Here is a 57,671-nt window from a genome sequence, read left to right as displayed (position 1 = left end):
ATATTGTCTTGAGAATAGAAAAAGAGGGATATCAAGGTAGAGAATATTTCAATTTTTATTTGGAAGAATGGAGAGAGGCTGAAAAGAAAGAGAAAGAAGAAAAGAGAGAAAAGATAAGGGCAATTTTGTATTTTCTTGAGAATGATACAGAGAAGACTTTTCTTATAGAGGAAATAAAAAAGAGAGGTAGAGAATATGCTATTATTTCCCCTTACTGGAATAAAGTTTATTGGAATGAAGAGATTGTGTCTCCATGGGATTTCTCTATAGATCTTTCAAAAGACAAAGTTATCATCTGGGATGATGCAGAATGGTTTTTAAATGAGGAATTTTATGAGAGGTTTTTGGTAAAGATAAGAAATATAAATAATCCTATCATTTTCCTTTCTAATCTTAAGAAGGAAGAAAAAAGATTAAATTTGTCCGATATACTTGGTATTAAGAATTTGCGAATACCAAAAAAGTCTTTTAATCCTGCTTTTATTGATGTTAGATTTTCGAAAAATAAGGAAAAGGATTTACAGTTTTTTGAGGGAAAAGACGTGTACTTCTATCCTAATAAAGTACCTATAAGGATGTATAGATATTTGATTTTTCTCAAGCCTCCGTTGACAGAAGTAGAATTTGTAAGATGGTCAAAATTTGGCCAGAATATAGTTCTTCTATTTGGAAAGGAAGATTTTATATACAGCTATAAGAAGGTGCAAGAAGTTTCTATGGGACTATTGAAAGAAGAGAGAGAATTTTTTGTTACTCAATCTCATAATTTTCTCCTCTTTCTTCAGAAGGCACGACCATCGGAGATATATTCTCTTCTTGTGTAACTATTCTTCTTGCCACTGTTAGAAAAGCTGTATGGGCTACCATCCTATGAAAAGGTCTTACGGATAAACCTTCAATTTGCCAAGGTCTTAGTAAGGTTTCAATGGTTTCTATCAAGGTAAAAGATTTTGTACCTTTCAGAGCCTCAACAGTTTTTTGAGCTTGAATTATAGTAGGAGTATAGGCTAAAAAAATTCCTCCAGGCCTTAAAGCTTTCAAAATATTATCTATAGCTCTCCATGGTTCTGGCAGATCTAATATAATTCTATCTATGTTTTCATCTATTATTTCTTCGTAGATGTCTTTTAATCTCAATATATGATTGTCTTTTTTTCCTAAGAAATTTTCTATATTTGATAAAGCTCTTTTTGCAAAGTCTTCTCTTATTTCATAGGATATTACCGTTCCTGTTTCACCTACTGCTTGAAGAAGGGCAATGGTTAATGCTCCAGAGCCTATTCCTGCTTCAAGTACCCTTGCTCCAGGATAAATATCTGCCCAAACTAATATGGTAGCTATGTCTTTGGGATAGATTATTTGGGCTCCACGAGGCATTTCGAGAATAAAATCTGAATAAGTAGGTCTTAGAACAAGAAGGTTTGCTCCCTGAGAGGATCTTATTATACTTCCTTCTTCCATTCCTATAATATCATTATGCCTAATATATCCTTTATGAAAGTGAAAGATCTTTTCTCTTTCAACCTGTATTAGATACCTTCTTTTGCTATCAAAGAGAACAACCCATTCTCCCTCTGAGATTTTTCCCTTTCTTCTTATCTTCATTTTTGGTTTCTGTATCTTTTTAGTTTAAGTTTTGCCTCTTCCCAAGGATAAGTATTTATAATATCCTCTTTTTGAAGCCAAGCTCTCCTTGCTACTGCTATTCCATATCTTATTAAAGAATAGCTTCTAATATCATGACTATCAGTGCCAATAGAGAGATATATTCCATATTTTTCTCGGGCTATTCTGGCGTCTATATCACAAAGGTCAAGTCTATCAGGTTGAGCGTTTATTTCCAGGACTGTTCCTGTTTCTTTTGCCCAATAAAGAATAGTGGGCAGATCCACCTCATAAGCAGGTCTTTTGTTTATTAATCTTCCTGTAGGATGACTTATTATGTCAACCCATGGATTTTTAATGGCTGATACAAGCCTTTCTGTAATTTTTTCCTTAGGTTGTTTAAAGCCAGAGTGAAGTCCTGCAATAACAAGATCAAAATTTTTAAGCACCTCTTCAGGTAGATCAATGCTTCCATCACTTAAGATATTTGCTTCAATACTGTGAAGAATCTTGAAATCTCTGTATTTTCTGTTCAACTCTTGTATTTTTAATCTTTGTTTTTCAATTTGTTCCGGAGTTAATCCTCCCGCAACTCCTAAGGCTTGACTATGATCTGAAATTACTACATATTTATATCCAAGTTTATAGGCTACCTCTACCATCTCTTCAAGAGTATTAGCACCGTCGCTCCAGTCAGTATGAACATGCATATCTCCAAGGATATCTCTTTCTTCTACAAGATTAGGTAGTTTTCCTTCCATTGCGCTCTCAATTTCGCCTTGGTCTTCTCTTAACTCTGGTGGTATATATTGAAGCCCAAGAATTTCGTATATATCTTCTTCTTTTTCTCCCCCTATCTTCTTGTTGTCACTTATTCTAAAAACACCATATTCATTTATCTTTAAACCTTTCTTAATAGCTAATTCTCTTAGTTTTATATTATGCTGTTTTGATCCTGTAAAATATTGTAATGCAGCCCCAAAAGAGCTCTTTTCCACCACTCTGAAATCAACTTGAATTCCTGGTTCAACGATTATGCTGGTTTTTGTAGGTCCTGCTGCAAGGATATTCTTTAAAATTGGAAGATTTTTTAGAACCTGGTTTACCCTGTCCATATCCGAAGTAGTGATTAATATATCTATATCTCCTATAGTTTCTTTTCTTCTGCGCAAACTTCCTGCAGGTACAATATTTTCTATAAAGGGGTATTGAGATAGGTAATTTACAATTTCTTCGGTAAGAGGGAGGGCCACACCTAAGGGTATTCTCTCTGGGACAGTCTGTTTTTCTCTATATTCCTTTATAGCCTCAAGAATATTTTGTTCTACTTTTGGGCCTAATCTTGGAAGTACTCTTATTTTCCCTTCTTTTGCTGCTTTTTCTAATGAATCTATATCTTTTATCCCAAGTTCAGCATAGAGTCGGTAAGCAAGTTTTGGGCCAATACCTGGTATTTTCAGAAGCTCAAGGATCTCTGGAGGAATCTCTTTTCTTAATTCCTCCAAGTAGGAGACTTTTCCTGTAGTAAGATATTCTTTAATTTTTTGTCCAATACTTTCACCGATACCTTTGATTTGGTACAATTTACCCTGTTTGAATAATCTCTCTATATCTTCAGGAAGATTTTCTATTCTTCTTGCAGCTTCTTGATAGGCTGCAATTTTATATTTATTCTCTCCTTTTATTTCAAGGAGAGCTGCTATTTCATCTAAGATTTGAGCAACTTCCTTGTTTTTCATAGTTTTATTATATCATACAAGAAATTATTTATAATTTAGAATCCATATCTCTGTATTTTTTGGTAGATCTTTTGGAGTCAAAGTTATTCTATTTGAGTTTATTGTTATAATTTTGAATTCTTTTTCTGCCCTTTTTAGAAATTCAGAAATGGGTAAAATAGGCCAGTCCTTGGTATATTCTGTTTTATAGTGTATGGGTATCACAATCTTAGGTTTTATTTCTCTTATGGTGGTTATCACATCTTTCACATCCAATGTGAAAAATCCTCCCACAGGAATAAATAAAATGTCTACATTCTTAAGTTTGACTAATTCCTTCTCTGATAAGAGATGTCCTATATCACCCATATGGACTATTTTAAAACCATCTCCCTCTATAACGACGATACTATTTTTTCCTCTCTGAGAGCCTTTTGAATTATCATGGTATACAGGTATACTCCATATTTTTATATTTTTAACCTCTTTATTTATTGGGTTCCAATCTTTTCCGTCATTTTTTGTTCCTACAAGTATTTCAACCTTTTTATGTAGAAAATTTGGATTAAAATGATCTTCATGTTCATGGGTACTTATGATTAGATCTGCATTGGTTTGGGGTATGGGATAGTCTGAAGAAAAGGGATCTATTATTATGGAATAGTTATTTTCAAAAGATACTTTGACGCATGCGTGTCCATAATAGGTAATTTCTAAAGCTAAAGCAACACTTACTAAGAGGGTTAAAGCTGAGAGAATTAAAACTATCTTTTTCATAATCCCCTCCCAATAACTTTAATTTTTAAAATTATTATACATCAGCATACTTGTATTCGTTTTCAAAGTGTTATAAAATAATTCAAAAATTGATGGGTTGAGGGGAGGATACTTCTATGAAGACTCTTAAATTCAAGTCTGAGTCCATCATTTTAAATGCTGAGGAGTTAGTGTTAACTTTTAGTTCTCCTTACATGGATGTGGAACATTTACTTCTTAGCATAATTAATGATAAAAATAATAAAGCTTGTAAGATCTTACAGAAAATTGGAGTTGATCTTAGAAAGATAAAGACTGAATTAGAAAAAGAATTGAGGAATCGAAAAACTGACCAATATGAGATATCTCCTGTAAATCAAAAGATCTTTGAAATCTTTAATTATGCTCAAGATTTTGCAGAAAAATTAGGAAGAGAAATTGTAGACGCAGAACATCTTCTTTTGGGAATACTTAAGGAGAGCAGTTCTTTTGCATCTAAATTGTTATTTGATAGCGGTGTAAGTGTTGAGAGGGTATTGAGTGAAATTAAAAGTTGATATTGCTTATAAATAATTTCCTTGGTATAATTTTCTTTGCTTGGAGAGGTGGCCGAGTAGGTTTAAGGCAGCCGCCTGCTAAGCGGTTGTACGGGCTAAAACCCGTACCGTGGGTTCGAATCCCACCCTCTCCGCCATCTTCACAGGTAAGAAAATAACTCGTGGGGGTACAGATAATTTAATCTTAGAAGTATAAACTTATCATCCTTTATTTTAAAGTGAGTTATAGAGCATGAACTTATAGTAATCTTCCCAAAACCTATATGATAAAGATCTAAAAATACATAGAGAGCTGCTCTTATTATTGCTCCATGGGTAAAGATTACTATTTTGTGGTTTTTATGATTCTCAAGAATATATTCTTTTTCAATAGATAGTCTTTTGTAGGCATCTTCAAAGCTTTCTCCTTTGGGAATTTTTCCTTTTTCAGTGTGGTAAAGCCACAACTCTCTTTCTATAGGATACTTTTCATGTACTTCTCTTACTGTTAATCCTTCCCATTCCCCAAAATCAAATTCTATCCAGTTTTCTCTAATTAATATCTCTTTGTTGAGTTTCTTAGAAAGAGGAATTGCCGTTTCGATAGCTCTCTTTAAGGGGCTTGAGTAGATATAATCGAATTTCTCTTTGGCAAGATAATCGGATAACAATTCTGCTTGAGATTTACCTTTAGAGTTTAGGGGGATATCAGTCCTGCCCTGAAATTTTGCCTCTCTATTCCAGTCTGTTTCTCCATGTCTTATTAGATATATTTCACCCATAGTCTATTTAATTTTAGCAAAATAATGTTAAATTTTTGTTATAATCATCTAAAGAGGTGTGCTTAAAATTTTTGTTATTTTAGGTGAAGGTTTTTATGAGGATAAGGAAGAAAGAGTTGATAGAATCGGATGTTTCCCATGGAACCCCAGATTTTCCTCTGTTTGTTCATGAGGATATTTTTGTATATAGAAATGGAATCGTGAATCCTCATTGGCATAACGAATTTGAAATTTTATATATGGAGAGAGGCATAGGTATGTTTTATGTTGATGGTTATGAATATAAATTAGGAGAGGGGGAATATCTCTTTGTAAATTCTGGTTCTATACATTCGGGTATGGAACTGGTAAGAAAGAGTGTAGGGTATGCTATTGTATTTGATTTAAGATTACTCTATTCTGAGGAGCCTGATTATTGTAAACACGAGTATTTTTTACCGCTTATAAATAAAAGATATTATATACCTACAAATATTAATGATGAAAACATAAGAGAGATATTTTAAAAATAATAGAAGCTTTTAGGGAGAAAGATTATGGCTATGAGCTCTATATAAAGAGCCTTTTATTTGACACATTCTGGAGAGTATTTAAATATTATGCTAAAAAGCAAAACCAAGATGGTAGACTCGGATATAAAATCGATAGGATCAAAGATTTGCTCAGTTACATAAATCAGAATTACAATAAGAATTTGTCTCTTGATGAGCTTAGCAAGCAAGTTGATATGAGTAAATTTTATCTTTGTAGGTTGTTTAAAGAATCTTTGAAAATGAGCCCTGTAGAATATATAAACAAAGTAAGAATTGATAAAGCTATGGAGCTTCTTATAAATACTGATATGAGCATTTCTGAAATAGCCTTTGAGTGTGGTTTCAATAATATAAGTTATTTTATCAAAGTTTTTAGGAAGTATATGCATACGACCCCCTTGAAGTTTAGAAAGCAAAATCTATAAAAGCCCCTAAATGAGCAAAATATTTTTATTTTTTATCAAAATAATAGTATATTTTAAAATTTTATTAAAGCTACAATATAACTAAAATTCAGGTGTTTTTAAATAAAAAAGGAAGGGGGCAAATAAATGAAAAAATTTTGTTATCCATAATTTTAATCTCGCTTTTTATTCTAACTTCTGTAATTCCATCTTTTGCTCAAAAGGTATACACTTTCAAAGTGGGGAAATATACTTTTAATATTGATACCCAAAAGTATAGAGGGAAAACTATTTATGTATGGCAATTTTGGCCCGAAGATGATACCGCTCTCCCTGGAACAAGATCACCTAAACAGGTAAGAGAAGAGTTTGAGAAGATTACAGGAGCAAAAGTAAAGATAGTTTATACCACTTGGGAGAATTATAGGCCAAAATTAAGTGCTGCTATCCTTTCTGGCTCTGGAGCTGATGTAGTGTATATAGGAGCAGGAGAAAAACCCACTTGGATGATGAAGAAAATGCTCCTTCCCCTTGATAGGTATATTGATTTTAAAGATAAGAATCTTTGGGAGGCCGTTGGTTTTAGACAAAGCACATTAGAATTTCTTTAAGTGGAGAGGTCAGATTTATGCGGTAACTAATATCTACAACGATAATGTATTCCCATACATACTTTACTATAATAAAGAGAAATTTGAAATGGCAGGACTACCCGATCCTCTTGAGCTTTATAAACAAGGCAAATGGACCTGGGAAACTTTTTTCAATTTAGGTAAACAGCTTACTCAAGACATAAATGGAGACGGGAAAATTGATCAATATGCTTACGCTACTTGGGCAGTGGTACAGCCTTTCTTATATACCAATGATGTGCAGGTAGTTAAGTATGTGGGGGGGAGACCTATATTTGCTATGGATGATCCTAAGGCTTATAGAGCATTCCAAGCCATTTATGAAATGGATGCAAAATACAAGATGAGACCTGCGGATTGGTGGAATGATCCTCAGGGGAGGTTCCAAAAAGGTATTACTTGTATGGATTATTGGGGTCCATGGGAGCTTTCAGGTATGAGAAATGCTCTTGGTAAAAAATTAGGAATAGTTCCTTTTCCTAAGGGTCCAGATAGTAAGAAGAAGAGCGCAGATATGGCTGATGATGGTGCTTGGGCAATAGCTTCTTCTTCCAGTGATCCAGAGCTTTCTGCTTTATATCTTTTGTGGATGCTAACTCCTACTGATAAGGAAAAAGAGATAATTGTTAAATCTCAAATAGAGAGGGTTGGTGGAAAAGAAATTTATGATCTTTTGTTAGACGCTGCTACTCGAGCTCAGATAGATCCTATTTCTGGAATTCCTGGTTTCTGGGACTTAATTAATCAGATTGATGTAGCAAATCCTGCAAAGTCTATAAAAGCGTTGAAACCTAAGTTCCAGGCTGCTATTGAGGCGATCTTAGAGGGTTTAAAGTAGGGTTTAAAAATGGGGGAAAGGGAGTTGTCTTTCCCCCATTTTTGTTTTAAAATTGCTTTAAAAAATGGAGGTTGTTTTAGTGTTGAGGTTTAAAGAAGCTATGAAACCGTTTTTAAGATTTGTGCTTATATTGCTCTTTTTATTGGGATTAATTACAAAAATAATTTTTGCTCAAGGCTCCTCAGCTAAAAATCTAAATGTTATCTTTGAACTTATAAGTAAAGAAAGTTCGTATGAAACTTATTTATCAAAATTTTCTAATAAAAATAGACCTGAAGTAGTCTTGGTCATACCTGCAGTAAATTATTCTGCTTACTCTAAAGATATGGAGTTAAAGAAGCTCACAAATTTAACCCAAGATAAACATCCTGTTCTTTATATGGGTGAGAATGGTTTTGTAGAGTGGACTTTTAATATTGAGGAAGAGGGTTTGTATAACATTGCTGTGAAATATTATCCTGTACCTGGAAAAAATTCTGCTATAGAGAGAGAAATACTAATTGATGGTAAGAGACCCTTTAACGAAGCAAGAATTGTTAGATTTGAAAGGATATGGAAAGATGCTGGAGATCCCTTGAGAGATAATAGGGGTAATGAATTGCGGCCATTGCAAGTGGAGTTTCCTATGTGGGTGGAGAAGGTTATTGATGATTCTGATGGTTTATATTCTGAGCCATTTCTTTTCTATTTTTCAAAGGGAAGACATACTCTGAGATTTGTTTCAGTAAAAGAACCTGTAGCAATAGATTATATCAAAATTTTTAATCTTAAAGATATTCCCTATTATAGAGAGGTAATGAAAGAAGAGCATATCTCTAAAAGCAACTTTAAGAATATTATTGTAAAAATTCAAGGAGAAAAAGCTCACTTAAAATCAGAGCCAACTCTTTATCCTGTGTACGATATGAGCAATCCTCTTAATGAGCCTTATAGTTCTAAAAACAAACTCTTAAATATAATAGGAGGGTATAACTGGAGATCTGCCGGACAATGGATTGAGTGGAAGTTTACAGTACCAGAGAGTGGCTTTTATAAGATTGGGTTTAAATTTAGACAAAATGCAAATCCCGGTATACCATCAGAGAGAACTCTTTATATAGATGGGGTTGTTCCTTTTAGAGAGGTAAGAAATATAAAATTCAAATATGATACTAAATGGCAATTCAAGTATTTGGGAGATGGAAAAGAAGATTATCTTTTTTATTTAAAAAAGGGAGAACACACCCTTAGGCTAAAAGTGAGTTATGAAAGTATAGCAGAAATTATGAGAAATGTATTACAATGCTCCATAGATTTATCTCAACTTTATACCAAAATTGTAATGATTACCTCTCCAAATCCTGACCCATACAGAGATTATCTCTTAGAACAGAGTATTCCAGACCTTATTCCTACTTTGGAAAGGAATGCAAAGATATTAAAAGAAAATGCTGAAAAATTAAAAATTCTTGGAGGGGAAAAAGTTAGTGAAGCAGCAACCCTTGAAAGAGTGGCTATTCAGCTTGAAGGAATGGCTAAGGAACCGGAGACTATTGCTCAAAGATTACAAAGATATAGAGATAATCTATCGGCACTTTCTGCGTGGGTACTTGCTATTAGAGAGCAACCTTTAGATATTGATTACATAATTATTGCTTCTCCAGATATGAAATCTCCAAGAGTAAATCCAAACATCCTTGAGGCATTTTTAGATGGAATAAAGAAGTTTTTCTATTCCTTTTTGGAAGATTATAACATGATTGGAACTGTGTATGACAAAGAAAAAGCAATAAATGTATGGGTTCAAATGGGAAGAGATCAAGCAGAGACCCTAAAAATGCTTATAGATACAGATTTTACTCCTAAGACAGGAATAGGAGTTAACCTAAACATTATAACCACAGAAGCAGCTTTACTTTTCTCGGTTGCTTCTAAGGAGAATCCTCCTGATGTGGCTTTAAATGTCCCAAGAGGGCTTGCTGTAGATTATGGGATAAGAGGAGCTCTTGTGGACATTTCAAAATTATCTGGTTTTGAGGAGGTAAAGAAGCAGTTTGCTCCTTACGCTCTTGTTCCTTATAGCTTTGGTGGAAAAGTTTACGGACTTCCTATGACTCAAGATTTTCCCATAATGTTTTATAGAGCTGATATATTGGGACGTTTAAATATTGAAATTCCCAATACTTGGGAAGAACTTTATGAAACCATTGCTAAACTGCAGAGTTATAACTTACAGTTTGCAGCGGGAACAGGTGGTACAAGTTTTGATATTTTTAACATGCTTCTTCTTCAGAGAGGTGGAAGATATTACACTGAAGATGGCAAAAGATGTGTTCTTAATAATGAAGAGGGTGTGACAGCATTTAAAGAATGGACCAATTTGTATGTACTTTATGGTATTCCTCTTTATTATGATTTCTTCAACCGTTTTAGAACAGGAGAAATGCCATTGGGAATTGGTCCATATACTATGTATAACCAATTTAAAGTTGCTGCTCCTGAAATAAGTGGTCTTTGGGGAATTGCTCCTGTTCCCGGAAGAAGAAAAAATGATGGTTCAATTGACAGAAGTGTAGCTGGAGGTGGAAATGCCATATTGATTTTTGCTCAGACTAAGAAGCTTAAAGAGGCATGGGAATTTGTTAAGTGGTGGGTCTCTACTGATGTTCAGGCAAGATTTGGTAGAGAACTTGAAGCAGTTCTTGGAGCGGGAGCCAGGTACAATACTGCCAATATAGAGGCCATGAGTTATTTGCCATGGCCTTCTTCAGATTACAAAATCCTCTCTACTCAATGGAAATATTTAAAAGAAATTCCTAATGTTCCTGGAAGTTATTATGTTTCAAGACATTTAGACAATGCCTTTAGAGAGGTGGTTATGCTTGGTGAAATTCCAAGAGAGGCAATAGAAAAATACACAAGAGAGATTAACAAAGAGATTGATAGGAAGAGAGAAGAATTTGGTTTAGAGCTTGCAAAAGATTGATTTGGGGGATAAAAAATGAGGGAAAAATTTAGGGATTTATGGAAAGAAGTGAAGAAAAATAAAGAATCCTACTTTTTGCTTTTGCCATATTTTACTCTGTTTTTTACTTTTGTGGTTATTCCTGTAATAGTGGGGGCTGTGTTGAGTTTTACTAATTATAACATAATTCAAGTGCCTAAGTTTATTGGTTGGAACAATTATAAACGTCTATTTTTAGAGGACGATGTATTTCTTATTGCTCTTCAAAACACTTTTAAATTCGCTCTTATAACAGGTCCTTTAAGTTATTTTGCTTGTCTTTTCTTTGCATGGTTGATAAATGAGCTCCCACCAAGGATTAGAGCTGTTTTAACTCTTTTGTATTATGCTCCTGCCTTATCCTCAGCAATATTTTTTATCTGGACTTACATTTTTTCTGGGGATGTGTATGGTCTTTTAAATGGGTTTTTAATGAATCTTGGAATAATAAAAGAGCCTATCTATTGGCTTCAGGATTCTAGAATTAATTTATATGTTTTGATGGTTATACAACTATGGATGAGTCTTGGTACCAGTTTTCTTGCCTTTATAGCTGGATTTCAAACTATTGACAAGTCTTTGTATGAGGCTGCTGCTGTGGATGGTATAAGGAATAGATGGCAAGAACTTTGGTATATAACTCTTCCTTCTATGAAGCCTCAACTTATTTTTGGAGCCATAATGCAAGTTACTTCTTCTTTTGCAGTCGCGGATATCTCAGCCCAACTTATAGGTTTTCCAAGTCCTCTCTATTCTGCTCATACTATTGTACTTCACATGTGGGATTATGGGAGCATAAGATATGAGATGGGGTATGCTTCTGCTATTGCTGTAATTTTATTCTTAATTACTGTTGCTATTAACCAGGGTGTTAGAAAGATAATAAGGCCTGATTAATGTGGTAAGGAGGTTTTGGGTTTAAAATGAATAGGAGGATAAATAGATCCCTTTGGGGAAATATGATTGTAATAATTGTACTCACGGTGGTAGCAATATTTATGGCTTTACCATTAGTTTATTCAATAATGAATGCTTTTAAGCCTCTTGATGAACTTTTTTTATTTCCCCCAAGACTCTTTGTGAGAAGGCCCACTCTGAAAAATTTCTCTGATCTATTTTATTTGATGAGTAATTCTTTTGTTCCTTTCTCAAGATATCTTTTTAATAGCGTATTTATCAGTTTTCTTAGTACTTTAGGACATGTAATAATAGCATCTATGGCAGCCTATCCTCTGGCAAAGCACAGATTTCCTGGAAGTAAATTTTTGTTTAATTTAGTTATCTTTTCCTTAATGTTTTCAGGATATGTGACTAATATACCGAGATTCATAATTATGGCAAAATTAGGACTTTTAGATACTTATTTCGCCTTAATTCTTCCATATATAGGTGCCACTTTAGGGCTATTTTTAATGAAACAGTTCATGGAACAAATACCCGACTCTTATATAGAATCTGCAAGAATAGACGGAGCTAATGAATTCAGAATATGGTGGCATGTGGTTATGCCAAATGTAAAACCTGCTTGGCTCACTCTAATATTATTTACCTTTAGGGACACTTGGAATGATACTTATACTCCTGCCTTATATCTACACAATGAGGCTATGAAGCCTTTTTCTTTGGCATTGACTTACATACAACAAGGAGGATTTGTTAGAGCTGGGGCTGCTGCAGCTGCCGCAGTTCTTATGATGCTTCCTTCATTGATAATCTTCATATTAACCCAGAGTAATGTGGTGGAGACTATGAAGTCTGCTGGAATTAAGGAGTAATGTGTATGAGAAGAAGAATTATAAAATTATTTTTGCTACTATTCTTAATGAATATTGCTTTTGCAGGAATCCCTTACTATACATATATATACAATGAGAGACGAAGACCTGTACCTTCTCTTCCTGGATTTGAACCTGAAAGAATAATCTCAGGAGAAAGTGTAAAGCCGGATCTTTCTTTTTCAGCTCCAGAAGACCTTTTTATAGATAAAACTAATGGGGACATTTATATAGCAGATACAGGAAATAATAGAATAGTTGTAATAGATAAGAACTATAGGTTAAAAGAGATTATAAAAGATTTTGTAAACAATGGTAAAAAGGACTTTTTCAAAGCTCCAACGGGGCTTTTTATTACCCGTGATGGAAAACTCTATATTGCTGACTCTCAAAATTCCCGAATTGTGATTCTAAATAGAGATAGAAATCTTTATATGGTTATAGGAAAGCCTGTGGGAGAAGTGATAAAAAGGGATTTTGTGTATATCCCCAAAAAGGTAGCGGTGGATAATTTGGGAAGAGTATATGTGGTGGCCGAAAATGTAGTAGAGGGTTTGATTCAATTTAGTCCAAAAGGAAATTTTGAGAGATTCTTTGGAAGTAATAGAGTTGAAGTAAATCCTGTAGAACTTTTTTGGCGAAGAGTTCTTACAAGGAGACAGAGAGCACAGCTAATGCTTTTTATACCTATCGAATATAGAAATGTAACTGCTGATAAAGATGGGTTTATTTATGGTTGCGTTAGAGCCTGGTATGATCAAATAAAAAGATTAAATGCTCTTGGAGATAACATAATAAAGCATGAAGGTCGTACTGGTAATATGTATGGAGATCTCTATTTTGGTTTCACAGTAAGAGGAGAAATTGCAGATATTGCTGTAGATGATTCAGGAAACATTTATGTTCTTGATGGTAGAGTAGGAAGATTTTTTGTGTATAACAATCTTGGAGATTTTCTTTTTGTTTCAGGGGATATAGGAAATCAAATGGGAACTTTTCAATTTCCAACAGCTATAGACCTTTATGGTGGGAAGGTATTTATTCTAGATGAGAATAAAGGAACTATAACAGTATTTAGACCTACCTTATTTGGAAGCCTTGTTTTGAAAGCAAATTCTTTCTATGTAGACGGTTATTATGGAAAGGCAGCTGAGGTATGGAGTGAAGTTGTAAAAATGGATGCAAATTATGATCTTGCGTACATTGGTATTGGAAAAAATTTCTTGCATGAAGAAAAATATAGGGAAGCCATGATAAACTTTAGGCTCGGTTTTTATCCTGAGGGTTATTCTAAGGCTCTTAGAGGTTTTAGAGTAGAATATATGAGAAGAAACTTCTCAAAGATAATGAACTCTTTCTTACTTTTTATACTTGCTCTTTATTTGATAATAAGGTTTTTAGGAAGAAAAATAGCTGATTATTATAGAAATTATGCTAAAAAACATCCATTATTTGATGCTGTAATGTTTGCTTTTTATGTGATTTTTCATCCCTTTGAGGGATTTTATGAATTAAAAAGGAGAAGAGAATCTTTTAATGCTTCAGTGATACTTCTTATTTTTGTTATTATTGCATTTATTGTTAAAAGACTTATGACTGCTTTTCATTTTAACCCTTATAGACCAGAAGAATTGAACATATTTCTTGAAGTAGGAAGGGTCTTGATTCCTATTCTTGCGTGGGTAATTATAAATTGGGCAGTTACTACTATTATGGATGGTAAGGCAAAAATAAGAGAGATTTTTATAATGACGGTTTATAGTTTATTTCCGTTAGCTTTAATTTATTTACCTCAGACCTTGCTAAGCCATGTATTTACATTGGAAGAGTCTGCTTTTTATTACCTCTTTGATACTATTGGAAGTCTTTGGACTTTGTGGGTAATTTTTGCGGGTATGATGGAGCTTCAGGAATACTCTTTAAGTAAGGCTTTAGGAACTTCTCTTATTACTCTTGTAGGTATAGTCTTTGCCATGTTTATAGGTATGGTATTTTTTGCAACCTTTCAGCAGTTTATAAGATTTATTTACATAGTTTATCTAGAAATTAAGTACATGGTTGGTTGAGAGGTGGAAAGATGCGAGTAAAGTTATTGATTTTATTGTCTATCATACTTCTAATTATTCCTCTTTATGGGCAAAATGGCGAATATAAAACTGTTTCTGAGAATAGTAGATACATTATGTTGTTTAATGAAAAAACTGCTGAAGTAGCCATAAAGGATAAGGTGACGGGAAAGATCTTTAACCAGTTTCCTAAGGATTGGGAAGGAGATTTTTCTATGGGGGTAACTAAATTCAGTATTCCCTCTCATTTGGTTCTTGAGATGGCAGACGAGGAGGCAAAAATTTCTATTTATAACACTTATGCCCTTGGAGTTATGAGAGGAAATTTTAAATATAAGAATATTAAGGATGGTATAAGGATAGATTATGAATTTTCTACTCAAGGAGTCACTATTGCTATTGAGTTTATTTTAACTGAGGCAGGTTTTAAAGTAAGAATCCCTATAGATTCAATAAAAGAGGAAGGAGATCTTAAAATAAATAGAATATGGGTTCTCCCATATTTTACTTATGGGAGTAAAAAGGATAATGGATATTTAATTGTTCCTGACGGATCTGGTGCTCTTGTTAGGTTTGACCATAAAGTTGGAAATGAGAGAGGTTTTGAACTTCCCGTGTATGGTTACGATTTTGGCTTACCTCTTTATGATATGCCTCCAAAGACCGAAGGAATTAGACTCCCTATATTTGGAGCTAAAAGGAATGATCTTGGAATCTTAGGGGTAATAGAATCTGGTGATTTTGATTCAAATATAGCTTGTTATATGGCTGGTAATGCTACCTCCTATTTTAGAGTTTTTCCAATCTTTGACTATAGAAGGATTCATAAATTCTTGCTTTATGAGAGAGAAGCGTCTACTGGACAGGCTGGAGAGGTTGTAGATGTTCTTGTTAATAAGTTTTCTCCCTACACTATTAAGAAAGATATAGTAGTGAACTATTTCTTGTTTACTGGTAAAGATATTGACTATTCTTTTATGATTAGGACCTACAGAAATTATCTTCTTAAAAATGGATATCTCAACAAAAGGATAAATAATGTCTCGGAGGTTCCTTTTAATCTTGTAATTATTAACAGTATCAACATAAAAACAACGAAAGCAGGAGTTCCTGTGATAGATTTGTTTCCTCTTACTACCTTTGATGAAACTATTAAGATTCTTGAAGAATTCAGAAATAGAGGAATAAAAAATATAAATCTTGTTCTCAAAGGTTATCAATCTGGCGGATATATGAACAAAATAACAAATGGGATAAGGTTAGAATCAAAGCTTGGAGGGAATAATGGGTTTAAAAAGTTAATAGTATACTGTAAAAATAACAATATTTCTTTAATTCTGACTGCTGAAGTTATAGAAGTACATAGTCCAGGAAATGGCTTTTCTCCATCCCGTGATGCTAACAGATATTTGAATAATGGACTTGCTTTTATGTATAAGTGGGATCCTGTGGTTAAGAAGAAAAATAGAGACTATGATCCTTGGTTTACTGTATTGCCTGAGAGGGTTCCTATATACCTTAACAATTTTTTGAAAGATTTGGAAAAATATAATCTCAGTAATGTCTTAGTGGAAAAAATGGGAGATTATATATCTTCTCAGAATAAAAGACCTAAATTTCTTTCAAGGGAAGAGGTTGCATCTTTGTGGAAGGAAAATCTAAGTACCTATATGAATAAGTTTAACTTTGTTTTTACATCTGGTAATTTTTATGTCCTGCCTTACGGCTCTTTGATTCTTGATATTCCTCTTGATTCCAGTAATTTTGCTATCGAGTCTGAAAGTGTGCCTCTTTTACAACTTCTCATACACGGATATGTTCCTTATAGTGGAAAGCCAGGTAATTTAAGAGAGAGCCAGAAAAAAGAATTTCTTAGAATGATAGAGTACGGAGCTTTACCTTATTATGCATTAATCTTTAAAGATTCTTCTTATTTCAAAAAGAGTATTTTTAATGAGATGGTTAGCTCCAACTATAAAGATTGGATTGACCAAGCAGTAAAAGAATATAACTCTCTTAAAGATTTATATAGGAATATATATGACGTGCCTATGAGAAATCATGAAAAGTTATATGAAGGAGTATACAGGGTCGAATACGAAAATGGAACAGAAGTGATTGTTAATTATACCAATAAGCCATTCAGTTATAAAGGAAAGATAGTGAGAGGGGAAGATTTTGTTTTCTTTTTAGGAAAGAATTAGGGAGGAATTAAAAGTTATGAAGAAGGAAAAAAAGTTAAGGACCTTATCTCAAAGACAGGCGAGGATTGGGAGGCTCTTTGTATATCCTTGGCTTTTGGGTTTTTTAATATTTTTTGCTTGGCCCTTTATTCAATCCATTATTTTTGCTTTTAGTCAGTTAGATGTTTCTCCTGAAGGGTATAATTTAATCTTTGTAGGTTTTAGAAATTTTATAAAAGCTCTTAGAGAAGATCCAAACTTTGTTAGGTATTTAACTAACGAAATAGGGAATATGCTTGTTAATATTCCTTTGATAATAATGTTTTCTCTCTTCATAGCAATTCTTTTGAACCAAAAATTCAGGGGAAGAACTTTTGTAAGAGCTATTTTCTTTTTACCTGTAGTAGTAATGTCAGGAGCTTTACTTTATGTACTTGAAAGCAATTCCATGGAACAATTTACTATGGGGGCTCAGGCTGGAATGGCTCTATCTAATTCTCCGTTTTTGAGAGGTATAGACTTTAGACTTTTCTTAATAAGAATAACTGGTAATATACCTTTCTTAATGCCTGTGATTAATGCCATTGACCGAATATATGAGATTATATGGAAATCAGGGGTTCAAATACTAATATTTCTTGCCGGTTTACAGTCTATACCTACATCCCTTTACGAAGTTGCTCATGTAGAAGGAGCAACCGCTTGGGAGACTTTCTGGAAGGTTACTTTACCTATGATATCTCCAATTATTTTGGTAAATGTAATTTATACTGTGATTGATTCTTTCACAGATTATAGTAACGATGTTTTAAGATATATCCTTGAAGTCGCCTTCAGACAATTGAATCATGGTTATAGTGCAGCGATAGCTTGGCTTTATTTTGTCATCATTGGTATAGTTCTCTTAATTATTATGTGGGCACTCTCAAAGAGAGTGTTTTATATGAACGAGTAAAGGGAGGCATATAAATTCATGAGTATATACAGAAAATATGGAAAAGAAGAACTTATATTGATATTTAAAAATAAAGTATATAAGTGGTTTATAACTCTTCTTAAAATTATGCTTTTTATTGGACTTTCTTACGTATTGCTACGCCCTGTGCTGTTTATGTTGAGTACTGCTCTTAAAAGTAGGGAAGACTTAATTGATCCCACAGTAGTATGGATACCTAAGCATCCAACTCTTGAAAATTTCAAGAAAGCTTTTGAGTCTCTTAATTATTTAAATGCTTTTAAGAATAGCTTAATAATTTCTATTCTACCTGCAATCTTTAATGTTATTTCTTGTTCTATGATTGGTTATGGCCTTGCAAGATTCAAGTTTAAGGAAAGGGAATTGATTTTTGCATTAATTCTATTCACTTTAGTGGTTCCTCCTCAAGTATTGCTAATTCCTCTTTATGTCTTTTATCAAAGATTTGATATCCTTGGGTTAATCAAGTTAATTAAAGGTGAAACCTTAAATCTCTTAAATACTTATTATCCAATAGTTCTTCCTACCATATTAGGAGGTGGTTTAAGAAGCGGACTTTTTATTTATATTTTTAGACAGTTCTTTAGGGGTATGTCAAAGGAATTGGAAGAGGCTGCGTATGTGGATGGAGCTTCTCCATTTCAAACTTATCTAAGAATTTTTGTACCCAACTCTATTCCTGCTATTGTGACAGTTTTTTTGTTCTCTTTGGTTTGGCATTGGAATGATGTTTTTGAACCCTCAGTATTTATTGGAGATTTTGATAAATATACTCTATCTCTTAATTTAGCCAATATTAGAGCAATAATTACTGGAGGAACACAGATTTTTGATCCCTTATTAATACTTCCTCCTCAGTATGCTGGAGCTATTTTGGTTATTTTGCCCATGTTGATCTTTTATATATTTACCCAGAGATTCTTTGTGGAAAGTGTGGAGAGAACAGGGATTGTTGGATAAAAAAATTTTTTGGGAGGTGTTTCCATGAAGAAGGTAGTTTTAATAAGCTTAATCTCTTTACTTCTCTTAACGGTATCTTTCTCTCAGTCGGTGAAGGAGATTGTAATTTATGATGGAGAAACTGAAAATACTAATCTATCAGCTTTGGGATATTGGATTGCACCAGAAGGTTGCAAGGTAGAGGAAATGGAAGGTATAGCATATTCTGGTAAGAAATGTTTAAAAATAGATTTTGTATGGAATAGTTGGTGGGCTGGAATGGGGATTAACTTTGCTAAGTGGAATTTTGAGGATAAGGATAAGATTTTAGATCTTTCCAATTACAAAGCTCTTGAGTTTTATATAAGGGCTGAAAAATTGGACAACTATAATCTTTTGGTGACCATTGTGGAAGCTCCTGCACAAAAAGATGGAAAGGAATTTTATTCTGAGAAGTATACCGTAATGGGAGGGGTTCCAACTCAATGGACAAAAGTTTCTATTCCTTTAAAGTCCTTTGTAACAGTAGATAAGAAAAGAATTTGGGGAATGAGCATTGAAGTAACAGGCATTCCTGAAGGGAAAGCGGTGCTCTATGTAGATAATATTAAATTTGTCAAAGACTGAGGTGAATTAAATGAAGGAAGTATTAATTATAGTTTTGTTAATTCTTATCTGTCTTGGGTCAGGCAAACTGTATGCTATCACCTATAAGGGTAGTTTCCATTATATAGATCCCCATAAGGCAATTGAAGAAATGGATCCTGGTTGGAATCTGGGTAATGCTTTAGATGCCATACCTGATGAAACTTCATGGGGAAATCCCAGGACTGAGGAATATGTTTTTGAGGATATAAAGAAAACTGGTTTCAAAAGTGTGAGAATTCCTGTTACATGGATTGATCATATGGGACCTGCTCCAAATTATAGGGTTGATGAAGATTGGATGAATAGAGTAGAGGAAGTAGTAAATATGGCTCTAAGGAAGGATCTATACGTAATAATTAATGTACATCATGACTCTTGGCGGTGGCTGAGTAAGGAGATGAAATCGGACAAAGAAGCCACGATTGATAAACTTGAGAAATTGTGGCTTCAAATAGCAGACAGATTTAAGGATTATTCAGAAAAGCTAATTTTTGAGATTATTAATGAACCAACGTATGAAGGATTTTCTGAGGAAGAGGCAGGTGCTCTGCAAAATGAAGTAAATGAAAGGATTTTAAAGGTGATAAGAAATTCTGGAGGATATAATGATAAAAGACTGGTAGTAGTCCCTCCATTGTGGACTGACACATATAAAGCAGAAAAATATTTTGTGCCTCCAAAGGATCCTAATATTATAATAGGTATACATTATTACTCTCCCTGGGATTTTACCGCTAACTGGTGGGGAAGAAAAAGCTGGGGCACAGAGAGAGATAAGGAACAGATGGATAAAGATATAAGAATTGTAAAGGAAAAGTTTCCTACTTACGCTTTTATCATTGGGGAATATGGGCTTTTTAATGGTAATAAACCTGCTGAATGGTACTATTTTGATAATCTTATTAGAGTTGCTAAGAAGTACAAGATGGCAACTTTTTACTGGGATAATGGGGAGAATTATGATCGTAGGAATAGGATTTGGAGAGATGAACAAGCAATAAAAGTTATTATAAATGCTTCTTATGGCAAAAGAAATGCTTTTTTAAATCCAGGGGTCTTATATGTTAGAGAAAATAAAATAAAGGACGAGAATATAGAAATAGAACTAAATGGAAATTCTTTGATTGGAATATATTTAAATGGAAAAACTTTACAGCAAGGTAAAGATTATATTCAAGAGTCTCCAGACAAGGTAATTCTTAAAAGGGAATTTTTAGAAAATATTGTTAAACCACAAAATTATGGTATATTGGCTACCCTTAACTTTAGGTTTACGGAAAGTGCAGACTATCCTTTAAGTATAATACAGTATAAAGATCCCATGCTTCTTGACAAACCTTTTAATATTATAAGGGGGGTTCCTATAGATTTAAGATTTATTATAGCTTTTAATGGTACAAAGCTTTGTGCTATAAAAATTTTTGATGCAGAAACAGGAAGACCCATAAGAGATTCATGGACACCGTATTTAAGAGGATGGGATGATTTTTCTGTGGTTGATTCTCAGGTGGTTGTAAAGAAGCACGTTTTTGAGAACCTATCAAAGTATCAGAATATAAAGAATATTAAAATAATTTTTGAATTTTTCCCAGGAATTTCTCTTGAAACAGTTGTTAAGGTAATTTAAGACAATATAATGCTATTTTGTAGCAATATTGTGTTAGAGAATACATATAAAAAATTATAAAATTTAGTATAATCAAATGAAAATATTTACAATAAAGGGGGGATTGATAGAGTTAAATTTAGTCTTGAAAAATTTAATCTCTCTTAAATTAACCTTGAGGGAGGAGGTTTTAAAATGGCTAAAAGTAAAATTTTTGTAATTTTTTTCTTGGTGTTTTTTGCTTTTTTAACTTTTGTTCCAGGATTTGGACAGAGGGTTTATCAGTATAAGGTGGGAAATTATGTGCTCAATATTGATACTCAGAAATATAGAGGGAAGACCATTTATGTATGGCAACATTGGCCTGAAGAAGAAAAGAGTAGTATTCCTGATGTAAGATCACCAAAAGAAGCAAGAGAAGAATTTGAAAAAATAACAGGAGCAAAAGTAAAAATAGTTTATGTAACTTGGGAGACTAAGGTTGAGAAACAGACAGCTGCAATACTTTCAGGTTCTGGTTGTGATATTGTTTATATTGATAGTAGGCAAAAACCTACTTGGATGATGAAAAAGATGCTCCTTCCTTTAAATAGGTATATTGACTTCAATAATAAAGATCTTTACAATGCTGTAGGCTTTAGAAAACCTATTCTTGATTACTTTACTTGGAGAGGTCAGATTTATGCGGTAACTAATATCTACAACGATAATGTATTCCCATACATACTTTACTATAATAAAGAGAAATTTGAAATGGCAGGACTACCCGATCCTCTTGAACTTTATAAACAAGGTAAATGGACATGGGAGACCTTTTTCAATTTAGGTAAACAGCTTACTCAAGATACTAATGGTGATGGAAAAATAGACCAATATGCTTATGCAAGTTGGAGAACGTATGCTCCATTTCTTTGGACTAACGATGTTATGCCTATAAAATATGTGGGTGGAAGACCAGTATTTAATCTTGACAATCCAAAAGCCTATAAAGCATTTCAAGCTGTTTATGAAATGGATGCAAAATACAAGATGAGACCTGCGGATTGGTGGACTGATCCTCAGGGGAGATTCCAAAAGGGCATCACCTGTATGGATTATTGGGGTCCATGGGATATTTCTAATATGAGAAATGCTCTCGGTAAAAAGTTAGGCATGGTTCCATTCCCAAAGGGTCCTGATACTAATAAGAAGAGTGCTGATGAGGGTGATGATTCTGCTTGGGCAATAGCTTCTTCTTCAAAGGATCCTGAGCTTGCTGCTTTATATCTTTTGTGGATGTTGATGCCAACGGACAAAGAGAAAGAATTGATTGTCAAGAATCAGATTGAGAGGGTCGGAGGAAAAGAGGTGTATGATATTTTAATGGATGCAGCAACAAGGACAGTTATAAATCCTGCTGCTGGGATTCCAGGATTTAGCGAATTAATGGACCAAATTGACACAGCAAATCCAGCAAAATCTATAAAGGCTTTGAAACCTAAGTTTGAAGCTGCAATAAATGCTGTTTTAGAGGGATTAAAATAATTAAAAAGATAGACCTGCTGGGATTACAGTCCCAGCAGGTCTCTTATTTTTTTATATTCGAAATATACCTTTTCAAATTCCTCTTTATTTTGGGAGTATATAGTTAAGAAACTTTTCTCTTTAAAGTTTTCTAATTCTTTGTTTAAAGCTTTTGAGATTAGTAAAGCTAAGCCTTTAGATGTTAATTCTTTTTCTTTTGAGATATGAAGAGGCATATTTATTATGTTGGCTTTGAGTTGTAGGAGAGATTTATATCTTGTCATTCCACCAGAGACTATGATTTTTTTAATCTCAAAATTCTTTTTTAAACTTTCAATAATGGTTTTAGTTTCAAAAAATACTCCTTCCCAAATGGCCTGCCCTATATCTTTTAAAGAGGTATTTAAATCAATCCCATAAAAAAATGCTTTTATAATCTTTGAGTTTCTATTTTCCTTTCCCATTAAGTAGGGGAAGAATAAGATCTTTGATGATTTTTCTGTTTTGACTTTAAAACTAAGCTTTAACTTTTCTTTTGTCCATTTCGTTATTCCTCCCGAATATGGTATTCCTGCTATTACATAATAAAGATTATTCCAAATGCAACCCACAGAATAGCCTAATTCTTTTATAGATTCTATAAGCATAGGCTCCTTAGTGTGCGCTAAAATGGCTTCTGCTGTACCCCAAGAATCATAAAGAGTTTTAGAGAGATCCAAAGTTAGGCTACCTATAGGATGATCATGTCCTCCTAAAACGTATATTTGTTCTTTCTCTTCTATAATGCTTCCTGCTGGCTTTACTTCTGGAAGTTTTTCCATAGGAATTTCACACAGATTTAATATTTCCTCTGACCATTTTTTGTTCCTTATATCAAAAAGAAGCATTCTGCTTGCAAGAGAGTAGTCTGTAATAGGTTTTCCTGTAAAGTGATAATTTATAAAGTCTATGACGTTTAACCATTTATAAGAATTTCTCCATAGATCTTTATAGTGTTTTTTAAGCCACAGAATTTTTGCTAAGGAATACTTAGGATTAATTTTTAAACCTGTAATCTCAAAGATTCTTTCCCTACTTAGTTTTTTAAGGATTTTAAGTTCTTCTCCTCCTCGATGGTCGAGCCAAGTATAAACAGGAGTTAGAGGCCTTCCTTTTTTATCAATAAGTAAACCTGATTCTGCCATTCCTCCTGTGGAAATACCCGTTATTCTATTTTTATATTTTCTCTTAAATTTTTCAGTAATTTCCTCTATTGTATTTATCAATCTAAGAGGATTAATGGTTTTATCTCTTTCTATAGGTGTGTTTATAGATTCTTTTTTTAAAATTTTCCCCTCTTCACTCCAAATTATAATCTTTATATTTGTTGTTCCAAGATCAATAGTAATATACATAGCTCTTTTATGATATAATACAAAAACTTAAAGATTCAATGGGGAATCGTAAGATGATGAAAATATTTATTACAGGACAACCGGGAGTTGGAAAGACGACTTTACTGAAGAAGATATACAACTTTTGTAGGGAGAAGAGTATAGTTGTTTGTGGCTTTATCACTGAGGAAGTAAGAGAAAATAGATTTAGAATAGGATTTGATCTTATAACCTTAGGAGATAATCAGAGATTAAACTTTGCCTCTATCTATAAGGAAACACCTTATAAATTTGGTAAATATTTCCTTGATATAGCGGCTTTAGAAAATGTTATGGATAGGATTTTTTGTATAGAGGCTGAGGTATATATAATTGATGAAATTGGAAAAATGGAATTTTTCTCTGAGAGGTTTAAGGAGAAAATTCATAAAATTATGGAGAATGATAAGCTAAATATTGTCGCATCTCTTCATAGAGATTTTGTAAAAGAGTTTAAAAAATACGGAAAAGTTTATTATTTAACTCAAGACAATAGAGATTTGGTTTTTGAGGAAGTAAAACAGGAAATTTTAATATTAAAAAAATAATTTTTTTGGTTGTTAATTTATACTAAATTGGTATAAAATAAAAAAGAAAGGAGGTAGCGAAAATTGAAGAAAGTTGAACTGCCCATATCTGGAATGAGTTGTGCTTTGAGAATCGAGAATGCCTTGAAGGAAGTTGGAGAGATAGCAGATGTAAAAGTGAATTTCTCCTTGAGAGGGCTGAAATAACTTTTAGTGATGAGATTAACTTAAAAATTATAAAAGAAAGGATTGAGGACATAGGTTATGGACTTATTACTTCAAAAGTGTAATTTCCTGTTTTGGGGATGAGTTGTGTGAATTGTGCAAAGAAAATAGAGCGTGAGTTGATTGAAGCCTTAGGGATAATAGATGTCAATGTAGACTTTGCAAAAGAGAAAGTATTTGTGGAATATGTTCCTACTTTGATTAGCATTAAGGATATTAAGAAAATTATTGAAGATCTTGGTTATATTCTGATGGTTGATGGTCATGGAAAGGAAACAACAATTGAAGAAGCGAAAGAAAAAGAGTTAGAAGATATTAAAAGAAGATTCCTTATAAGCGTAATATTGGCTATACCAGTATTCTTAGGAAGTATGGTTTTTAAATTGAAGCCTGTCTTTTTGTTCCTTTTAACTACACCTATTCAGTTTTATGGTGGTTATCCTTTTTATAAAAATGCCTATTTAGCAATTAGACATAAGTTCTTTGACATGAATACCTTGGTTTCTTTAGGCACCACTTCCGCATATGTTTACAGCGTATTAAGTACTTTCTTTCCTTCAATTTTTAGTGAAACTAATATAAAGCCTGAAGTTTATTATGATAGTTCTGCAATAATTATTACTTTTTGTTCTTTTAGGCAAGTTTTTAGAGAAGAGAGCTAAAAGTAAAACCTCTCAGGTTATTAATAGACTCTTATCTTTAAAACCTGAGGTTGCTTTTGTTAAAAGAGGTGAAGATTTTGTTGCTATTCCTGTAGAGGAGATATTAAAAGGAGATATAATTTTGATAAAACCTTCCATGAGAATACCTGTAGATGGGGAAATAATAGATGGTACTTCTTATATCGACGAATCCATGTTGACGGGAGAAAGTACAACAAAGGAGAAGAAAGTTGGCGATGAGGTCTACGAAGGAACCATAAATATTAATGCTGTAATAAAGATAAAAGCCAATAGAATAGGACAAGAAACTTTACTTTCTAGGATAATAAAGAAGTGTAGAAAAGTAGTTATGGTAGGAGATGGAATTAATGATGCTCCTGCTCTTGCAAGGGCAGATCTTGGTATTGCGATGGGAAGTGGCACTGATATTGCTATTGAGTCGGGAGATATAGTCCTTGTGAATGGTGATTTGAGGGGGGTTTTAAGAGCATTAGAACTTACAGAAAAAACCTTTAAAACCATTAAGTGGAATTTGTTTTGGGCTTTCATATATAACATTATTGGAATTCCTATAGCAAGTGGAGCTCTTTACCCCTTCTTTGGGGTTTTATTAAATCCTATGTTTGCAGGGATAGCAATGGCTTTTAGTTCTGTGTTTGTAGTGACAAATTCTCTAAGGTTAAAAAAATTTAAGGTATCTATATAAAGGAGGTGTAAGTGATGTGTTGGTATTTTGGATTTCCCTTTTGGGGTACCCCATGGTTTTTGGGAGGTCCCTTTATGATGTTTGTGGGTTTAATATTTTGGGTTTTTGTATTTGGAATATTTTTCTACCTTATAAAGAGGAATACGAAAAATTAAGAGGTCTATTGTCTTAATTTTGATTGAAAGGAGGAGTTTTATGAGTGAGGTTTTTGGACTAAGGAAAGAAAGAAAAGAAATGTTAAAAGAGTTGATAAGAAAGATCCACAAAGGAGAAGATCCTGAAAAGTTAAAGACCCGGTTTAAAGATATCTTTGGTAGTGTAACTACTACAGAAATAGCGGAAATAGAACAGGAATTAATACAAGAAGGAATGCCAAGAGAGGAAGTAATGAGGCTATGTGAAATACATCTCAAGGTTTTTGAGGAGGCCTTGGAAAAGGATAAAGTGGATTCGCAAGCAGGGCATCCTGTAACTATATTGATGTCGGAGCACAAGAAGCTTATAGAGTTCTCAGAAAGATTAAAGAAAGCTGTTGAAGAGCTGAAATTGGCTGGGGATTTTGAAGAGGGTGAAGATAAGCTACAGGAGATAATAGATATAGTGGACCATTTTAAAGAGGCTGAAAAACACTATCTGAGAGAGGAAAATGTTTTGTTTCCCTATTTGGAAAAGCATGGTATAACAGAACCTCCTGCAATAATGTGGATGGATCATGATAAAATTAGAAGTATTAAAAAGGAAATCTTTAACATGGTTGAGAGCTTTCAAGGTTTTTCTTTTGAGAATTTTGTAAATACTTTGCTATATAAAGCAGTTGAACTTGGAGATACTATGTCTTCTCATTTTTATAAAGAGAATAACATCCTTTTTCCTATGGGGCTTCATGTAATAACAGAAGAGGAATGGAGAGATATAAGAATTCAATTTGATGAGATAGGATATTGTTGTTTTACTCCCCCAGAAGTTTTAACTCCTGTGGAAAGAAAAAAAGAAGTTTCTGTTCAAGTTGAAGACAAAATGAGACTTCCTTCAGGAAGTTTTACCTTAGCTGAGCTTAAAGCAGTTTTAAACACTTTGCCAGTAGATATAACTTTTGTAGACAAAAATGATGAAGTCAAGTATTTTAACGAAACTAAGGATAGAATTTTTGTAAGGACAAGGGCAGTTATTGGGAGAAAAGTCCAACAATGTCATCCACAGAAAAGCGTGCATATAGTAGAAAAGATACTTGATGAGTTTAAAAAGGGTACAAAAGATCATGCAGACTTTTGGATAAATGTGAATGGGAGGTTAATTTATATAAGGTATTTTGCAGTAAGAGATGAAGATGGAAATTACCTTGGTACTCTTGAAGTTACTCAAGATATAACAGAGATTAAAAAGATTGAAGGAGAAAGAAGATTATTAGATTGGTAAAGGAGATGACAAAAATGGCAAAGGATCCTGTTTGTGGAATGGAGGTAGATGAGAGGAACCCACCTGCAGTTTCTGAGTATAAAGGGAAAAAGTATTATTTTTGTAATAAGGCTTGTAAGATAGAATTTGATAAAGATCCAGAAAAATATGTAAAAAAGTAAATAAATTTTAGAAGGGTGGAAAATTTTCCACCCTTTCTTTTATAACGTCTCTTTAAACCATTTTATAGTTTTTTCAATAACTTTTTCCTCCCATTCAATGGAATTAAAGGTGTGATCTGCATTTTCTATAATCTCAAGTTTTACTTTATGAGTATCCTTTAACCCGTTAAAGTAATCGTATGCATGTTGTATTGGCACTACTATATCTCCACCTCCATGAATTATAAGAACAGGTATACTTCTTTTCTTTATCTCCTCAAGAGGCTTTATGTTTACTATTTCGCTTAAAAACTCCTTTCCTACTGGGTTTCCTCCAAGATCAATAAAATCTCCATAATCTTTAATTCTTGAAACTTCCTCAGGGGATCTGTTAAAGAAGATGTCAAAATGGCATACTGCAGACCAAAGTACACAGGATTTAATTAGAGAATTTCTTCCCGAGGTTATACTTGCTACTGCACCTCCCATGGAAAGGCCAAGAATTCCTATTTTCTCTTTATCAACTAAATTGCTTCTTGCCAAATAATCAATAGCAATCATGGCATCAGATACTTCACCTTCTACAGTCATGTCTTTAAAGGATCCTTCACTATCTCCTGAACCTCTAAAATCAATACGTAAAGCTCCTATGCCTTCTCTTGTCAATGCTTCTGCTGTTTTTACAAATATTCTATGGGGTTCTACTTTTGTTCCTGTAAATCCATGGCAGAAAAGGACAAAGGGTGCAGGTGTCTTTTCAGGGATGTGTATAACTCCAAAGATTTTTTGTCCTTGATTTTCCAATACTACTGGTTCTCTTGTTTCCATATTGGCACCTCCATTTTAAATCTTTATAAAGATATTATAAAATAGTTTTTGGTGGATGAATTTGTGATCTTAAATCAAAAATCAAATTATTTCTTAGACTGGAAAGAGGTTTTTGAGAATGAGAATCCCATTTTTCTTGAGATAGGAATGGGAAATGGGGAATTTATTGTCCATATGGCCAAGGAAAATCTAAATGCTAATTTTATAGGAATTGATGTTTCTAAGGAGATTTTTAGAAAAGCTGTAAGTAGAGTAAAGAGATCTGGTTTGAAGAATATTAGACTTATGAGGATTGAGGGAAGTGAATTTCTTTGTAAATTTGTAAAATCTGAAACTCTTTCTGGAGTCTATATTAATTTTCCTGATCCATGGCATAAAAAATCTCATAAGGAGAGAAGATTGGTAAATGAACCCTTCATTTATTTGGTTTCGGATAGATTAAAGAATGAAGGTATTTTTATTTTTGTCTCTGATAATGAGGAATATACTAAGAGTGTATGGGGTCTTTTAAAAAAGTTTGATAATTTTTCTCCGTTATGGGATCATGGTTTAAGAAGGGATTTTCCTGAGTATTATAAAACGAAATATGCGAGAAAATGGCTTGCTTTAGGACTTCCAATTTATTATATTGGTTTCAAAAAGACTGGAAACATAGAGATTCCAGAGTATGTGAAGGAATATTATCCTCTTTTGAATTTATCTAAGGAGGATTTATATATGCCTCTTGTGGAATTTAAAATTAAAAAAGAAAAAAGTAGTGAATTTATTAAAGATATATTATCTATTTTGCCGAAAGGTTTAATATACAGAGATAAAAACGCCTTAATTAAAGTTTTAGATTTTTATTATAATGAAGAGAGTATAATAGCAGATATAGTATGTGTAGAGGGATCTTTTAGACAGAGATTTTTTTTAGATATTAGTTTAAAAAAAGAGGTTTTAAAAATCTCTATTCACGATTCTGACGATCCTGATCCAACTTTTGGGATACATAAAACCTTAGCAATTTTTGCATCTATTTTAAAAGAAAAATTTACCGGATTGGAATTACTTCAGAACACTACAAGAATTAAAGAGGTATGATAATTTTTATAACCTCTGCTTTTTTAATTTGACATAAAATTTTTATCCATTTATAATACTATGGTTCCTTTAATTTAGCCCAGTGAGGCTAAGAAGGAGGAAAATTGATTAAAAGATATATAGTTAAGGTAAATAAGGCGGGTATATCCATGAAAGTGGGTATACCCGCCTTTTTTATGCCTATGAAAGGAGGAAAAAGTATGTATTTTCAAGAGAAGGCAAAGATAATGGATAAAGAAGCCATAAAAAGAGCCTTAAGGAGAATTGCTCATGAAATAGTGGAAAGAAATAAGGGAATTAGTAATGTAGTTCTTATTGGAATAAGAAGGAGAGGGGTTCCTCTTGCACAAAGACTTCAACAGTTTTTGAAAGAGATTGAAGATATAGAGGTTCCTGTGGGAAGTCTTGATATTACCCTTTATAGAGATGATCTTAATCTCCGCTTGGAACAGCCTAAAGTTGGAAAGACCGAAATAGATTTTCCCATTGAAAATAAAGATGTGATTTTAGTGGATGATGTACTTTACACAGGAAGGACAGTAAGATCTGCTCTTGATGCTCTTATGGATATAGGGAGGCCCAAAACAGTTCAGCTTGCTGTTTTGGTGGATAGAGGACACAGAGAGCTTCCCATAAGGGCTGACTATGTGGGAAAGAATGTTCCTACTTCTCGAAAAGAACAAATTGAGGTAAGACTTGAAGAGATAGACGGGGTAGATGAGGTAGTTATTGGGGAATGGAAGGAGGACTAAGTATGTGGAAGAGAAAAGATCTTATAGGTATAGAGGAGCTTTCAAGGGAGGAGATTGAAGTAGTAATTGAGACTGCTGTAAGTATGAAGGATATTTTGAAAAGACCTATTAAAAAAGTTCCCACATTAAGGGGAAGAACTATATGTACCCTTTTTTATGAGCCAAGTACGAGGACAAGATCATCTTTTGAACTTGCTGCCAAATATTTAAGTGCAGATACTGTGAGTATTGCTACAGCCACAAGTAGTGTGCAGAAGGGAGAAAGTCTTCTTGACACTGTCAAAACCTTAGAAGCTATGGGAATTGATTTATTTATCATTAGGCACAGCGCTTCGGGTGTGCCTTCTTTTATTGCGAAGAATATAAAGGCTGGAGTTATCAATGCAGGTGATGGCATGCATGAGCATCCTACCCAAGCTCTTTTAGACGTTTTTACAGTATACGAAAAGAAGGGAAAGCTTGAGGGTTTAAAGATAGCCATAGTGGGGGACATATTTCATAGTAGGGTTGCAAGATCTAACATCTATGCTTGGAATAAGTTAGGAAGCAATGTGATCCTTTGTGGTCCTCCTACCTTAATACCTCCATATATAGAAAACCTTAATGTTAAGGTTACCTATGATCTAAATGAGGCAATAGAAGATGCTGATATAATTTATGTCTTAAGACTCCAGTTAGAGAGACAAAAAAGGGGACTATTTCCTACTTTACGTGAATACCATATGTTTTATGGAATTAATCAAGAAAGGATAAAAAAGGCAAAAAAAGATGTCCTTGTGATGCATCCTGGTCCTATGAATAGAGGGGTTGAGATATCTTCCGAAGTTGCAGATAGCCTTATTTCGGTTATAAATGAACAAGTTACAAATGGAGTTGCAGTTAGAATGGCTCTTCTTTACCTTATGTTAGGAGGGAAAAGTGATGAAAATCCTGTTTAAAAATATAACTCTTGTTTATCCTGAAAAAGACAAAGAAGAAATTGGAGATCTCTATATAGAAGATGGAATAATAAAAAGAATTGGTAAAGGCTTAGATATCAACGGAAATGTGGAGGTTATAGATGGAAAAGATAAAATTGTAGTACCGACTCTTGTGGATATTCATGTACATCTTAGAGAACCTGGCTATGAGTGGAAGGAGACTATAGAATCGGGAAGTAAAGCTGCTGTTGCTGGAGGATTTACTGCTATTTGTTGTATGCCTAATACTAATCCGCCTATTGATAACAAAGAAATGGTGAGATTTATCTATGAAAAAGCAGATATTGTTGGACTTTCACGAGTATATCCTATAGGAACTATTACAAAAGGAAGAGAAGGAAAAGAAATATCCGAGATGGGAGATATGTTTATGGCAGGTGCAAAAGGCTTTTCGGATGATGGGAGTTGTGTGATGAACAGCGAGGTTTTAAGATGTGCTCTTGAGTATTCAAAAATATTCAATGCACCAATAATTGAGCATGCAGAAGACACGAATCTTACATTAGAGGGTAATGTAAACTTTGGAAAGATATCAACTCTTCTTGGTTTTAAAGGTATGCCTTGGGTTGCTGAGGCAAGCATAGTGGCAAGGGATGTTTTTCTTTCCGCCTTAACGGGAGGAAGATTACATATTGCTCATATTTCTTGTTGGCAAAGTTTGGACATGATAAAGTGGGGAAAGGAGCATGGAGCAAATATTACTTGTGAAGTAACACCTCATCATTTAGTTCTTACTGAAGATGCTGTAAAGGAAATGAACTATGATACAAATACTAAAATGAATCCTCCTTTGAGAACTAAGGAAGATCAGGAAGCCTTATGGGAAGGTATAAAGAATGATCTTATTGATGTAATAGCTACAGATCATGCACCCCACCATTTGGACGATAAGATGGTAGAATATGGACTTGCAGAGTATGGGATATCAGGTTTAGAAACAGCTATACCCTTAGTTATTACTTACGGATATTATGAAAGAAAGATTCCTCTCTCAAAACTTTTTAAAAAGATGAGTTACAATCCTTGTAAAATTTTGAATTTGCCTTATATTCCTTTAGAGGAAAGTGTCCCTGCCAATCTTACTATTATAGATCTTTCCGAGAAAGAAGTAGATAAGGAAAAATTCTTTTCAAAAGGTAAGAATACTCCGTTCCATGGATGGAGATTAAAAGGCTGGCCTGTCATGACTTTCGTAGAAGGACGTTTAGTTTACAGAGAAGGGAAGATTTTATGGTAAAGGATATAGTAGGAGAAATAGTTTTTAATAAAAAGGTTGGAAACAATATTTATATTCTGAGTTTAGAGGCAGAAGATGTAGGAGAAATTTACCCAGGGCAGTTTGCTATGCTAAGAATTGAAGATGGATATGATCCCTTTCTAAGAAGACCTATGAGCCTTTTTAAAAAAATTGGTAATAAGTACTATTTCTTGTATCAAGTTGTAGGAAGAGGAACAGAGATTTTAAGTAGAAAGAGAGAAGGTGAAGAAATAAGTATTTTGCTGCCCCTTGGGAACTCTTTTCCTAAATTGAAGGAAAGGGAAAATGTTCTTATTGTAGGGGGAGGAGTTGGGATAGCTCCTTTAAATTTTCTTGTGAATTTTTACAAAGACCAAGTTAATTTCTATACGTTTATAGGTTTTTCATCCTTTGTTCTTGAAGAGGTTTATGTAGACTTTAAAAATTACAGTAGAGAATTTGTCATCTCATCGGAAGACTCCTCCTTAGGATATAAAGGAAAAATCCTTGATTTTATTCCTGAGAATCTGGATAATTTTGAAAAAATAATCTCTTGTGGACCTTCTAAGATGTTAGAGATTTTAATGAAAAAAGTAAAAGATAAAGAAAAAGTTTATCTTTCCTTAGAAGAAAGAATGGGGTGTGGTTTTGGAATATGCCTTTCTTGTGCTGTTAGAGGAAAGAATAGACTTTTGCATGTTTGTAAGGATGGACCTGTTTTTTGTGGAACGGAGGTAGTTTTTAATGAGTAAAGTACAGGTAAAGGTTGGAAGTTTGACTTTTAAGAATCCAATTCTTCTCGCTTCAGGAACCTGTGGTAATGGTAAAGAAATTAACAAGTTTTATGATATCAACATATTGGGGGGATTTGTAACAAAAAGTATCACTATAAATCCAAGGGAAGGAAATCCTAATCCACGAATTTGGGAAAGTTATGCTGGTATTTTGAACTCTATAGGTCTTGAAAATGCTGGATTGGATAAGTTTCTTGAAGAGGAAATTCCTTTTCTTGAAAAATTAAATACTAATGTAATAGTGAGTATTGCTGGAGAAAAAAAAGAAGAGTACTACGAGATTGCGAGAGTCTTAAGAGAGTGTAAAATTTCTGGAATTGAAATTAATCTGTCTTGCCCCAATGTGGAAGGTGGTGGGATGCTCTTTGGAATTGATAGTGAGATGGTAAAGGAGATCACTAAAAATGTGGTAAATATAGTAGACAAACCAGTATGGGTGAAATTAACTCCTCAGGCAAAAGATATAATTGGAGTTGCAAAAGCGGTAAGGAGTGCTGGAGGAGAAGCAGTAGTAGTGTTCAATACCTTTTTAGGACTCGCGATTGATTGGAAGAAAAGAGAACCAGTTTTTAAAAGAATTTTTGCAGGATATTCTGGTCCGGCGATAAAACCAATTGTATTAAGATATGTTTGGGAACTATATGAAGAAAATATTCTTCCAATTGTGGGCTGTGGAGGAATAGTGAATTTTACAGATGTTCTTGAGTATATTTTTGCAGGTGCCTCTCTTGTTCAAATTGGATCTGCAAATTTTAGAGACCCTTGGATTGGAGAGAAGATTGTAAAGGAAGTTCAAAACTATTTTAAAGAGGAAAAAGTTGTTGACTTAATTGGGATTGCTCATAAAAATCATGAGGAGGTTGATAAGTGATGAGGAAATATGATCCTATTATAGTTGCTCTTGATTTTCCTGAGGAGAAAAGGGCATTAGAAATTGCAGAGAAGTTAGTTCCCTATATCAAGAATTTTAAAGTAGGGCTTGAACTTTTTTCAGTAGCAGGTCCTCATATAGTAAAAGCTTTGAAAGAAATGGGAACAAATGTATTTATAGATCTGAAACTCTTTGATATACCTAATACAGTGGTAAGAACCCTTGATAGACTTTTAGCTCTTGAACCTTTTATGGTTACTCTACATATTCTTGGTGGAGAGGAGATGCTTAGAGAATCTGTAAAGTTGGTTTCTCAATATAAAGAATCCAATAAGACTGAATATCCTTATCTTCTTGGGGTTACTGTTTTAACTAGTTTCAATGAAGAAACCTTAAGAAGAAGCTGGGGAATTTCAAGATCTTTGCCCGAACAAGTCCTTTTTCTTGCTCAACTTGCTCAGGAAACAGGCCTTGATGGAGTTATTGCTTCTCCTTGGGAGATTGAGCTTTTAAGAAATAACTTAAAAAGACCAATGTTGATTGTTACTCCTGGTATTAGACTTACTAAGGAAAAAACCGACGATCAGCAAAGAATTATGACTCCAAGAGAAGCTTTAGAAAGGGGTTCTGACTATCTTGTAATAGGACGTCCTATTACTCAGAGTCCTGATCCTTATGAGGTAATTCAAAATATAAGATCTCAGATTGAAGACATTGTTGAGAGCAGACTTTAGTATAAGGACAATTTTTACAACTGCTTGGATCTAATTTATTAATTTCCTTTATATAGCCTAAATCTCTTAACTGAAGAAGGATTAAATCCCATTCTTCATCAGAAAGGGAGAGGTCCTTCTTCAGTTTTTTAACATCTACTATATAGTTTGAATCCTTTAAATAATTTATTACTTTTTCAATCACAATATCCCTATAATGGACAAGATTTGGTGAAGAATAAAAGTAAAAACATAGGCATACATTAGAGAATAACCCATAGAGAAAAGGGTCCATTTAATAGATTTTGTCTCTTGGTATATGGTAGCTACTGTGGAAGCACATGGAATATATAGAAGTTGGAAGACTATAAAGCTAAAAGCCGCTATAGGGGTAATATTTTCTAAAAGGATCTTTCCAAGTTCACTCCCACTTACCCCATAAATGGCACTTAAGGTGGAAAGGGTTGCTTCTTTAGCGACAAATCCAGAGAGAAGTCCCGTAGTAAGTTCCCAATTAAAACCCAGGGGTTTCATAAACAGAGAAAAGAATCTACTAATTTCTGCGAGAATTGAGTTTTGAATATCTCCTGTTGGATAATGGGATAAAATCCATATAATAGCCGAAAGGAAAGCCATAACGGTTCCTGCTCTTACAAGAAAATGTTTTATTTTATCCCAAATATAAAGAAGTACCAATTTTGGATTTGGAATTTTATATATAGGAAGCTCCATGAGTAAAGGATTGAAGGACGTTTTTAATACTTTTGTCCTTAGGATTTTTCCACTAATAAAGATAGATATAAAACTTATGAGATATAAGAGTATAAGAAGAAAAAATGCTTGCTTAGGAAAGAATATACTTAGGAAAAAAGAAGCTACAAGTATTCTTGGGACACATGGTATAAAGGAATCTAAGATTATTAATAGTATTCTATCTTTTTCATCTTCTAAGGTTCTCGTAGCCATGACCCCTGGGACATTACAACCAAAACTTATCACTAAAGGAATTAGAGACTTTCCATGTAATCCTAAGATATGCATTAATCTGTCGGACACAAAGGCTAAGCGAGCCAAATATCCTGAGTCTTCAAGCAGAGCAAGAAAGAAAAAGAAAAAAGTAATTAAAGGGGTAAAAGACAGTATAGTAGCAATTCCTTGCCATACTCCTTCTATAAGTAAATCTCTCCACCAATTAGGTAAGAAGACTAAAAGTGAAGAAAGTTTGTCTCCCATAAAGTCTAATACATTCTTGACAGGTTCTGCTAAGAAGTTATTTAAAGTAAAGGTTAGATAAAAAATTAATGCCACAATTAATATAGCTAAGAAACTACCCCATACAGGATGAGTAAAGTACTCATCTAATTTTTCAGTCCAAGATATGGCTTGTTTCTCTGGTTTTTCTAAAACTCCCTCTAAAATTTTTTTGATAAAATTGTATCTTGCAGTGGCAACTCTTATAGGATTACTCTCATTTTTCTCAATAAGTTCTTTTATTTTTTCCCAATCTTCTCTTTTTAATTTCTTTTTGCAGAGATCAGTTATTATAGGATCGCTTTCAAGAAGCTTTAGAGCTATCCATCTTTTTGGATAATCTTCTAAGTTTTCTGGCAAAATACTTTCAATCTTATTAATATCTTCTTCTAACTCCCCATAATCAATTTTTGTTGGATCTAAGTTGTCCTTTTCATATACTTCAATAACTTTATTGATAAGTTCATCAATTCCTATTCCCCTTGAAGCGATCATTGGAATAATTGGTATGTTCAATCTCTCTTCTAATTTTTTTACATCTAATTTATATCTTTTTGCTTTTAGGATATCTAACATGTTGAGACCTATAATGATATTGGGAATAAGTTCTCTTAACTGTAATAAGAGATAAAGATTTCTTTCAAGGGCTGAAGCATCCACAATAAGTATAACTATGTCAGGTTTTTCTTTTACAATGAATTCCCGAGATATTAACTCTTCTAAGGTATTTGCAGTCAAACTATATATACCGGGGAGATCAGTTATTTCCAATATGTAATGATCTTTTTCCACATATCCTACTTTCTTTTCTACGGTTTTTCCAGGCCAATTTCCTGTGTGCTGATTTAACCCTGTTAATTGATTAAAAACAGTGCTTTTTCCCACATTTGGATTCCCAGCGAGAGCAACCCTTATTTTAATTTTTTCCATTCTCCCCAACCTCCACTAAGATGCTTTCAGCAAGACCTTTGCCAAGGGCAAGATTTGTATCTTTTACTTTGATAATAACAGGTCCTAAAGATTTCTGAAGTAGAATTACCTCTTCTCCTGGGGTTATGCCCATTTCTGCAAGCCTTAAAATTTTACCTCTTCCTCCACGTATAGCAACTACTCTTCCTTTTTGTCCTTTATTCATTTCTATAAGTTTTTTAATCAATGATTATTCCTCCTTTTTGTTGATTTTTTCTTTGCATTCTTTACATACTCCTAAAATGTTTATATTACAAGATGTGATTAAATACTCTTTTTCGTCTACAGGTAATATTTTTAGTATTTCGTTCCAATTTTTAAATTCTCTTTCTTCCCTTTTTCCGCAGTAAATGCATTGAATATGAAGATGAGGCTTTGAATTGGATTCATAACGTACATGTCTCTCTTCAAAGGTTATGGCCTTTATATATCCAAGTCTTTCAAGGAGTTTACAAGTCCTGTAGACCGATGTAAAAGAGATGTTTTTACTCTGTTTTTTAAGATTTTCATAGATTTCATTTATAGAAAAATGTCCTGAGGGATTATTTTCGAAAAACTCAAGAACCATAAGTCTTGGTTTACTTAATCTTATTCCTCTTTCTTTTAAGCTCTCTTTTAAACTCATTTCTTTACCTGCAAAAATTTTTCATTTTGATTTCCATAATTAAAATACCATATTTGCAAAAAATTTGCAATTTTTATTTCCTTGACATAATTTTTGTTTTTTGTTATAGTGTGTTATGTATCTAATACAGTATTATTATTAAACTTGTTAATATTGGTTTAAAATTTCAGTGATATAAAAAATTAAAAAATTTAGATTAATGGGGGTGATTTATTTTGGAAACCATATTGCAGGTTGAGGACCTTAAAAAATCCTATGGCAAGATTGAGGCTTTAAAGGGAGTAAGCTTTGAGGTTAAAAAAGGAGAGGTTTTTGCTCTTATTGGTCCTAATGGTGCTGGAAAAACTACTACTTTGAGAATTGTTGCTACTCTTCTTACTCCTTCCGAAGGTAATGTAGTTTTTATGGGGAAAAATCTTAAGGAGCACGCAGATTTTGTAAGGGAGAATATTTCTTACCTTCCCGAAGAAGCAGGTGCATATAAAAATATGAGAGGGCTTGAGTATTTGAGATTTATGGCAACTTTTTATGCAAAAAATGAAAGGGATGTAGAAATTTTTATTAATAGAGCAAAGGAAATAAGTGGACTTTCGGATAGATTAAGTGATAAGATTGGAACTTATAGTAAAGGAATGATAAGGAAACTTCTTCTTGCAAGAGCTTTAATGACAAAACCTGCTCTTGCTATTCTTGACGAACCCACTTCAGGTCTTGATGTTATGAACGCTCTTGAGATTAGGGAGATTATTAGGGAATATGTAAAGGAGGGAACATCTGTACTTCTTTCTTCTCACAATATGCTTGAGATTGAGTTTCTATCAGATAGGGTAGCCTTGATTGATAAAGGAAGGATACTTGAGGTGGGGACAGCGGAAGAATTAAAAGAAAAGTATTCTGCAAAAAATTTAGAAGAGGTATTTAGGAGGGTAGTACAATGAAGAAGTTTACAAACCTTCTTAAGAAAGAAATTAGAGAACTCGTTACTTTGCAATTGATAATTTCTCTTATTTTTACAATTATCCTTTTTAATTTTCTGGGGAGTTTGACTAAAAGTGAGATTAAAAAGTCGGTTCAATTAAGAGATGTATATGTATTGGATTTGGATAAAACTGATTTTTCTAAGGAGCTTTTGAATAATTTATCTGTTGGCGGTTTTAGAGTTAATCTTATAAATAAGGAAATTCAGAGAGAAGATAAAAACCTTGCCATTGATTATGCAAGGATGAAAAACTTAAATTTTCTTTTGATAATTCCAAGGGGCTTCGGAGATAAAGTTTCCAGTTTTCAATCTACAGAGGTTGAATTTTACTCCTTTATAAAGAGCTTTTCTATGGGAAGTACTGTGGGGAGTTCTATTGTTAATAATATAATAAATTCCATAAATAATTATGTGTCTAATAATTTCTTAAAAGCCAAATTTCCTAACTTGAATCCTGAAAGTATTAAAAATCCTATAAAAAGCAAAGAGTTTGTGATCATAAAGGATAGAATTGCTGAGGCTTCTTCTTCTGAAGTTATGAATTTCGTCTACTCTCAATCGGTTTTTATACCCATTGTGCTTATGCTTGTCATAACTTATGCTTCTCAAATGGTCCTTTCGGCTATTGCTCTTGAAAAGCAAGATAAAACCCTTGAGACCCTACTTACAGTACCTGTAAGTAGAAGGTATATTGTGGTGGCAAAGATGGCTGGAGCTGGAATTGTGGGACTGATCTCTGCAGGTGTATACATGTTGGGTTATAGATCCTTTTTCTCTGGCATAACAGGAGGAGTTGATATAAATAGATTAAGTAGTGATATCATTACCAAGCTTGGGATTTCCTTTACTCCTTATGGTTATCTCCTTCTTGGATTATCTTTATTTTTAGCTATTCTTAACGCTTTAGCTTTATCTACGATTTTGGGGGTTTTATCGGAAGATTTGAGAAGTGCTCAGGGTTTTTCTTTTCCTATCATTATTCTTATAATGATTCCCTATTTTCTTTCCCTTTTCACCGATATAAATTCCCTTTCTTTACCTGTAAAGCTGTTGGTTTATGCTATTCCTTTTAGTCATCCTTTTATTGCTTCCTCAAACATACTCCTTGGAAATTATAACATAGTCTATTATGGGATTCTTTACATGCTTATAGTATTTATAATTCTGATTTTTATTGCTGCAAGAATTTTCTCTACCGATCAAGTGATTACTATGAAATTGAGATTTGGAAAAAAAGCTAAGATTGGAGGGATTTAATCTATGAAGAAGTTTATTTTATTAACCTTTTTTATTGCAATTTTTGTCTCAAATATAGTCTGGGCAGAGTCAAGTTATAAGATTTATGCACAACTTTCTCCAAAAGAGAAGATGATAAGTGGAAAGGTAGAGGTGGATTATGAGAATAATACCCAAAAGGATTTAGAAGAAATATATTTTTATCTTCCCATGAATCTTTACAAAGAGAAAAATCCATATATTAGTAATGTGATTCAGGATTCTCAATATGTTAATGGGTTTGATCCGGCCTATACTAAAATAAATAGAGTAGAAGATGACAACGGGAAAGCTTTAGAATATACCCTTGAGGAAGGTAAAATACTTTCTCAGAATTATTCATTAAAAGATAATTATTTAAGGGTGAAACTTCCAAAGAGTCTTGCTCCAAAAGAAAGGTTTAGGTTAGTCATATATTTTGAAACGAAATTTCCTGAAGCCTATTTTGGGGATATGGCATACGCAAGTAATGCCTTTTTATGTCGATTTGGATGGTTCCCCTATGAACTTGCCCATACTCAAAATGGTTGGGATAAAGGTGGAATATTAGTTTCTGCTAACTTTTATTTAGAGCTTTTAGTTCCTAAGAGTTATCAAGCAGCAGTAGGTATGGATGAAGTTCAGGAAGAAGTTGCTGGAGATTGGAAAAGAATTATAGGCAAAAATACAAGTCCAAGAAGATCTCTCCCATTGGCTATTAGTAGTGAATATAGGGTTTATAAACTTTACGATGATAAATATCCTGAGATCTATGTGTACCATTATCCAGGAAGAGAATATAAGGCAAGAATTTTTGCTAGTTATGCTCGGGAGATTTACGACTATTATTCAAGACTCTATGGAGTAACAAAACATAAAAGAATAAATATAGTTGAGGGACAGACTTATGGACTTTATGGTATGACTTCCGACGGTTTGATTATAGTTGGGAAGAGTGCATTTAATTCTTCCGATTTAATAACTCCTTTTATTTTGGAAAGATTAAATGAATTTCTCTTGGCTCATGAAATTGCTCATCTTTGGTGGGCTATAGACATAGGCACAGATTTTGATAGAGAGAATTGGATTTCAGAAGGTTTTGCTCAATATCTTTCCATAACCTATTTTGAAAGAAAATATGGGGCAAAGGGAGGGAATCTTTTCCCTGACTTGGAAGATGATTATTTTTTGTCTTATATTAAAGATGATCTTTTAGGTGATTTAAATTTAAGAGAGTATATGGTGGAAATTCCCTATATTTATTATTTAAGAGATGGTTGGGATGAGGAAATAGTAAAAGATTTTTGGAATAGCTGTGCCAATGGTTATAGTGATAAAGTCTATAATAAGTCTTATCTTGCTTTGAGGGCTTTAGCTTATGAATTTGGGGAGGATAATTTTGATAATTATATTAAAAATTTGCACGAAAAGTATGAGAATAAGGTAATTACCACCGAAGAAATAAAAAGCAATTTAGAAAAATACAGTGGAAAAGATCTTTCGGAGTTCTTTAAAAAGTGGTTTTATTCAAAGGGAAAAGTAGATTATGAGATAGTAGGGATAAAAACTTTATACAAAGATGGAAAATATATAAACAGGATTGAAATCAAAAACAATGGAGAAATTAATATTCCTTGTGAAGTAAAAGTTTTTACTCAAGATAAACAAGAGAAGAAAGTTATATATGATGGAATTAGCAAGATTTTAGAAGTTGAAACCAATGTTCCTATAGATAAGGTAGTGATTGATCCCGATTCAAAAATCCCTGACGCTAATAGGGTTAATAATTGGTACCCAAGAAAAATAATTTTTACTTCTAAAAGAGAGATTCCTTTAGATGCTTATGTATTTTATTATGATTTAGTTCCGAGTTTTAGCATTGATTTTTCTACTTTTGAGATAAACTATGCGTCCTATCATTTAGAATTCTATGATCTTTTTAATTTTCATTTGCTTTTGGAAAGTTTTTATCAGGATGGATATAGAGGTGCAAATTTCATATTTACTCGCAATTTCCCCAAGGATGATAATTTTACCATGCAGTTTGTTTTTATGGAGCCTGATATTTGGGCAGGAAAGCTTTCCTTTACCAAAAATATATGGAAAAAATTTGACCTTGGCATAAGTAATAATTATTGGGATAAGGCATATATTTTGAATTTTTCTTTGTCCTATAATGAACTTTTGAATAATAAATTATATTTTGACTTTGTCATAACAAGGGTTGCAGACTATTATAAGAAGGCTTTATTAAGTCAATTTTCTCTGAGGACTGGATATTCAAGGGTAGGTTTTGACATGTATAGGGTTGACGGAGTTTTGAGCAAAGACTTCTTAATCTTTCCTCAGAGTACACTTAACATAACAGCTAAGGTGGGATATGTAGGTGGTAATCCTGATGAGGAAGAAAGGGTCAATCTTTCTGATTTCAAATCCTTGACCTCAGATTATTATGGAAATGTAAAACTTGCTTCTTTTATAAATTGGAATATTCCTATAGCTAAAGATTTAGAGTTGAAATTCTTTAATTTCTTTATATTACATAGACTTGAGACAAATGTTTATTTAGAATTTGGAGGAGTATGGGATAACATAAACTCTATTGATAAGGCTGGACTAAATTTAGGACTTGGATTTGAGTTTGTCTATAAATTTATTACTTTCTTTGATTTGCCATTAAATCTTTATATGGGATATGCTTTTCCTATATGGCAAGGAACACCTAATCCCAATGAGGTAGGAAGATTTTATTCCTATTTGTCCTTTGGATTGTAAATATCTTGTAAATTTTTGCCCCTTCTCCTTGGATAGAAGTTTTTTGAAGGTATAATCCTTCTCAAGGGGAAGGGCTTGTTTTTATTGTCTTTAAATAAATACTTTTATATAATTGGAGTTAAAGAAATTTTTGAAGAAAAGGAGAGGGATAGAAGGATGAAGAGATATAATCCACAGGAAATAGAGCCTAAATGGCAGAAGAAGTGGAATGAGGATAAGCTATATCATGTAACTGAAAGATCAGATAAACAAAAGTATTATACTCTTGTTATGTTTCCCTATCCTTCTGGAGATCTTCATATGGGACATATGAGAAATTATACCATTGGAGATGTGGTGGCAAGGTATTACACCATGAAGGGATATAATGTGCTAAATCCCATGGGATGGGATGCTTTTGGACAGCCTGCTGAGAATGCTGCTATAAAAAATAAAGTTCATCCTAAGGAATGGACCTATAGGAATATTGCAAGGATGAAAGAACAACTTTTTAAAATGGGCGTAGTTTATGACTGGGATAGAGAAGTTACTGCTTGTGCTCCTGATTATTATAAGTGGACTCAATGGATATTTTTAAAGCTTTATGAGCGAGGGCTTGCTTATAGGAAAAAAGCTCCTGCTAACTGGTGTCCTACTTGTAAGACAGTACTTGCTAATGAGGAAGTGATAGATGGAAGATGTTGGAGATGTAAAACTCCTGTGGAAAGGAGAGAGTTTGAACAATGGTTTTTTAAAATCACCGAATACGCAGAAGCTCTTTTAAATGATCTGGATACCTTAGAGCATTGGCCAGAAAAAGTAAAGTTAATGCAGAAAAACTGGATAGGAAAATCAGAAGGTCTTGAGTTTTATTTTGAAGTTCAAGGTATGGATGAAAAAATTTATGTATATACTACAAGACCTGATACCATTTATGGCGTAACTTTTGTGGTTCTTGCTCCTGAGCATCCATTGGTAGAAAAAATAACCACTCCTGAACATTTAGATAAGGTAAGAGAGTACATAAGACAAGCCAAGAATAAGAGCGAACTTGAAAGGCTCACATCAGAAAAGGAAAAAACTGGTGTCTTTACAGGAAGTTATGCAATTCATCCTTTGACTAAACAACCTATTCCTATATATGTAGCAGATTATGTTCTTGCTACATATGGTACTGGTGCTATAATGGCGGTTCCTGCTCATGATTCAAGGGATTATGATTTTGCAGTTAAATTCAACCTTCCCATAATTCCAGTCATTACTCCTGACCCCAATAAGGCTCCTGAACTTCCCTATGAAGAGGAAGGAATAATGATAAATTCTGGCGAATACAATGGGATGAAGAGTTCTGAATTTTGGAAGTTAATTGTGGAAAAGTTTGAAAATTTAGGTATAGGAAAGAAAAAGGTTCAGTATAGACTAAGAGATTGGCTTATTTCAAGACAGAGATATTGGGGGGCTCCTATTCCTATAATATATTGTCCTAATTGTGGTATTGTGCCGGTACCTTATGAGGATCTCCCAGTAGAACTTCCTGAACTTTCTGATTTTGAACCTACGGGAACTGGAGAAAGCCCTCTAGCAAAGGTTCCGGAGTTTGTGAACACAAAATGTCCTAAATGTGGATCTCCTGCAAGAAGGGAGACCGATACTCTTGCAACTTTTGTGGATTCTTCTTGGTACTATTTCCGATATACTGACCCTCACAATGATAAGGAGCCTTTTTCAAGGAATAAAGCCGAATATTGGATGCCCGTAGACCAATATACAGGTGGAATTGAACATGCTATTTTGCATCTTTTGTATTCTCGTTTTATAACAAAGGTTTTATACGATGCAGGGTATAGTCCAGTAAGAGAGCCTTTCAAAAGATTATTTACACAAGGTATGGTTTATAAAGATGGTCAAATCATGTCCAAATCCTTAGGAAATATTGTCTCTGTAGACTATATGGTAGAAAATTACGGGGCAGATACCGCAAGACTTTTTATTCTCTTTGTAGCACCCCCTGAAGTAGATATTGAGTGGAGTGATGAAGGAGTAGAAGGAGCAAATAGATTCTTAAATAGATTTTGGAGATTGGTATTAGAGGATGCTGAGGTAGAGCCTAAAATAGATGAAGAACAAGAGAAGTTAATTAAGAGAAAACTTCATAAGACTATTAAGAAGGTTACAGAAGATATTGAAAATTTCAAATTTAATACCGCTATAGCAGCGATCATGGAGCTTACTAATCTTCTCTTTGAACATAAGAGATCCTTTGGAAGGACTCCTGCTTTTGAAGAAGCAATTAGAACTTCTATTTTACTTCTTTCTCCCTTTGTGCCTCATATAACCGAAGAACTCTGGGTTGAGCTTGGAAATGAGTATAGTGTACATATGCAGAAATGGCCCTCTTATGATCCTGAAATGATAAAAGAAGAAGTTGTGACGGTAGTTATACAGATAAATGGTAGGGTGAGGGATAGAATTGATGTGAATGCTGATGCTACCCAGGAAGAAATTTTGAAACTTGCTCTTGAGAGAGATAACGTTAAGAGGTATTTAGATAATAAGGAGATTAAAAAGATAGTGTATGTTCCAGGAAAGATATTGAGTTTATACGTATAGAAGTGAGTTTAAAAAGATTTTAACAAATTTAGAAGAATATAAGTGATATAATGTAGATTGAATTCAAGAAAAATTTAACGATTTCAGGAGGTGTTCTTATGGCAGTTAAAGTGGGTATTAATGGGTTTGGTAGAATAGGAAGACAAGTTTTAAAGGCTCTTTTTGAGAGGCATGGAGATAAAGTAGAGGTAGTTGCAGTAAATGATATTACTGATACTAAAACTCTTGCCCATTTATTCAAATATGATTCTAACTATGGAGTTTATAAAGGAGAGGTTAAATATACTGATAAGTCTATAATTATTGATGGAAAAGAAATTAGAGTTTTTGCTGAGAAAGATCCTGCTAATTTACCATGGAAAGATTTAGGTGTGGACATAGTCATAGAATCTACAGGTCTTTTCACTGATGCAGACAAAGCTAAAGTACATATGACTTCTGGAGGAGCCAAAAAGGTTATAATCTCTGCTCCAGCAAAAGGTGAGGATATTACTATTGTTTTAGGGGTGAATGAAGAAAAATATGATCCTGAAAAGCATCATATAATTTCTAATGCATCCTGTACCACAAATAGTTTAGCTCCTGTGGCAAAAGTACTTCTTGATAATTTTGGGATTGAAAAAGGATTAATGACTACTGTTCATTCCTATACTAATGATCAGAGAATCTTAGATCTTCCTCATAAGGATCTAAGAAGAGCGAGGGCTGCAGCTTTAAACATTATTCCTACATCTACAGGTGCAGCAAAAGCCATTGGAAGAGTTATTCCAGAACTTGATGGAAAAATGCATGGTGTAGCTTTAAGAGTTCCAACTCCGACAGTATCAGTTACCGATCTTGTCTGTTTATTGCAAAAGAATGTTACCGTTGACGAGGTAAACGAGGCATTCAAGAAAGCAGCTGAGGGCAGAATGAAGGGAATTCTTGGAGTAACCGAGGAAGAACTTGTATCTATGGACTTTAAAGGTACCACATATTCTACAGTGGTAGATTTACCATCTACAATAGTTATTGGGAATAACTTAGTGAAAGTGTTTGCCTGGTATGATAACGAATGGGGCTATGCTTGTAGATTAGCTGATTTAACAGCATACGTAGCAGAGAGAATGTAAGATTTTATACCAGGTTAATTTGTAAGAAGGGGAAGATTTTTCTTCCCCTTCTTATTTTTTAAAATCTTAGAAAAGCCCCGATATTTTTAATTTTTTCTGCAAGTTCTTTATTTTTAATGTACTTTAGTTCTGAATTATTGATGATTGCCTCTTCTATTAATTCATCCACTATATCTGCTCGTTTTTCCATCTTTACATTGCAATAGGGACAATTTTCTAAGTAAGGACTCATAAAAGAGCATGATGGACATTGGAAGCCTGGTTGTTCAAATTGGTCGTAGACCAAAATCATTCTTACTCTTTTTTGATGAACCGCATGGGCTACGTCTTCAAGTCCTATTACTGCCTCTTTTCCTTTTGCGTTAGTTACGATTAACTGATCTATTAGATCATTTATTTCATTTTCTTCATGAGCTTCTATCATATTATGAGTTTTTTCAAGAATTTCATTTATAGGAGAATCAAGTTCAATAGGTATTTCACCTATGATTTTTTCATGAAGTCTTTTTGGTAATACGTCAAGAAATTCAGAAGTATTTTTTGGAGAAGTAGTACCTAATACTATTTTTTCCTCTCCCTGTATTTTTTTATCTAAGAACTCAGCCACCTCTTTGAAGTGCCATATTACATGAGTTTCATGCCATCTTTGCCAATCTGAAGCTTCCCATCCCCCTTGTTTATGCTTTTTGGGAATTTCTTCCTTTATTTCTCCTTCTTCTCTTATCTCTCCAATGAAGTATTTAAAAACCCTTGCATCGCCTCTTGAAAGAACAACTAAATAATATGGTTTGTTGGCAATAATAAGATAGGAAAGAGGACGAGTATAGGGATCTTTATCTATGACTAACTTGTTTTTTAATATGGGATAAAGAGGAATTTGATATCTCCAATCCTTTGCACTACAGCTCATAAGTACAATAGTGTTTGCAGATCCAAAAGAAACTTGATCAATGAGGTTTTCTATATACTCTAAATCAGATAAAACCGACTTTTTTATTTCTCCTTCCAAATTTAGAGACTCAAGGAAATTCTTTTTCAGATCCTTCCATATAATTTTGTACTCACCCTTAGGATTTGATAAAGGTGAGACATTTAGATAAAGAGTAGTTATAAGATAGGGCTGAAGGGAAAAGTTACCTAATTCTTTCAGGATTTCTTTGCTCAGCACTCTCTCTCACCTCCAAAAGGGCAAGATTAAGAACCTCGTCAGCATGTTCCACAAAGTAAAAAGTCATTTCTTTTTTCACTTCTTCCGGGATTTCCTCTAAATCTTTTTTGTTCTCCTTAGGCATTATTACTGCTGTAAGTCCTGCTCTGTGGGCAGCAAGTACCTTTTCTCTTATTCCTCCTACGGGAAGGACTTTGCCCCTTAAGGTTATTTCTCCAGTCATACCAATATCTTTTTTGACAGGTTTTCTCGTAAGGGCAGAGGCTATAGCTGTGGCTATAGTTACTCCAGCAGAAGGTCCATCTTTAGGAATTGCTCCTGAAGGAACATGTACATGAATATCGGATTTTTCTAACAATTCATAACTTACATTTAAATCCTTTATTCTTGATCTCACATATGATAGAGCAGTTTTTGCAGATTCTTGCATTACTTCCCCTAATTTTCCTGTAAGAATTAGATTTCCCTTCCCTTCTACAACAAGAGCTTCCACAAACAAGATATCTCCTCCTGCTTCTGTCCATGCGAGTCCTGTGGCAACACCTATTTCATCTTTTTCTCCCTTCATACCAAAAGTGTATATTTCTGGACCTAAATACTTAGAGATATCTTCTGCCTTGACTAAGACCTTCTCAGTTATACTTCCTTCTGCTATTCCCTTTGCTATTTTTCTGATTATGCTGGCTATTTCTCTTTCTAAATTTCTTACCCCTGCTTCTCGAGTATATTCCCTTATGATTTTTCTTATAGCGTCATCGGTGAACTCTATTTGTTCATTTTCAAGACCATGTTCTTTAAGTTGTCTTGGTATGAGGAATCCTTTGGCTATTCCCATTTTTTGATATTCTGTGTATCCAGGAAGTTCTATAACTTCCATTCTGTCAAGTAATGCAGGAGGTATAGTGTAAAGCACATTAGCTGTTGCTATAAACATGACCTTTGAAAGGTCAAAAGGTACCCCTAAGTAGTTATCTACAAAGGCATTATTTTGCTCAGGATCTAATACCTCTAATAAAGCTGCAGCAGGATCTCCTCTAAAATCAGAGCCCAATTTGTCTATTTCGTCAAGCATAAATACAGGATTATTTGATTCCGCTTTTCTCATACCCTGTATAATTCTTCCAGGAAGAGCTCCAACATAAGTTCTTCTATGTCCCCTTATTTCAGCTTCATCTCTTATTCCTCCAAGGGAGATTCTTACAAACTTTCTACCAAGAGCCCTGGCGATAGACTTTCCAAGAGAGGTTTTTCCAACGCCTGGTGGTCCTACAAAGCATAGTATTGGTCCTTTCATGTCACTTTTAAGTTTTCTTACAGCTAAGTATTCTAAGATCCTTTCTTTTACTTTCTCTAAATCATAATGATCTTCGTTTAATATCTCTTCTGCCCTTTTTATATCTAAATTATCTTCAGTGGATTTTGCCCAAGGAAGGCTTATAAGCCAGTCAAGGTAGGTTCTGGTTACTGTATACTCCGCAGAGCCAGGAGGCATTAAGGCAAGCCTTTCTAATTCTCTTTCTGCTTCTTTCATAGCTTCTGGTGGAAGCTTTGCTTCCTGGAGTTTTTGTCTTAATTCGTTTATTTCCATTTCTCTTGGATCTATTTCCCCAAGCTCTTTTTGTATTGCTTTCATCTGTTGTCTTAGGAAGTATTCTTTTTGGCTTTTTTCTATTTCATTCTTTACTTCATTTTGAATTTTATTAGCTATTTCAAGAATTTCTAATTCTCTTGTTAGATAGTAGGTTACCTTCTGTAATCTCTCTTTAATATCTATGGTCTCAAGAATCTCTTGCTTTTCGTTAATATTTAGGTTGGTATTAAAGGCTATAAAATCTGCAAGTCTTCCTGGCTCTTGTATATTCATAGCATTGATTAATAGTTCTTCAGGGAATTGGGGTATCAGTGATGCCATTTTTTGGAAGAGATTAAGAAGGTTCCTCATCATTCCTTCTATTTCAACGGTTTTTTCAACCTTTTCTTCAATAACTTCAACTTTTGCCTTAAAATAAGGTTCCGTTTCTATAAACTCCACAACCCTTATTCTTTGTAGTCCTTGTACAAAAAGTCTTAATGTATTATCTGGAAACTTTAAACTTCTAACAATAATTCCTACAGTTCCTATTCTATGAATATCATCAGGAGTAGGATCCTCTATTGGGGTTTTTTGCATACACATTCCAATTAGTTTATTTCCTGCAAGAGCATCTTCAACAAGCTTTATGCTCTTTTCTCTTCCCACAATAAGGGGTATAAGCATTTGAGGATAAACTACCGTCTCTCTTAGAGGGAGTATAGGGAGAATTTCTGGTATATCTTGAGTCTGATTGAGTTCTTTTTCTTGCATATTTTCCCTCCTTTCTTTACTTTTTGGGGAGAATAATCTCCAGAAAACCATCTTTATACACCGCCTCTGCCTTTTCAGCATCCACATCTGTGGGTAGTGGTATTATCCTCTCAAAGGGACCAAAGTTTATCTCCATTTGGTAGTATATTGCAGGGTCTGATACATAGTGTTCTTGTCTTGTACCTCTTAATATTAGTTTTCCTTCATGGAAGGTTAAATCTATATCTTCTTTTCTCACCCCTGCAATTTCTACAAGTACTACAATTTTATCGTCCGTTTCATATACATCTACTCTGGGAACCCATGCTCCCCATTGCATTGAAAACCTCGACCCTTCCCTATAAAAACAATCTACTATTCTAAATATTTGACCTCCAAATGGATCATTTCCTTGCATGTATATTCTTCTCCTCTCCATATTCTTCCTCCAAGGTGTAACAATTATGTTATATTCTTTTTAGGTTCATTATATCATAAAAAGTGAGCTACATCACTTTTTTATTTCAGCTGTAAGAGGTATAATGAAAGTGTGGAAAAAAGAAATTTGAAATTGTGAGGTGAGAGGCTTATGAAAAAAAGATTTCTTCCCCTATTGATCTTGGCGATTTTCTTGATGAGTATATCCTATGCTGCAAATACTACTTTTAGCTATAAAGATCTTTTGTATGATCCAATGGCAATGGGTATGGCTGGTGCTATGACAGCTCTTGCAGATTCTCCAACCTCTGCTATTTACAATCCAGCACTAATGGGGGAATACTCAAGATTAGCTTTTAAATTTGGTTTTGGAATTGCCCCCCTTGATGAGCAAAATTTTATTAACGTTTTTGTAAAGTATTTACAACTTCTCCAGAATAATAGTGAACCTCCTGATGGAGAACTTTCTTTTAAATTGTCCTCAGCTGGATACTTACATCTTGGTATAAGTAAGCTTGGCTTAACTTTGTTTGGAGATGGAGATGTAGATGCTTACTACTATAAGTATACTGCAAGTGATCCTTCTGCGGATTTGCAATTAGAAGGGCAAGTATCCCTTGATGCAAATGTAAAAGCTAACGGTGCTCTTACTGTTGCAATTCCTGCTATTGACCTTTTGGGATTAAAAGTAAATTTTGGTGCTAATGTTAGGGCAGTGAATGAGTATTATGTGGATACTTCTATAAGTACAAAGGCAACCCAAACTGGAGTGGCGGAGGCTACTTTAACTGGAGGACCAAATGAGAATGATTATTATGAAAGAAAATTTGATTTAATAGAACAAAGATATGTGTCTTTTGATCTTGGAACCTACGTAAGATTTTCACCTTTTGTGGCAGCAGGAATAGTAGTAAAGGATGTTTATGCTATACCATTAGAAGGCAAGGAAACTTTTGGATATGAAAAAGGATATTATTATTTGGATTCAACTGGTAATCCTACATACTCCACAGTTACTCCTTATTCTGAAACTCCTACTCCTATAGATGTAGTTTTACCAGACATGTCTTTAAAGGCAGGTGTATTTGTAAAGGTTCCAGTGCTTGGTACCAGGGTTTCTGTGGATGCCGATCTTGATAAGACCTTTACTCCTCTTTCCTATAGGTTTGGTATAGAACAACCTCTATTCTTTGTATTAACAGCAAGGGGCGGAGCAGTACTTAATACTAATTTCCAACCTCAACTTTACACCCTTGGTTTAGGATTAAATGTTCTTCTTATTCAAGCTGACGCAGCAATTGCAATAGATCCTCAAGTTATGGCTCCTGTTGCAGGATCGATTTCAGGTTCTATAAGATTCTAAGGTAAAAATTTTTAGGGGGGATTTTGATCCCCCCCTTTATTTTTTTAACTCTTTGTAGCTTTGAACCTAATTTTTCTTACTAACTCTAATAGTTCTAAGACGGAATCATCGGCTAAGGAATAGTAGACAAATTGTCCTACGCGTCTTTTCTTGAGAAGTCCTAAATTATAAAGATCTTTTAAGTTTTGAGATGTATTTGCAAAGGATGCATTAATTATTTTTGCTATTTCTCCTGCACTTTTCTCACCGTCGGAAAGAGCACAAAGAATGTGGATTCTTACATAACTTGAGAGTGACTTAAAGATATCTGATAAGGCCTCACACTCTTCCATTGAGAGTTTCTTTTTATTCTCCGTACTCATAGGTCCTATTACTCCCTTTCTTTTTGTTTTTTTATTTAATTAATATAAGTTCTATATAAGTATACGAGAAGAAGGAATAAAGTCAAGAAAAATTTTGTTTTAACACCCCCTTTCCTCTATACTATTTCTTTTTTAAATATTACAAATTTTTTATAAAGTACTCCACCTACTCCTTCAGCCTCACGACACATCTTTGTATTGTTTATATTTATAGTGGACCCTTCTGCAAACACGTATCCCTTTTCTCTGGCATATCTTAATAGTTCAATAAATAATGCTGCAGGAACACCTTTAGATTGGAATTCAGGGATCACAAAGAGTAAAAATACCCTTGCTCTGTTTATTTTGTTTTTATACCATAAAAACTTCAGCCATCCTAAGGGAAACAATCTTCCATTTAATCTTTTAAGTACTTGATTATAGTCTGGCATTGCCACTGCGAAACCAACTGGACTTTCTCCCGAAAAAGCCAGTTGTACAAATTCGGCAGGTATAAATTTAACTAAGTCCTTTGCTAAAGTGAGCATTTCCTCTTCTGTAGGGGGAATAAGATAATCATATTCAAGGGGTATGAGGGATCTTTCTAATATTTTCTGCAATATTCTTGCCTCGTCTGGGATTTTGGAGTAATCTGCCTTTCTGGTGTAGAAATTATATCTTTTCTTTGCATACTCAATTACTCTTATGGATTCATCAAGAGGAAGTCTTTTTAAGTCGTATTTAAAGGCAACAAAGGTATGTTCCGGCTCAAATCCATATTCTTTAAAAAAGTCAACATAATAAGGAGGATTATAGGTGGTATATATAACAGGTGGATCTTCAAAATTTTCTACTAACATTCCTCTATAATCATCTCCATTGGTAGGAGAAACAGGTCCTACCATTTTTGTCATGTTTCTCTCTTTGAGCCAATTTTGAGCTGTATCTAAAAGAGAGAAAGCTACTTCTTTACTATTTATACTTTCAAAAAGGGTAATATAGCCTTCAGTTTTATTTCTTAGTCTATTCATTTTTTCATCTATCCCTACTGCTATTCTTCCTACTACTTTTCCATTTTCATAAGCATTGAAAAGGGCATAGGGTCCGCTTTGAAAAAGTAAACTCCCAGATCCATTTATTATTCTTTTCATCTCTGAGATTAAAGGGGGGACCCAGTGGGGGTCATTTTTATAAAGCTCAAAAGGAAGCATTATGAAGTCTTTTTTTTCTTTTTCTGTTTTTACTTCTCTTATCTCTCTTGTCATAAAATACTTTTCCTCCTTCAGATAAGAAATTCTTAACTTAAATATTTTAGTTAATTAATTCATCAATATCAATAAAGATTCTACATAATAAGGGGTCTTTTTTCAGGAATGCCTGGTCTTCGAGGGTATTTTTCTGGGGTATTGTTTTTCTTCCTTATTTTGAGAAAAATTCTTGTGATATTATCAAAATTTACCTCAAGTTTTTCTTCAATTTCTCCCCCTAATATTTCAATAGTCCTTTTTGTATTTTCCCATTCTGTAATATTGTTTGGTGTTGCTTGTCCTAGGAATATCCCACCAATCTTTACAAAGGGTATAGCATATTCTAAAACTACATGGGGCTTGGCAACTCCTCTTGCAAGGGCTAAATCAAAATTTTCTCTGTATTTAGGATTTTTCCCTAGGTTTTCAGCTCTATCCCAAATAATTTCTACATTAGAGAGTTTTAGTATTTTTGTTATCTCTTCTAAGAATAAGACTTTTTTCTTTTGAGATTCTAAAAGGGTTAGCTTGTATTTCTCATTATAGATTTTTAGTGGTATACCAGGAAATCCTGCTCCTGTTCCAATATCTATTATTTTTTCTATATTTTCATCTTTTATAGGGATAATACAAGCAAGGGAATCAACAAAATGTTTTAAAATAATTTCCTCTTCCCCTTCAAGAGAAGTAAGATTTATTTTCCTATTCCATTCCTTTAAGGCTTTGTAATATAAATAGAATTTCTCCTCTTGAAGGGGATCAAGTTTTAGATTCAACTCGTTAACTTTTTCTTTAAGAATCTCTTTAAAGCTTTCTTCCATTTATTCATATTATAGCCCAGCTTTCTCTAATTGTGCTACTGTATTGCTGATTTGTTCCTTTGCAACCTTAGGAAGACCAGGTATTTCAAGATTTAAGAAACCACGTGTTATGGTGGACATTGCTTCATCTTTGTCAAAACCACGAGTGGTTAAATATTCTATCTCTTCTTCATTTATTGGACCTATAGCTGCTTCGTGAGAGAGTTCGCTTTCTGGATGTTGGGCATCAAGAATGGGTATTGCAACTATTTTAGCATTTTTATTTAAGATTATACCTCTGCAGTCTAAGAAACCTTTTGAGCCTTTTGCTTTTCCTATGAGTTCACTTCTACTATATACCTGTGATGAATCATCGGCGATTATCCTTGAGACTATTTCTCCTTTTGAATTTTCACCTTCAAATACTATTCTTCCACCAAGATCAATATAAGAATCTTTTCTACCATATATGATGCTGTAGAGTCTTGCTATAGCATTCTCCTTTACATATATTGTGGGATAGCTTTGAATGGATTTTACCGGTTTTAAGCTTATGTAATTATTAATAAACAATCCACCTTCTTCCACAAGCACTACGGTTCTTGGTCTTACATGAAATTCTTCTGACCAGTTGTGAATCATAGTAAAATAGAGCTTACCACCCTTTTTAACAAAGAACTCTGATATCCCTATGTGGATTCCAGGCTGATTTTTTAAGTGAGTTAGACATCCTGTAGTTACAAAAACTTCAGCGTTTTCTTCTACTATTATTATATTGTGTACATTTTGACTTATATTTCCTTCTTTTATGTATAAGCAGGATTGTACAGGATATTCAACTTTCTGATTAGCGAATACCCTTATAAAGTAACCTCCAGTAGGAAGAATTTCAGCCCATGCTGTATATTTATCAGTATCTGGTGAAACGAGTCTTCCGTAATAGTTTTCTAACCAGTCATATTTTTCAAGGGCTTCTTGGATAGACATTATCTCTAATTTACCTTTATAGGTTTCTTTCAATTTTTCATAGACCACACTATGGTTTATTTGGAAATAAGTTCCTGCTCTTTCTTCCTCAGATGGGGTTATTCCAGAATAAAGAATATTCTCTTTTATTTCGTCGGGAAGATCATCTAAATCCTCAACCTGAACATCCCTTATAGTCCTCATGTAAGGTTCTAAATCTATATCTGGGCCCAATAATGCTGGTTTATTTTTCGCTTTTAGAGCTCTTTCTCTTAACTCTTTAAGATAAGTTTTGAGCATATGCTAACCTCCTTACATACTCATATCCTCTTTCTTCAATCTGATGTATTATTTCAATACCGTCTTTATAAATATATTTTCCATCTAAAAGCACAACCACAGAATCAGTATTTACATAATCAAGAATCTTCAGATTATGGGTAACAATTAACAGATTACTTTCTTTGGAGATCTTTCTTAAGTTTTCGCCAATAAGTTTTAGAGAATCTATATCTACACCCGAATCTGGCTCGTCAAGCATAGCGAGCTTTGGTTTTGCCAATAGGAGTTGAAGAATTTCACTTTTCTTTCTTTCTCCTCCTGAAAACCCATAATTAATTTCTCTTTCAAGGAAACTTTCATCAAGGTCTAATTCTCTTAAATATGTATATACCTCATCGGGTAAACTTTTTTTAGGATCAATATTTAAGATTTTCTTTAAAATATCTTTTAATCTTACACCTCTTACAGCTGGTGGTAATTGATATGCAAGAAATATTCCTTTTTTAAACCTTTGATCTGGAGATAATTCAGTAATATCCTCATTATAGAACCATATTTTTCCTGACACTTTATATTTGGAAAGTCCCATAATTGCTCCTAAGAGAGTAGATTTTCCTGTTCCATTGGGCCCAAGGAGTACATGTACTCCCTCATTTAGAGAGAGATTTATGTTTTCAAGAATTACCTCGTCTTTGACTTTGACTTTTAAATTTTCCAATCTTAACATCTCTTTCTTCAATACTTCTTTCATAATGTTAAAATTTCCTCCTTTCTAATTGTTCCATTAATAAGGTCTTCTAAGGTTAAACTCCCCAAAAGATCTATGATTTTCTTTTCGATAAATATCCAAATATTTTTTGAATAACAGCTTCTTTCTTTATTACATTTGTTATCTATATGGATACAATCAATAATCTGAATAGGTCCCTCTAAGGCTTCGAAAATCTCTTTTAAAGTTATTTCATGGGGTGGTTTAGTTAAAGTATAGCCTCCCGTTATGCCTTTATAGCTTTCCACAAGATTTGCTCTTCTTAGTTCTGACATAAGCTGAGCAAGAAATTCTCTTGATATGTTTTCTTCCTGTGATATCTGAGAAAGGGTCAACTTTTCATGGGGATAATTTTTCCCCAAGAAGATCATGGCTCTTAAGCCATACTCTAATTTTGCGGATACTCTAAACATCCTGCCTCCTAAAAGTTTAGTTTTTTACTCAACATTTACATTTTAAGTCGGAATTTTGAGTTTGTCAATAGTGAAACTTTTTATTTTTTCCATGTCAGGGTATAATTGAGAAGTGTAAATTAAATTCCAAAGAAGGAGGAGGAAATAATGAAGTTTATCACTCAGCAAGAAGATTTATATAAGTCATTGCAGTTTGTTAAGAGCGCTGTTGCTACAAAAACCACTATACCTATTCTAACTTATGTCTATATGAAGGCTGAGAATGATACTTTATATCTTCAAGGGAATAATTTAGAAATTGGACTTGCTTTAAGTATGCCTGTTATTGTTGAAGAGCCAGGAGAAGTTTGTCTTCCGGCAAGTCTATTTATAGATGTTATTGGAAAACTTCCTGAAGTAACTTTAGAGATCCATGTGAATGAGAGAAATAGAGCAGTAATCCATGCTGGATACTCGGATATAGAGATTCAAGGGGAAAGTACAGAAGAGTTTCCAAAAGTGGAAATTGGTAATATAGGTGAATATCACGCAAGTTTTGATAGAATTCTGTTCGCAAAAGCTATAAAGCAGACTATTTTTGCTGCAGCCGAAGATGAAATAAAACAAGTACTTACTGGGGTTCTTTTTGAAGGAAAAGAAGGAAAATTAAATATGGTAGCAGTGGATGGGCATAGGCTTGCTCTTAAGACCTTGGAAATAGAAAAAGATTTTGCTCCTATAATTGTTCCTTCTAAGAGCTTAAAGGAGTGGCAAAAAATAATTACAAAAGCTATGGATGATAGGGTAAATATGGCTGCTTTAGATAACCAAGTAGTATTTAATTGTGGAGAGATTTATTTTATATCAAGGCTTCTTCAGGGACAGTTTCCAGCTTATGATAAGATAATACCAACGGATTTTACAGCCTCTTTTAAAGCTAACAGGAAAGACTTTCTGGATGTTTTAGGAAGAATGGAGGTCTTTGCCGAAATAGATCAAACAAATACGGTAAAAATTAGTCTTTCTTCAGAGGAGGTTGTAATTTCTACTTTGCCATCGGAAAGAGGTTTTGCTAAGGAAGTATTGCCTGCTGAGGTTGAAATAGATGGTAATTTAGAGATAGGTTTCAATGTGGAATACCTTATGGATCCTTTGGACAATGCTGACTGGGATGAAGTAGTCATGAGATTTACTTCTGA

Annotated in this window: 53 protein-coding genes, 1 tRNA gene and 1 pseudogene (2 of these 55 running past the window's edge); 37 read left to right on the top strand and 18 right to left on the bottom strand. The window is 33.7% G+C overall.

Going from position 1 to position 57,671, the window contains the following annotated elements; translation table 11 throughout:
- Window positions 1-824, top strand: the final stretch of a protein-coding gene (recJ, locus tag ACP5QL_RS01170) for a single-stranded-DNA-specific exonuclease RecJ (protein WP_012583950.1). Its footprint begins 1,648 nt before the window's first position; 824 of the gene's 2,472 nt are visible here — the last part of the coding sequence; its start codon lies off the left edge, out of view; its stop codon occupies window positions 822-824.
- Here recJ and ACP5QL_RS01165 read toward each other — a convergent pair.
- From ACP5QL_RS01165 to ACP5QL_RS01155, 3 genes are read right to left on the bottom strand one after another with little or no spacing between them, the layout of a single operon-like run.
- The gene (locus ACP5QL_RS01165) at window positions 751-1,605 is read right to left on the bottom strand and encodes a tRNA (adenine-N1)-methyltransferase (RefSeq protein WP_012583949.1); all 855 of its coding nucleotides are present in this window, start codon (window positions 1,603-1,605) and stop codon (window positions 751-753) included. The genes recJ and ACP5QL_RS01165 overlap by 74 nt on opposite strands.
- Entirely contained in the window at window positions 1,602-3,344 is a 1,743-nt protein-coding gene (gene polX, locus ACP5QL_RS01160; protein ID WP_012583948.1) for a DNA polymerase/3'-5' exonuclease PolX, read from the bottom strand. The genes ACP5QL_RS01165 and polX overlap by 4 nt, the downstream gene beginning before the upstream one ends.
- A 24-nt stretch (window positions 3,345-3,368) precedes the next feature.
- Complete coding sequence (locus tag ACP5QL_RS01155; RefSeq protein ID WP_012583947.1) at window positions 3,369-4,100, bottom strand: MBL fold metallo-hydrolase; 732 nt, start codon at window positions 4,098-4,100, stop codon at window positions 3,369-3,371.
- 116 nt (window positions 4,101-4,216) lie between these two features.
- On the opposite strand from ACP5QL_RS01155, the gene ACP5QL_RS01150 reads away from it, so the two are divergent.
- Window positions 4,217-4,636: a Clp protease N-terminal domain-containing protein gene (locus ACP5QL_RS01150; protein ID WP_012583946.1), complete on the top strand. Its 420-nt coding sequence runs from the start codon at window positions 4,217-4,219 to the stop codon at window positions 4,634-4,636.
- 42 nt (window positions 4,637-4,678) lie between these two features.
- Window positions 4,679-4,773 (top strand) — tRNA-Ser (locus ACP5QL_RS01145).
- 3 nt (window positions 4,774-4,776) lie between these two features.
- Here ACP5QL_RS01145 and ACP5QL_RS01140 read toward each other — a convergent pair.
- Window positions 4,777-5,397 (bottom strand): histidine phosphatase family protein, encoded by a 621-nt coding sequence (locus tag ACP5QL_RS01140; protein WP_012583945.1) that lies wholly within the window; start codon window positions 5,395-5,397, stop codon window positions 4,777-4,779.
- A 95-nt stretch (window positions 5,398-5,492) separates the two neighbouring features.
- On the opposite strand from ACP5QL_RS01140, the gene ACP5QL_RS01135 reads away from it, so the two are divergent.
- The 14 genes from ACP5QL_RS01135 to ACP5QL_RS01070 all read left to right on the top strand — a co-directional run bounded on the left by ACP5QL_RS01135 (window position 5,493) and on the right by ACP5QL_RS01070 (window position 22,504).
- Window positions 5,493-5,903, top strand: a complete 411-nt coding sequence (locus ACP5QL_RS01135) for an AraC family ligand binding domain-containing protein (protein WP_273334017.1) — start codon at window positions 5,493-5,495, stop codon at window positions 5,901-5,903.
- Between the two features lie 221 nt (window positions 5,904-6,124).
- Window positions 6,125-6,355 carry a helix-turn-helix domain-containing protein gene (locus tag ACP5QL_RS01130; protein ID WP_428124938.1) on the top strand — a complete coding sequence of 77 codons (231 nt, stop codon included), beginning with the start codon at window positions 6,125-6,127 and terminating at the stop codon, window positions 6,353-6,355.
- A gap of 137 nt (window positions 6,356-6,492) precedes the next feature.
- The gene (locus tag ACP5QL_RS01125; protein ID WP_428124936.1) at window positions 6,493-6,945 is read left to right on the top strand and encodes an extracellular solute-binding protein; all 453 of its coding nucleotides are present in this window, start codon (window positions 6,493-6,495) and stop codon (window positions 6,943-6,945) included.
- Between the two features lie 88 nt (window positions 6,946-7,033).
- Window positions 7,034-7,804 (top strand): hypothetical protein, encoded by a 771-nt coding sequence (locus ACP5QL_RS01120; RefSeq protein ID WP_428124934.1) that lies wholly within the window; start codon window positions 7,034-7,036, stop codon window positions 7,802-7,804.
- Between the two features lie 79 nt (window positions 7,805-7,883).
- The gene (locus ACP5QL_RS01115) at window positions 7,884-10,769 is read left to right on the top strand and encodes an extracellular solute-binding protein (protein WP_012583942.1); all 2,886 of its coding nucleotides are present in this window, start codon (window positions 7,884-7,886) and stop codon (window positions 10,767-10,769) included.
- A 15-nt stretch (window positions 10,770-10,784) separates the two neighbouring features.
- Entirely contained in the window at window positions 10,785-11,684 is a 900-nt protein-coding gene (locus tag ACP5QL_RS01110) for a carbohydrate ABC transporter permease (protein ID WP_012583941.1), read from the top strand.
- A 26-nt stretch (window positions 11,685-11,710) separates the two neighbouring features.
- The gene (locus ACP5QL_RS01105) at window positions 11,711-12,562 is read left to right on the top strand and encodes a carbohydrate ABC transporter permease (RefSeq protein ID WP_428124930.1); all 852 of its coding nucleotides are present in this window, start codon (window positions 11,711-11,713) and stop codon (window positions 12,560-12,562) included.
- 5 nt (window positions 12,563-12,567) lie between these two features.
- Window positions 12,568-14,628, top strand: coding sequence for a YIP1 family protein (locus ACP5QL_RS01100; protein ID WP_012583939.1), 2,061 nt, complete (start codon window positions 12,568-12,570; stop codon window positions 14,626-14,628).
- An 11-nt stretch (window positions 14,629-14,639) separates the two neighbouring features.
- Complete coding sequence (locus ACP5QL_RS01095) at window positions 14,640-16,832, top strand: DUF5696 domain-containing protein (protein WP_428124927.1); 2,193 nt, start codon at window positions 14,640-14,642, stop codon at window positions 16,830-16,832.
- 16 nt (window positions 16,833-16,848) lie between these two features.
- A complete protein-coding gene (locus tag ACP5QL_RS01090; RefSeq protein ID WP_012583937.1) occupies window positions 16,849-17,766 on the top strand; it encodes a carbohydrate ABC transporter permease in 918 nt (305 codons plus the stop codon).
- Between the two features lie 18 nt (window positions 17,767-17,784).
- Window positions 17,785-18,747, top strand: coding sequence for a carbohydrate ABC transporter permease (locus tag ACP5QL_RS01085; protein ID WP_012583936.1), 963 nt, complete (start codon window positions 17,785-17,787; stop codon window positions 18,745-18,747).
- A gap of 24 nt (window positions 18,748-18,771) precedes the next feature.
- Window positions 18,772-19,353 (top strand): hypothetical protein, encoded by a 582-nt coding sequence (locus ACP5QL_RS01080; protein ID WP_012583935.1) that lies wholly within the window; start codon window positions 18,772-18,774, stop codon window positions 19,351-19,353.
- 10 nt (window positions 19,354-19,363) lie between these two features.
- Window positions 19,364-21,001, top strand: a complete 1,638-nt coding sequence (locus tag ACP5QL_RS01075; protein ID WP_424661943.1) for a cellulase family glycosylhydrolase — start codon at window positions 19,364-19,366, stop codon at window positions 20,999-21,001.
- A gap of 174 nt (window positions 21,002-21,175) precedes the next feature.
- Complete coding sequence (locus ACP5QL_RS01070) at window positions 21,176-22,504, top strand: extracellular solute-binding protein (RefSeq protein ID WP_012583933.1); 1,329 nt, start codon at window positions 21,176-21,178, stop codon at window positions 22,502-22,504.
- 23 nt (window positions 22,505-22,527) lie between these two features.
- On the opposite strand, the gene ACP5QL_RS01065 is transcribed toward ACP5QL_RS01070, so the two are convergent.
- Window positions 22,528-23,877 carry an FGGY-family carbohydrate kinase gene (locus ACP5QL_RS01065; protein WP_012583932.1) on the bottom strand — a complete coding sequence of 450 codons (1,350 nt, stop codon included), beginning with the start codon at window positions 23,875-23,877 and terminating at the stop codon, window positions 22,528-22,530.
- Window positions 23,878-23,891: 14 nt separating this feature from the next.
- On the opposite strand from ACP5QL_RS01065, the gene ACP5QL_RS01060 reads away from it, so the two are divergent.
- The 6 genes and pseudogenes from ACP5QL_RS01060 (at window position 23,892) to ACP5QL_RS01035 (ending at window position 27,592) form a co-directional block, all read left to right on the top strand.
- Entirely contained in the window at window positions 23,892-24,443 is a 552-nt protein-coding gene (locus ACP5QL_RS01060) for an NTPase (protein WP_428125137.1), read from the top strand.
- 63 nt (window positions 24,444-24,506) lie between these two features.
- Window positions 24,507-24,629 carry a heavy-metal-associated domain-containing protein gene (locus ACP5QL_RS01055; protein ID WP_428124920.1) on the top strand — a complete coding sequence of 41 codons (123 nt, stop codon included), beginning with the start codon at window positions 24,507-24,509 and terminating at the stop codon, window positions 24,627-24,629.
- 98 nt (window positions 24,630-24,727) lie between these two features.
- Window positions 24,728-25,309 carry a cation transporter gene (locus tag ACP5QL_RS01050; RefSeq protein ID WP_428124918.1) on the top strand — a complete coding sequence of 194 codons (582 nt, stop codon included), beginning with the start codon at window positions 24,728-24,730 and terminating at the stop codon, window positions 25,307-25,309.
- A gap of 16 nt (window positions 25,310-25,325) precedes the next feature.
- Window positions 25,326-26,015, top strand: a pseudogene (locus tag ACP5QL_RS01045) (HAD-IC family P-type ATPase); the annotation flags it as partial.
- 195 nt (window positions 26,016-26,210) lie between these two features.
- Window positions 26,211-27,431 carry a DUF438 domain-containing protein gene (locus ACP5QL_RS01040; RefSeq protein ID WP_273333333.1) on the top strand — a complete coding sequence of 407 codons (1,221 nt, stop codon included), beginning with the start codon at window positions 26,211-26,213 and terminating at the stop codon, window positions 27,429-27,431.
- 14 nt (window positions 27,432-27,445) lie between these two features.
- Window positions 27,446-27,592, top strand: coding sequence for a YHS domain-containing protein (locus ACP5QL_RS01035; RefSeq protein WP_012583928.1), 147 nt, complete (start codon window positions 27,446-27,448; stop codon window positions 27,590-27,592).
- A 39-nt stretch (window positions 27,593-27,631) separates the two neighbouring features.
- Here the strand turns inward: ACP5QL_RS01035 and ACP5QL_RS01030 are convergent, their stop codons facing one another.
- On the bottom strand, window positions 27,632-28,399 hold the full coding sequence (locus ACP5QL_RS01030) for an alpha/beta hydrolase family protein (protein WP_012583927.1): 768 nt from the start codon (window positions 28,397-28,399) through the stop codon (window positions 27,632-27,634).
- A 63-nt stretch (window positions 28,400-28,462) separates the two neighbouring features.
- On the opposite strand from ACP5QL_RS01030, the gene trmB reads away from it, so the two are divergent.
- The 7 genes from trmB to pyrF all read left to right on the top strand — a co-directional run bounded on the left by trmB (window position 28,463) and on the right by pyrF (window position 34,850).
- The gene (trmB, locus tag ACP5QL_RS01025; protein ID WP_012583926.1) at window positions 28,463-29,482 is read left to right on the top strand and encodes a tRNA (guanosine(46)-N7)-methyltransferase TrmB; all 1,020 of its coding nucleotides are present in this window, start codon (window positions 28,463-28,465) and stop codon (window positions 29,480-29,482) included.
- A 200-nt stretch (window positions 29,483-29,682) separates the two neighbouring features.
- Window positions 29,683-30,234, top strand: coding sequence for a bifunctional pyr operon transcriptional regulator/uracil phosphoribosyltransferase PyrR (gene pyrR / locus ACP5QL_RS01020; RefSeq protein ID WP_012583925.1), 552 nt, complete (start codon window positions 29,683-29,685; stop codon window positions 30,232-30,234).
- A gap of 2 nt (window positions 30,235-30,236) precedes the next feature.
- Complete coding sequence (locus ACP5QL_RS01015; protein ID WP_273333339.1) at window positions 30,237-31,172, top strand: aspartate carbamoyltransferase catalytic subunit; 936 nt, start codon at window positions 30,237-30,239, stop codon at window positions 31,170-31,172.
- Window positions 31,156-32,451 carry a dihydroorotase gene (locus ACP5QL_RS01010; protein WP_273333341.1) on the top strand — a complete coding sequence of 432 codons (1,296 nt, stop codon included), beginning with the start codon at window positions 31,156-31,158 and terminating at the stop codon, window positions 32,449-32,451. Before ACP5QL_RS01015 ends, ACP5QL_RS01010 begins: the two co-directional genes overlap by 17 nt.
- On the top strand, window positions 32,445-33,203 hold the full coding sequence (locus tag ACP5QL_RS01005; protein WP_428124914.1) for a dihydroorotate dehydrogenase electron transfer subunit: 759 nt from the start codon (window positions 32,445-32,447) through the stop codon (window positions 33,201-33,203). Before ACP5QL_RS01010 ends, ACP5QL_RS01005 begins: the two co-directional genes overlap by 7 nt.
- Window positions 33,196-34,116, top strand: coding sequence for a dihydroorotate dehydrogenase (locus ACP5QL_RS01000; protein ID WP_273333345.1), 921 nt, complete (start codon window positions 33,196-33,198; stop codon window positions 34,114-34,116). The genes ACP5QL_RS01005 and ACP5QL_RS01000 overlap by 8 nt, the downstream gene beginning before the upstream one ends.
- Entirely contained in the window at window positions 34,116-34,850 is a 735-nt protein-coding gene (pyrF, locus tag ACP5QL_RS00995; RefSeq protein ID WP_273333417.1) for an orotidine-5'-phosphate decarboxylase, read from the top strand. The genes ACP5QL_RS01000 and pyrF overlap by 1 nt, the downstream gene beginning before the upstream one ends.
- Before the next feature lie 180 nt (window positions 34,851-35,030).
- Here the strand turns inward: pyrF and feoB are convergent, their stop codons facing one another.
- Genes feoB through ACP5QL_RS00980 form a run of 3 tightly spaced genes read right to left on the bottom strand, consistent with a single transcriptional unit; the run spans window position 35,031 to window position 37,674 of the window.
- Window positions 35,031-37,010 (bottom strand): ferrous iron transport protein B, encoded by a 1,980-nt coding sequence (gene feoB / locus ACP5QL_RS00990; protein WP_012583918.1) that lies wholly within the window; start codon window positions 37,008-37,010, stop codon window positions 35,031-35,033.
- Window positions 36,997-37,236 (bottom strand): FeoA family protein, encoded by a 240-nt coding sequence (locus ACP5QL_RS00985; protein WP_012583917.1) that lies wholly within the window; start codon window positions 37,234-37,236, stop codon window positions 36,997-36,999. The genes feoB and ACP5QL_RS00985 overlap by 14 nt, the downstream gene beginning before the upstream one ends.
- A gap of 3 nt (window positions 37,237-37,239) precedes the next feature.
- Complete coding sequence (locus ACP5QL_RS00980; RefSeq protein ID WP_428124913.1) at window positions 37,240-37,674, bottom strand: Fur family transcriptional regulator; 435 nt, start codon at window positions 37,672-37,674, stop codon at window positions 37,240-37,242.
- 215 nt (window positions 37,675-37,889) lie between these two features.
- Here ACP5QL_RS00980 and ACP5QL_RS00975 point away from each other — a divergent pair, with 215 nt between their 5' ends.
- From ACP5QL_RS00975 to gap, 5 genes are all read left to right on the top strand, one after another.
- Window positions 37,890-38,612 (top strand): ABC transporter ATP-binding protein, encoded by a 723-nt coding sequence (locus ACP5QL_RS00975; protein ID WP_428124912.1) that lies wholly within the window; start codon window positions 37,890-37,892, stop codon window positions 38,610-38,612.
- Entirely contained in the window at window positions 38,609-39,910 is a 1,302-nt protein-coding gene (locus ACP5QL_RS00970; protein WP_273333350.1) for an ABC transporter permease, read from the top strand. The genes ACP5QL_RS00975 and ACP5QL_RS00970 overlap by 4 nt, the downstream gene beginning before the upstream one ends.
- A 3-nt stretch (window positions 39,911-39,913) precedes the next feature.
- Window positions 39,914-42,682, top strand: coding sequence for a M1 family aminopeptidase (locus ACP5QL_RS00965; protein ID WP_428124911.1), 2,769 nt, complete (start codon window positions 39,914-39,916; stop codon window positions 42,680-42,682).
- Window positions 42,683-42,838: 156 nt separating this feature from the next.
- On the top strand, window positions 42,839-45,271 hold the full coding sequence (gene leuS / locus ACP5QL_RS00960; RefSeq protein ID WP_420536152.1) for a leucine--tRNA ligase: 2,433 nt from the start codon (window positions 42,839-42,841) through the stop codon (window positions 45,269-45,271).
- A gap of 98 nt (window positions 45,272-45,369) precedes the next feature.
- Complete coding sequence (gene gap, locus ACP5QL_RS00955; RefSeq protein ID WP_012583911.1) at window positions 45,370-46,383, top strand: type I glyceraldehyde-3-phosphate dehydrogenase; 1,014 nt, start codon at window positions 45,370-45,372, stop codon at window positions 46,381-46,383.
- Between the two features lie 58 nt (window positions 46,384-46,441).
- Here gap and ACP5QL_RS00950 read toward each other — a convergent pair whose 3' ends face one another.
- Genes ACP5QL_RS00950 through ACP5QL_RS00940 form a run of 3 tightly spaced genes read right to left on the bottom strand, consistent with a single transcriptional unit; the run spans window position 46,442 to window position 50,313 of the window.
- On the bottom strand, window positions 46,442-47,551 hold the full coding sequence (locus tag ACP5QL_RS00950; RefSeq protein WP_428124910.1) for a hypothetical protein: 1,110 nt from the start codon (window positions 47,549-47,551) through the stop codon (window positions 46,442-46,444).
- Window positions 47,517-49,895 carry an endopeptidase La gene (gene lon / locus ACP5QL_RS00945; protein ID WP_428124909.1) on the bottom strand — a complete coding sequence of 793 codons (2,379 nt, stop codon included), beginning with the start codon at window positions 49,893-49,895 and terminating at the stop codon, window positions 47,517-47,519. The genes ACP5QL_RS00950 and lon overlap by 35 nt, the downstream gene beginning before the upstream one ends.
- Window positions 49,896-49,911: 16 nt before the next feature.
- Complete coding sequence (locus ACP5QL_RS00940) at window positions 49,912-50,313, bottom strand: Hsp20/alpha crystallin family protein (protein ID WP_012583908.1); 402 nt, start codon at window positions 50,311-50,313, stop codon at window positions 49,912-49,914.
- Between the two features lie 150 nt (window positions 50,314-50,463).
- On the opposite strand from ACP5QL_RS00940, the gene ACP5QL_RS00935 reads away from it, so the two are divergent.
- The gene (locus tag ACP5QL_RS00935) at window positions 50,464-51,675 is read left to right on the top strand and encodes a hypothetical protein (protein ID WP_428124908.1); all 1,212 of its coding nucleotides are present in this window, start codon (window positions 50,464-50,466) and stop codon (window positions 51,673-51,675) included.
- Window positions 51,676-51,719: 44 nt separating this feature from the next.
- Here ACP5QL_RS00935 and ACP5QL_RS00930 read toward each other — a convergent pair whose 3' ends face one another.
- From ACP5QL_RS00930 to ACP5QL_RS00905, 6 genes are all read right to left on the bottom strand, one after another.
- On the bottom strand, window positions 51,720-52,037 hold the full coding sequence (locus ACP5QL_RS00930; RefSeq protein WP_428124907.1) for an ArsR/SmtB family transcription factor: 318 nt from the start codon (window positions 52,035-52,037) through the stop codon (window positions 51,720-51,722).
- A 116-nt stretch (window positions 52,038-52,153) separates the two neighbouring features.
- The gene (locus tag ACP5QL_RS00925) at window positions 52,154-53,281 is read right to left on the bottom strand and encodes a GNAT family N-acetyltransferase (protein WP_272995348.1); all 1,128 of its coding nucleotides are present in this window, start codon (window positions 53,279-53,281) and stop codon (window positions 52,154-52,156) included.
- A gap of 80 nt (window positions 53,282-53,361) precedes the next feature.
- Complete coding sequence (gene rsmG, locus ACP5QL_RS00920; protein WP_272995350.1) at window positions 53,362-54,084, bottom strand: 16S rRNA (guanine(527)-N(7))-methyltransferase RsmG; 723 nt, start codon at window positions 54,082-54,084, stop codon at window positions 53,362-53,364.
- A gap of 9 nt (window positions 54,085-54,093) precedes the next feature.
- A complete protein-coding gene (locus ACP5QL_RS00915; RefSeq protein WP_272995351.1) occupies window positions 54,094-55,329 on the bottom strand; it encodes a SufB/SufD family protein in 1,236 nt (411 codons plus the stop codon).
- On the bottom strand, window positions 55,310-56,062 hold the full coding sequence (sufC, locus tag ACP5QL_RS00910; RefSeq protein WP_012583902.1) for a Fe-S cluster assembly ATPase SufC: 753 nt from the start codon (window positions 56,060-56,062) through the stop codon (window positions 55,310-55,312). The genes ACP5QL_RS00915 and sufC overlap by 20 nt, the downstream gene beginning before the upstream one ends.
- Window positions 56,059-56,493: an RrF2 family transcriptional regulator gene (locus ACP5QL_RS00905; protein WP_012583901.1), complete on the bottom strand. Its 435-nt coding sequence runs from the start codon at window positions 56,491-56,493 to the stop codon at window positions 56,059-56,061. Before ACP5QL_RS00905 ends, sufC begins: the two co-directional genes overlap by 4 nt.
- A gap of 147 nt (window positions 56,494-56,640) precedes the next feature.
- Between ACP5QL_RS00905 and dnaN the strand changes: the two genes are divergently transcribed.
- Window positions 56,641-57,671 carry the 5' portion of a DNA polymerase III subunit beta gene (gene dnaN / locus ACP5QL_RS00900; protein ID WP_012583900.1) on the top strand. The gene runs 73 nt beyond the window's last position, so 1,031 of the gene's 1,104 nt are visible here — the first part of the coding sequence; its start codon is at window positions 56,641-56,643; the stop codon falls past the right edge of the window.

Source organism: Dictyoglomus sp., from assembly GCF_049968615.1.
In the GTDB taxonomy this organism is placed as follows: Bacteria; Dictyoglomota; Dictyoglomia; order Dictyoglomales; family Dictyoglomaceae; genus Dictyoglomus; species Dictyoglomus turgidum.
Note: the sequence above shows the minus strand (reverse complement) of the source record. Positions and strands in the feature narration are given on the sequence as shown.

What these genes read in the sequence shown, in the direction of transcription:
- ACP5QL_RS01050 (WP_428124918.1), top strand. Translation starts at nt 24,728, where the DNA reads ATGAGTTGTGTGAATTGTGCAAAGAAAATAGAGCGTGAGTTGATTGAA.
- ACP5QL_RS01110 (WP_012583941.1), top strand. Translation starts at nt 10,785, where the DNA reads ATGAGGGAAAAATTTAGGGATTTATGGAAAGAAGTGAAGAAAAATAAA.
- ACP5QL_RS01040 (WP_273333333.1), top strand. Translation starts at nt 26,211, where the DNA reads ATGAGTGAGGTTTTTGGACTAAGGAAAGAAAGAAAAGAAATGTTAAAA.
- ACP5QL_RS01000 (WP_273333345.1), top strand. Translation starts at nt 33,196, where the DNA reads ATGAGTAAAGTACAGGTAAAGGTTGGAAGTTTGACTTTTAAGAATCCA.
- ACP5QL_RS00935 (WP_428124908.1), top strand. Translation starts at nt 50,464, where the DNA reads ATGAAAAAAAGATTTCTTCCCCTATTGATCTTGGCGATTTTCTTGATG.
- ACP5QL_RS00915 (WP_272995351.1), bottom strand. Translation starts at nt 55,329, where the DNA reads ATGCTCAAAACTTATCTTAAAGAGTTAAGAGAAAGAGCTCTAAAAGCG.
- ACP5QL_RS00970 (WP_273333350.1), top strand. Translation starts at nt 38,609, where the DNA reads ATGAAGAAGTTTACAAACCTTCTTAAGAAAGAAATTAGAGAACTCGTT.
- ACP5QL_RS01130 (WP_428124938.1), top strand. Translation starts at nt 6,125, where the DNA reads ATGAGTAAATTTTATCTTTGTAGGTTGTTTAAAGAATCTTTGAAAATG.
- sufC (WP_012583902.1), bottom strand. Translation starts at nt 56,062, where the DNA reads ATGAAAGAAGTATTGAAGAAAGAGATGTTAAGATTGGAAAATTTAAAA.
- ACP5QL_RS01105 (WP_428124930.1), top strand. Translation starts at nt 11,711, where the DNA reads ATGAATAGGAGGATAAATAGATCCCTTTGGGGAAATATGATTGTAATA.
- ACP5QL_RS01035 (WP_012583928.1), top strand. Translation starts at nt 27,446, where the DNA reads ATGGCAAAGGATCCTGTTTGTGGAATGGAGGTAGATGAGAGGAACCCA.
- ACP5QL_RS01135 (WP_273334017.1), top strand. Translation starts at nt 5,493, where the DNA reads ATGAGGATAAGGAAGAAAGAGTTGATAGAATCGGATGTTTCCCATGGA.
- ACP5QL_RS00965 (WP_428124911.1), top strand. Translation starts at nt 39,914, where the DNA reads ATGAAGAAGTTTATTTTATTAACCTTTTTTATTGCAATTTTTGTCTCA.
- ACP5QL_RS01015 (WP_273333339.1), top strand. Translation starts at nt 30,237, where the DNA reads ATGTGGAAGAGAAAAGATCTTATAGGTATAGAGGAGCTTTCAAGGGAG.
- ACP5QL_RS01120 (WP_428124934.1), top strand. Translation starts at nt 7,034, where the DNA reads ATGGCAGGACTACCCGATCCTCTTGAGCTTTATAAACAAGGCAAATGG.
- leuS (WP_420536152.1), top strand. Translation starts at nt 42,839, where the DNA reads ATGAAGAGATATAATCCACAGGAAATAGAGCCTAAATGGCAGAAGAAG.
- ACP5QL_RS01080 (WP_012583935.1), top strand. Translation starts at nt 18,772, where the DNA reads ATGAAGAAGGTAGTTTTAATAAGCTTAATCTCTTTACTTCTCTTAACG.
- feoB (WP_012583918.1), bottom strand. Translation starts at nt 37,010, where the DNA reads ATGGAAAAAATTAAAATAAGGGTTGCTCTCGCTGGGAATCCAAATGTG.
- ACP5QL_RS00905 (WP_012583901.1), bottom strand. Translation starts at nt 56,493, where the DNA reads ATGTTTAGAGTATCCGCAAAATTAGAGTATGGCTTAAGAGCCATGATC.
- ACP5QL_RS01140 (WP_012583945.1), bottom strand. Translation starts at nt 5,397, where the DNA reads ATGGGTGAAATATATCTAATAAGACATGGAGAAACAGACTGGAATAGA.
- ACP5QL_RS01065 (WP_012583932.1), bottom strand. Translation starts at nt 23,877, where the DNA reads ATGTATATTACTATTGATCTTGGAACAACAAATATAAAGATTATAATT.
- ACP5QL_RS01095 (WP_428124927.1), top strand. Translation starts at nt 14,640, where the DNA reads ATGCGAGTAAAGTTATTGATTTTATTGTCTATCATACTTCTAATTATT.
- ACP5QL_RS01030 (WP_012583927.1), bottom strand. Translation starts at nt 28,399, where the DNA reads ATGGAAACAAGAGAACCAGTAGTATTGGAAAATCAAGGACAAAAAATC.
- ACP5QL_RS01005 (WP_428124914.1), top strand. Translation starts at nt 32,445, where the DNA reads ATGGTAAAGGATATAGTAGGAGAAATAGTTTTTAATAAAAAGGTTGGA.
- ACP5QL_RS01100 (WP_012583939.1), top strand. Translation starts at nt 12,568, where the DNA reads ATGAGAAGAAGAATTATAAAATTATTTTTGCTACTATTCTTAATGAAT.
- pyrF (WP_273333417.1), top strand. Translation starts at nt 34,116, where the DNA reads ATGAGGAAATATGATCCTATTATAGTTGCTCTTGATTTTCCTGAGGAG.
- gap (WP_012583911.1), top strand. Translation starts at nt 45,370, where the DNA reads ATGGCAGTTAAAGTGGGTATTAATGGGTTTGGTAGAATAGGAAGACAA.
- ACP5QL_RS00940 (WP_012583908.1), bottom strand. Translation starts at nt 50,313, where the DNA reads ATGGAGAGGAGAAGAATATACATGCAAGGAAATGATCCATTTGGAGGT.
- polX (WP_012583948.1), bottom strand. Translation starts at nt 3,344, where the DNA reads ATGAAAAACAAGGAAGTTGCTCAAATCTTAGATGAAATAGCAGCTCTC.
- ACP5QL_RS01075 (WP_424661943.1), top strand. Translation starts at nt 19,364, where the DNA reads ATGAAGGAAGTATTAATTATAGTTTTGTTAATTCTTATCTGTCTTGGG.
- pyrR (WP_012583925.1), top strand. Translation starts at nt 29,683, where the DNA reads ATGTATTTTCAAGAGAAGGCAAAGATAATGGATAAAGAAGCCATAAAA.
- ACP5QL_RS00980 (WP_428124913.1), bottom strand. Translation starts at nt 37,674, where the DNA reads ATGAGTTTAAAAGAGAGCTTAAAAGAAAGAGGAATAAGATTAAGTAAA.
- ACP5QL_RS01090 (WP_012583937.1), top strand. Translation starts at nt 16,849, where the DNA reads ATGAAGAAGGAAAAAAAGTTAAGGACCTTATCTCAAAGACAGGCGAGG.
- ACP5QL_RS01165 (WP_012583949.1), bottom strand. Translation starts at nt 1,605, where the DNA reads ATGAAGATAAGAAGAAAGGGAAAAATCTCAGAGGGAGAATGGGTTGTT.
- ACP5QL_RS01010 (WP_273333341.1), top strand. Translation starts at nt 31,156, where the DNA reads ATGAAAATCCTGTTTAAAAATATAACTCTTGTTTATCCTGAAAAAGAC.
- ACP5QL_RS01155 (WP_012583947.1), bottom strand. Translation starts at nt 4,100, where the DNA reads ATGAAAAAGATAGTTTTAATTCTCTCAGCTTTAACCCTCTTAGTAAGT.
- lon (WP_428124909.1), bottom strand. Translation starts at nt 49,895, where the DNA reads ATGCAAGAAAAAGAACTCAATCAGACTCAAGATATACCAGAAATTCTC.
- rsmG (WP_272995350.1), bottom strand. Translation starts at nt 54,084, where the DNA reads ATGGAAGAAAGCTTTAAAGAGATTCTTAAAGAAAAAGTTAACGAGTTG.
- ACP5QL_RS01150 (WP_012583946.1), top strand. Translation starts at nt 4,217, where the DNA reads ATGAAGACTCTTAAATTCAAGTCTGAGTCCATCATTTTAAATGCTGAG.
- ACP5QL_RS01085 (WP_012583936.1), top strand. Translation starts at nt 17,785, where the DNA reads ATGAGTATATACAGAAAATATGGAAAAGAAGAACTTATATTGATATTT.
- ACP5QL_RS01070 (WP_012583933.1), top strand. Translation starts at nt 21,176, where the DNA reads ATGGCTAAAAGTAAAATTTTTGTAATTTTTTTCTTGGTGTTTTTTGCT.
- ACP5QL_RS00930 (WP_428124907.1), bottom strand. Translation starts at nt 52,037, where the DNA reads ATGAGTACGGAGAATAAAAAGAAACTCTCAATGGAAGAGTGTGAGGCC.
- ACP5QL_RS00925 (WP_272995348.1), bottom strand. Translation starts at nt 53,281, where the DNA reads ATGACAAGAGAGATAAGAGAAGTAAAAACAGAAAAAGAAAAAAAAGAC.